Genomic DNA, 57,671 nt, shown 5'->3' with positions numbered 1-57,671 from the left:
TATAGCGGATTGCTTATCTTTTTGACCGAAATGTTATTAGTATATGTTGTAGAAAAAAAATTAACAATTCGGCAGACTATATTTTACGGAGTGGTTGTAAGCGGAATAGCCTATGGTATGCTTGCTTTTGACTACAGCCTAATATCTATTTATATTTCGATGACTATACTATGCGTTTCCGAAATGCTTGCAATGCCTTTTACATCAACAGTTACTGCAATGAGAGCAGGATCAAAAAGCAAAGGAGCATATATGGGAATGAACGGACTTACATTTTCTATCGGTTTTATTGTAGCTCCTTTACTAGGAACCCGAATTGCATCACATTACGGCTATGATATATTATGGCTAAGCACTGCCGTACTTGTAATCATAGCTGCAATTGGTTTAAACTATTCTGTAAAAAAGATGGTGGGATAAGCTAATTTTTCGGAGAAATAAAAACGTAATTTTGATAAGTTATTTGAAACAAAAACAGAATGACTGATATTTGTATTCATTGGATAGTTTTATTTTATTAATCTGAATTCTTTTTGTTCGCTTGAAATCCTATTTCCTTCTTTTTTTATTCTTTATGTGTTTTTTAAAGACCGTGGCTCAAACTGATTCTACTTATATAGGAAAATCAAATAAGATGTACGGAGCTAAACTTTTTTTTACACAAGCAAGTTTGGCGTTAAATTACACTTCCGAACGAATGAAAGATCAGGTTTTTGAACCAAACAAGCCTGCAAGTATTGGCATTGGTTTTTTATGGAAAAACTCTGAACTAAGTTATAGCCAAAGCTTTTCGTCCTTAGGTGATCGGGAACGCAAAAAATCCAAAACGTTTGACTTTAGATACAATTATTACAGCGAACGTCTTTTAATCGATTTTTACCTACAAAATTATAAAGGATTTTATTTACTTGGTGAAAATAAAAAAACATATGAAGCTTTTCCTGACTTGCAAATCAGCATGTACGGCGTTTCCGGTCAATATGTTTTTAATCACAAAAAATATTCGTTTGCAGCAACGAATTCATTTAACAAAATTCAATTAAAATCTGCAGGAAGCCTCTTAGTAGGGGGAAATATCTTTTATTCAAAAACCCAAAACATTCCGCTGTTTAATGCTGAAATTCAGGATTACGACAAACGATTAATTAGTTTTGGACCAGCGATTGGATACGGTCACAACTTTGTTTTTTTTAAACATTATTTTATAGGAATATCAGCCTTAATAGGAATTAACGGCAATTTAGAAAAGAATCTTTTAACCCGAAAAACAAATTTTCTTATAACTCCAGACATACAAAGCAAATTTTCGATAGGCTATTCGGACGAAACCTGGACCTTTGCATTAGCTACATCAATTAATTCTTTATTTATGAGTTATTCTGATTCTCAGCAATCCAATTTATTTAGTACAAAACTCATGTTAACTACTACAAAGCGTTTTAATCTAAAAAAAGAAATTCCATTTTTAAAAAAAGATTTAATCAATTTATTAAAACCTAATTAAACACGTCCGTTATTTATAAAAAGCAAATAGGAGCAGAAAAGAACTCCTATTTGCTTTTTGTAATTAGTTAGAATAGTTCACTTATTGTTGTTACATTTCAACAACTATGAATTCGCTTCGTCTGTTTGCCTGATGTTCTTGTGGTGTACAAGGGACACCATTTGCACACTTATTGACTAACTGACTTTCTCCATAACCTTTTCCTGTAATTCTATCTTTACTAATGCCATTGTCTATCATCCACTTCATCGTAGCCTTAGCTCTTCTGTCTGACAATTTCATATTGTAGTTATCATTCCCTCTGCTGTCTGTATGTGACCTTACATCAATTTTAATATCAGGATACATTTTTAACACCTCTACTACTTTTGCCAGTTCAACTGCCGCATCTGGTCTGATATTAGATTTATCAAAGTCAAAATAAATAGGATCTAGCTGAAGTTTTTTAAACAAATCGTCATCTTTTCCAATTTTTTCCTGACTTGGATCTAATCCAATTTCTACATTCACAACTCCGTCTATTTCATTCCCCATTACCGTTGATACTTCTGCTGTATTATAAGACTCGGCTTCTGCTTTTAAACGATATTTTTTACCGCATCCCAAATTTTCAACGGTAAATCTTCCTTGCTCATCGCTTAGCAGGGTAGTTATTTCATTGTAAACAGCATTGTAAACTGTGATTTTCGCTTGGGCAATAGCTTCATTAGTCGATTTATCAAATACATAACCGGAAATCATCTGCTGACATACAATTTCTTTTTTCTCCTGGAAAAAATAAATGTTATCTCCCGCTGTATCAGCTGGTCTGTTCGAGCTTAAAAAACCTTTTTTTGCCGCAGGATCAATATAAAAAGAAAAATCATCGTAGGAGCTATTAAGTGGCTTTCCCATATTAACTACTTGACCAAACGTACCGTCGACATTTAGTTTAGCCATATAAATATCTAAACCTCCTAACCCCGGACGTCCATCCGAAGAAAAATATAAATAGTGGTCTTTAGAAACAAAAGGGAAAGTTTCTCTCCCTTCTGTATTAATCTTGTTTCCTATATTTTCCGGAATGCCATATTCTCCGTTTTCATATATTTTTACGCGAAAAATATCGCTCAACCCCAGTGTTCCTTGACGATCGGAAGCAAAGTAGAGCCATTTCCCGTCCGGCGTTAATGCGGGATGAGCAGTGTTAAATTCGTTAGAATTAAACGGCAATTCCACAACGTTTCCCCACGTCCCGTCAGTCTGTAAACTAGCTCTATATATTTTTAACAAAACATTTTTGTACTCGTCTTTTTTATTTTTTTTTATATCCGTATTGTTTTGTGTAAAATAAACTGTTTTACCATCTGCCGAAAATGATGCCGAAGCTTCATTAATTCTATTTTGGGCTTCAATAGGAAAAAGGACGGGTTCGTCAATGGTTCCGTCCGGATTTATTTTTGACAGATACAAATTCGTAAAGGCTTCATTGGTCCATTTGTGAATTTTTGATTTTCCTACTTCCTCTGTTTGTCTTGCCGATGCAAAAACCAGATTATCACGCCAGATTGCCGCACCATAATCTGAAAAACCGCTGTTTATTGAAAGAGGTTCTGCCTCATATCGATTTGAATTTGCTTCAATTTCTTTTAAGTAATTACCCTTATTTTGTTCAAAAAGCTTACTCCTGGAATCATCCCCTTCCATTTTAGAGAAAATTTCCATATACTGATCGGCCTTTTCATAATCTTCAATCGCTTTTAATGTTTGAGCATAGCGATAATAATATTCTGAAGGCAATTGTTCATTGTTTTCAGCTGCAAATTCAAACAATTCGCCATACCATTTATTAGCTTCGGACAATTTACCGTTAAAGTAGTAAGCATCTGCTAATTTTTGCAGGGTATTCATGCTTTTATATCCCTTTTCAGCTATATTTTTATAGACTTCAATGGCATCTACATATTCGTACTTTTCAAATTTTTTATCTGCTTTATTCGTTTTTGCAGTCTGTGCTAATCCTGTATTAACTGCACATAAAACAAGAGCAAGCGAAAAAAATTTTGTAATTGTTTTTCTCATAACTTTTCCGTTTTTCAGGCTTTAGAAGAATCTTGGTGTGTTAATTCTCGTATAGCGGTTAAACAAATCGAATCTCAAGAAAATTTCATGTGATCCTGAATTATATCGCGCCAATTTTGATGTTTCTGCATCGTATGTATAGCCGATAAACAAGCCCTCATTAATCTGAAAACCTACTAACCCGCTAATTGATGCATCCCATCTGTAGGCTGCACCTAATGTAAATTTATCGATAATCAAGAAATTGGCGGTTAAATCAACCTGTAAAGGAGCTCCTTCAATTGCCTTAGCCAAAAATGCAGGTTTAAACTTCAAGCTTGGATTAAATTCAAACACATATCCTCCCATTAGATAATAATGCATCTTTTGGCGCATCGTGGTAATGTCATTGTCATTATACCGATCTGTGGTAAGGAAATTTGGTACGGAAAAACCTAAATATGATTTTTCTGAATATAAATATAATCCCGCACCAATATTTGGCGTAAACTTATTGTCTATATTGTTTTGTACTGTTGGGTCTGTTCCATTGTAAATTTGCAATTTAGTATAATCTACATTCAACAAATTCGCAGTTCCTTTTAGTCCGAATGCTAATTTGTATTCGTGATTTAAATCAATTGCATAAGACAAATCTACTGAAAAGGTGTTTTCGTCCATAGCTCCAATGCGATCATTGGTAAAAGAAGCACCTATTCCGAGTCCGCTTTCTCCAATTGGAGAACTTACCGAAATATTAGCTGTTTTTGGAGCACCATCCAGACCGACCCATTGTGTACGATATAATCCGAATACGCTAAGCACTCCTCGAGATCCTGTATAAGCCGGATTTATCATAGACGTATTATACATATACTGCGTATATTGCGGGTCTTGCTGAGCGTATGTCTGCTGAAATCCGCTTAATATCAATAAACCGATTCCAATATTTTTTATTGCTTTACCTAAACTCATCTAATCTTCTTCTTAATTACTTTCTAAATGTAAATAGCCTGATTTTTTAATCATGCGGGATCCGTTGTCATCACTATATTCATAGCTTATTATATAAAAATAAGTACCTGTCGGCAGCGGTTTGTTTTTATTGATCACACGACCTTCGGTAAATCCTGTAAACACATTACTTGTTCCGTTTCCGTTATTATCGTAATTAGACGTTTCAAAAACCCGGGTTCCCCAACGATTATATATTTCTACTTTATTGTTAGGAAATCTATTGATATTATCTACTAAGAAATAGTCATTTTTACCATCTCCATCCGGACTTACAAAGTTGTAGACAACCACATCTCCATCAAGCAGCCAATCTGTTTTTACCGTAGCTAACGTAAAATATCCAAATCCTTTGACTGTTGCCGGAGAGGTAATTGTACGACTTCCAGCATCTACTATTCCTCCTTCATCAACCCACATTTCCTGCTGCTCATCCCAACGAACGATATGAAGGTTTTCTTCTGCATTTTTCAAAAGCTCTTCGGGTGTCGTTCTTTCATCCCAGCTCAGTGTTAAAATTATACTTCCTTCAGAATTATCCATTCTGTTGAGTTCCCAATATTCATTTGTATTTACATTTTCAACAACACCCGCTTTTCCCGATCTCGTAGTAAAGAAATCTTTGTCCTCCAAAATATATCTACTGGCAAAAACATCTTTTACATTTTTTGGTGCAGAAATTTTAGCAAACCGATATAATCCTTTATCTCCTTCTGGAAACGTAAACTCATCGTTTCCTATCTTGTCAATCCAGCCTTCAATATGACTTGCATCACTAGCATTCAAAGCCTTAGATCCTTTTAAGAAAGCAAAGGATTTATCATCTGAATACAGTTTTACAATACCGTTTTGAAAAACAACTTCTCCTTCCGAACTCATTCCAGACAACAAGTCAAAAGCTACTTCTTTGGTGCTGTTATCAAAAACAACGTGATAGAAATTAGCGATATTTTTTCCTTCTATAGTCTGTTTTTTATCTGAAGTAAAAATTGCTTTACTGTATGTTTTTTCTCCACTCTGAAAATCGTACAAACCATTGTTAATAAAATCACCATAAAAATAAATGGTCCCATTATTAAACGTTTGCGCTGATTCTTTGTTTTCAAACGAAAATAAGGTAGATACTTCTGTATTAGGCTTAATGTATAGCCCTCCCTCATTTACTGTTTGTCCAAAAATCAAAGGTGAAGAAAGAAGACAAGTTAATAATAACTTTTTCTGTACCATAATTATCATTTTTTAATGGCTATTCTTTCACAACAAATACTATATTAATCAATGTGCAATCTGTAGCTGCTGCCGTTACATCATACGTCATTAATCCGTCTTCATTAACTGTGATATTTGAGAAGACATTCGGGTCATAATCTGTTATATAATAATACAAATCTCTAGCATTGGCAAAATACGGAATACCATTAGCTGTCGGTGCTCCTGTGCTTGCCACATGATTGGGGTTAGTCAATGCAAACTGGGCTTTATACTCTGCATACAAATCCTTAGTTTGTCCGGTTGCATCTGTAGAAGTATCAAAAGTAATAGAAGGCATATAGAAAAACTTAACTGCTTTATAGTCTGTTGTCACCATTTGCTGCCATTTATTGCCATCATTATAATAAAAACCCGGCACCACGTCATTTGTTCTCGCTGTATTATATACTGTCATACCCTCCACGTGAGCTGATAAAGGAGACGCATTGGTCGTTTCTTCTAACTCCAGACGAGGTAAAAGCAAACCTTTATTACTTACCGCGTCAATTTCCAACATAGCATCAGGATCTATCGTTGGATTACCACCCACTTTTATTTGGGCAAATCCTGTTAAACTCGCTGTAAGGAAAACTAATCCAAAGAATATTTTTTTCATTTTTTTACTTGTTTTAGATAGCAGGTCTGCTTTTGAACAAACCTGCCTAAATTAAAAAACCTTATATCTGAAATTCTACTTTTAATTATTGTGCTGTAAACTCTACAACTACGTCATAATTACCCGCTCCTAAAATATTATACATATTTCCGGCACCGGTATTAAAATCAATTTGTTGACCAGTAACCACAATATCCGTTACACTTGACACTACTCCTTTTGCCCCAATTACCTTAATACCAATAATCTGATCAGGAGTTGTTCCACTTGGAATTGCAATACCTGTAGTTTCTGCAGAATTAGCAGCAATGGTTGTTTTATTGGTATAGATATAAATATCTGAACCATTAAAAGTATCTCCTGTTTTGGTAACTGTGGTATTATTAACCTTATCTCCTAATTGATTTTTGATTTCTTGTTTTTGTACTATTGTTGCATTTTTAATAGCATTTACAATTACTTCTGCAATATCTATCGGTGTTTTTACATCATTTATAATAGTATAGAACACATTTGGTGTACTAGTATCATCATCGTGATCTCCATAATAAACATTTCCTCCGTCATTGAGGATTTTTGTAATAGCCTTTTGAATATCTATATTTCCTTCAATTAAATTTTTGATATCGGCATTCACATCAATTGTTATCTGCGGAGTTCCTGTAATATCGGGTTGTTTTTCATTAAAATAATCATATGTTATTTCTAAATCTCCATCTGTTTTGTCTCCTGTTTCATTTTTAACAATCGTAGTCTCTGATTCATTGTCGGTGACAATCTTTCCAAATGCTGAATTATCTACATTAACCCAAGTATCCGTGGCAGCATCCCAGATTTGGAACGATGCCTGATTTGTCGTCGCGTCAATTACAATCTTGGTAACCCCGTCCTGCATGGAATTTTGGGAAATATACTCAATGTATTCTTCAATTGTATTGTAAGTATTGCCGTCAACCGTAACCGAATTATTGGTAACAAACTCTTCAAAATTGTTGACTACTCCGGCAACTACATCAAGCAAAATAGCTCCTGAAGGAACGGAGGTCCAGCTGGCTGGATCTGTCTCCCCGCCATTTTGTATATACGCTTCTGACAGGTAATATTGATTTCCACCATATTCTACGACAGACGTTTTGGATTCATTGTCGGTGACAATCTTTTTAAATGCTGAATTATCTACATTAACCCAAGTATCCGTGGCGGCATCCCAGATTTGGAACGACGCCTGATTTGTCGTCGCGTCAATTACAATCTTGGTAACCCCGTCCTGCATGGAATTTTGGGAAATATACTCAATGTATTCTTCAATGGTGTTGTAAGTATTGCCGTCAACCGTAACTGAATTATTGGTAACAAACTCTTCAAAGTTGTTGACTACTCCGGCAACCACATCAAGCAAAATAGCTCCTGAAGGAACGGACGTCCAGTTGGCTGGATCTGTCTCCCCGCCATTCTGTATATACGCTTCTGACAGGTAATATTGATTTCCGTCGTATTCTACAATAGTAGTTTTAGACTCAGCTCCATGAATAATATTAATTATATCATTGGTAATATCTTTTTTAACGTAGCTTGTTCCGTCAAAATAAACATATTCAATCTTGGGTTCAGTAGTTGCATCTCCAGGAGTAAATACCATACCTCCTCCATGAGTATCTCCATCTACTGAAGGATCAACTAAATTATTTGAGGGGAAAGCAACTTTTAAAAGATTAATAATTTTATCAACATCACCTTGCAAATCGGTGATATTATTTATTGTTTCATCCAATTGCTTTTGATTGACGATACGTTCCCATTTACTTTCAAACCAATAGTAAAATCCAGGAGCTATATTCTCTGCAGTTACTGATGCTGTGTTGTAAACTAACAGACTTTCGACCTGAGTTCCGGCTATAGGTCCGAAATTAGTTAACGTCCTCAACTCTACTCTCGGTATAAGAATACCTTTATTTTTTGCTACAATATCTAATTGAGAAGCATCTGCCGGATTAGGTGTCCCGATACCAACTTGTGCGTGTGAGAAATAAACCGCTCCCAGCAATGCCGCTACTAAAGTTATTTTTTTCATAGTGTGTTATTTTAGTGTTTATTTTTTTATTTTATTCGTTATCATAGGATTTGAAATAATACAATCTTTAGAGCACTTTACAGCCTCTATTTGCACAGGTACGCGACTGCCTATTTCACAACCATTGCGTATAGCCTGAACGTATAGGGTATATGTTCCTTCTGCCCAACTTTTAGGCACCTCAAAATTAAACCCGTCTGTTGTTGTCAATACTTCTGTTCCCGTTTCACTAGTATACACCACATAAGTTGTACATGCATCTGTGATTGGTATTATCAAATCTTTACCCAAACATACTTCTATCGGTTGATCAGCTTCCGGTATGTCTATTTTAGGTGCTATACTTACGTCATAAATCCTCGTAAAATCACCTAATACTCCGACCACACTTCCATAAGAAATTTTCACTCTATCATAAGGTTCATTAACAGGGTTAATGATAATTTTATATTTATTGGAATACCCCAATCCCAACAATTTTAGATCCAAAACACTGCTTGTATTATCTAACTCAGGTCCTACTGGTTCATTTCCTAAATAACGCTGTATTTTATACCCCTTAATCAATTCTAAACTTAAGACAGGGTTGCCTGGTATTTCTGTAATAATTTGCAACTCGTCTCCCGGTGTAGCTTGTTGTTTAAACACAACTGTTAAGGTTGCTCTGTTTAGAACTGCAACTCCGCGAGAAATCAATGCATACGTATCCAGATCGTTATCTACAGCATCCCAAGGATTTACTACCGAAGCAGTTGCACTTGCTACTCCCAAACCTATATCCTCCACCCCGTGCAATACATCTAAAACATCTTTTTTAGTATTACTGTCTATCGGATCACAATTTACTGTTCCTTCTTTTGTATAATACACTCCATAAACTTTTGCATTTTGTGCTACGCTTAACAAGGATCCTTGTGAAATTCTAACTCCCCAATACGCTTTTGGTCCGGATTTGTCAGATGGAACAAATGTAAATTCCATAACATTATCTGCCGCCAATAAATCAAGCAAGCCACCAGCAACCGTTTTCAATCCTCCAATTGTACTACCATCTGAGTTTAATCCTTGTACAGATATTCCTCCTGCCAACATCAGACCGCTGTATTCTTTTCCTAACTTAATAGTTACCGGTGTTCCGGCAGGCACTTCATGGTCAAACTCTACGTTTTGCCAAACAGTTCCTATTCCTAATAAACCTACTCCCGTAGTTAATGTAGAATGTGTTTTAGGATTGCCATCTACGGTATTTCCTGTAGCAGAAACACCTCCTGTAATTATAGAACCCCAGCCTTTATCTACAGTTGCGTATACGCGCTCTATCACTGGTGGACAATCGTTTGCATCGTACACATGAGCCAAAATAGTTTGGACCGTATAACAATCGCCACTTTGTGCCACAATCGTATACGTATATGTGCCTGCTGTTGCAAACGAAGTTGGCAAATTATTTGTAACGTCATTTTGAGCAGCATCATACCATGTTATAACCGCACCATTATTAGTTGTAGCCGTAGGCCATGTTACTGTTGTACCAACCGTAGTATAGATTTGATTTGAACTAACCGTTAATTCCGGTGACGGATTTACCACAATAGTATGTATGGCAGTATTTCCGACAGCATTTGCACAAAAGTTATCTCCTTCTACACTTACATACAACGTCTGTGTTCCTACTAAATCCGGCGTTGCGCTTACTTTAAACTCTTCACCTTCATGTACCAATTCTGTCAAAGCAGCATCAGTGTACCATTTAAATACAGGAGTATTAATTACAGGTGCCGTGGCACTTAATTCAGCTTTAAAAGTCGCTTCTTCTCCTTGACAAATCTCTGTTGGTGCCGTAATTGTAATATGCTCAGGTAATCCGATTGGCAATGCTTCTACCTCAACCTCTGCAGCAGCTCCTGTAAAACAGAACCCTGTTCCTTCTACTGTTACGTAATAGGTAGTTGTAGCGAAGATTGTAACCACAATACTTTCTCCTATTAACGGTGTATCGGATAGATTACTGTTTTTATACCACTTAAAAACCGGATTGATTAACCCTGTCGGAGCACTTGCACTCAACGTAGTTGTTAAGGTAACTTCTGTTCCCGGACATACCGGAGAAGATGGATCTGTTGTAATCGCATCAATTGCTGAAGCATCTATATTTGTACAACTGGCAGCCATCTCAAATTCTACTTCTTTTGTAATTACATCATTATCCGGAGTAGTGAAACTAACTTGAGCTTTGTTGCTAATGTTGCCTGCCGGCAAACTCTCTACTTCTACAGTTAGAATAAAGGTTTCTGTAGCACCCACTGCTAAATCTGACACATTAAAAGTTAACTCAGCTCCATTTACAATTGCTCCTCCATCATCAACAATGGATACTTCTGCTGGCACAGCATTCTGCAAGATATCTTTAACTGTTACACTAGTCAAATTTTTATTTCCGGTATTCTTGACAGCAATAGTATAAGTAATTTCATCACCAAGTTCTGCTTGATTGCTGTTTACACCATTACTTACTCCATTTTTGGCAACTGTAAAGTCATATACGGGCTCTACAGGAATAATTGTTCCCGGATTTTTTGTTGTATCCGGCTCGGTTGGATTTGTATTATCTACAGGTGGATAACTCTCAAAATCATCATTTACCCCCGGTAGTTTAACAACCGCTATATTTTTAATTTCATCTATATTAGTCAAGTCTTGCACTACTTTTGCTTTGAACGTAAAACTGTCCTCCTGACCAATTGGCAAGACTGAGGTTGAGGCAAAACTTACTATTCCGTTGTTATGTATTCCACCGCTTCCACTTACATAAGTTAGACCTTGTGGTAATTCATCCGTCACTGTAAACCCTGCTAAATCACGACCTCCAATATTACGTACATGAATAGTATACTCTACTTCTTCACCACCCCTTACAGATGTTTTGGTATTATCGCCGTCAATTTCATATGATTTCCACAAAATAATTTTTGGTTCCGCACAATCTTGGGTGATATAATACAAACGGACATCAGGAACCCCTATAGTAGCATTTACTAAAGAGTTTATTCTCAGGGCGATTTCGTCAATATCCTCGTCTAAAACTAAAGACACATCATGTGCACCACCATTATTAAACAAGGTACCCAAAGATACTCCGCCTAATACTGCCGTTTGCACTAGCTGATTGTACACTTCAACACCATTTTTATAACCTAAAATTCTGATATCGTCAAAAACTGCTGCATTTACAGTTCCTGTACCGACTTCCATTTTTAGTCTAAAAATAGTATTGGCCGGAACTACTTTATTGTACTGAATATTCTGTTGAATATGTCCAGCAACATTCAACGTACCAAGACTTAATGTAGAATAATCACTGTTATTATTGTTATTTAATGCTTTAAAAGCATCTGTAACGCCGTATGAACCTAATCCTGTAACTCCAACAGAAAGACCACTGCCATCCCAAGATGTGGAAAAGCCTTCTTCACATCCGTCAAAATCGGTTTCATAACACATACCATATATATGTAAATTATATCCATTGGCAAGTACTCCTAACAAAGATTCTGAAAATGCCTTAATTTCTACACTTGTATAATCTACCTCTGGAGAAATAGCTATAAAATATCTACCTGCTTTATCTTGTACAATCTTTATTAATCCATCTGCATCTTCAAACCCATCTCTACTGCTTCCTTCCAAAACCGTACTGGCACCATTCTTAGCTCGTACTACAAAATAGTTATCTCCTAAAGCGACATTATTCAGTAAGTTATACACTACTTCTCCAATACTTCCTGAAAGCAATGATTCCAAAATTCCGGCATCATCTCCAACTCTTAAATAGGAAGTAGTATTTGCATTTACTGAACTACCGAATTTTAACTCCAACACACTTGGCTGGTTGTTAATTCCAAATATAGCTCCAGCATCTGCACGCATTGTTGCATAAGAATTGTAATCACCATCAATGGCAAAATCAACATCATCTACTGCCTTAATAGTTCCTACTTCAACATCATCTGCACAAACCGGGGATTTAAATACATCATTTGGTGACAAGAAATCCGGATCTGGACAAGCCGAACTTAAACGAGACATGCCATATAAACGGATTGGTTCACTTGTATTAACAGCTACCAATGATGCAATTTTTAATTCTACGCGATCATACACCACTCCCGGAGCAAACGTAAACGACTGAACACCTCCTGAATTGAATAATGCTAACAAATCAATATTATTGATTAAACCCGAAGACAACGGCATTACACCTACATTTTGTTCTCCATTGTAAAATATTAATTCTGAACCACCGAATACATCTAAGTTCAATACTCCCGGATTTGCCAATTGCAAACGAACGCGTAGTTCATCATCAATATTTGATTTTGTTTTAAAATATACTTTTTGAGAAACTGAAGCAGCTACACTAGCTACACCTAAATTTAGTGCTGAATAATTTGAGTTATCAGCATCAATAGCAAATTCCGGATTAGCCACACCTCCATTTGTTAGGCCAGCAACATCCAAAGCAATTCCATCTCCATCCCATGATGTAAAAGCAGCTTGCTCACAAGCATCAAATTCAGTCTCGCGACACATGCTATAAACATTCATGCTTGATGAACCCATTGCTCCTACTAATGCTGTATGATAATATTCGATACGTACAGACTGGTAAGCATCTGGTGCGGTAACTGCTAAGTAAAACTTACCATCTTTATCTTTTACCAACTTAACAAACTCAGTATTAAATCCAGAAGTAGCACTTGAGTGCGCAGTACCTACATTATTACCTGCTGCATCTTTTGCCTGAACCACAATATATTGATTACCTAAGGCAACAGAACCTAACAAATCACCAAGAGCATTCCCTAATGACCCTCCCAATAAGGCATTAAAAAGGTTTGCTTCAGAGTCAACACGTATATATGACACTTCATGCGCTGCTAAAGTACTTCCGTATTTTAACTCAATATGACTTGAATACGCTCCTACTCCAAGAGCAGCTCCTGCACCTGCAGTAAGCGTTGCATACGTATCATAATTAGGATTGTCTGTAATAGCCTCATAAGGGAAGTTTACGTTTTCAAAGCTCACCAACGCGTTTGCACAATCCGGCGTATTGAATGGTGAATCCGTTTTTGGATCCCACGTTAACTCTGGGTCTGGGCAATCTGCTGAAAAACGCTCTACGCTGTAAACTTCCAATGGAACCGCAATTACGTTTGCCGCCACTAAAGAAGCAATTCCTACAGCTACTCTATCAAATTCTTCACCGGGTGCAAACGGAATGTTAATCATCTGCCCAGTAGATAATAAATTTAACAAATCGACACCTGGAATTAATCGTTCGTTTAAACGTTGTGAATATACTTCTTGATCGCCATTATAAGCTTTTACAATGATACTTCCAATAATATCAGCATCAACCACCCCGTTTGTGTTCATTTTCATTTTCACTCTAAAGTGATCGCGATCCGAAGACAATCCGTGGAATTGTATATGTTGCATCATGCTACCAGCTACACCAACAGCACCTACACTTATTTTTGACGCTGTAGCAATATCTCCGTCAATAGCATTTTGTGCATCAGTAACACCTGCTGCACCAAGTCCCAATAAATCTAAAGTAATACCCGAAGACTCAGAGAATGTGGCAAAACCTTGTTCACAAGCTGTAGAACCAGTAGAATAACATGCATGATATACGTTCATTGATTTTACAGTTCCCAAACCAACTAAAGCACCTAGTTTCTCTGTAATCCTAACTGCATCTATAGAAACATCTGGTGTTATTGCTACATAATAATGTCCATTTTTATCCTGAATAATTCGAGTAAGTCCACTTCCTGTCTTTCCTGCACTGGAAAACCCATCGTTACTAGAACGATTATAAACCATAGTACCATTATTTTTCCCTTCAATCGTAAAATAATGACTACCAAACAAGACATTACTCACAACACCATTTAATAATCCACCTACACTTCCGTTCAACAATCCACCTAATACTTCATCATCAAAATCAATACGGATATAAGTTGTTTCCCCTGCGGGGATTGTCTGAGCAAAACCTAACTCTACAAAACCATCGTAAGCTCCAATTCCAACGGCAATTCCGGAGCTTGCCTCTAACGTAGTAAAAGTGTCATTATCTCCATCCACCGAATGAGTGGGGAAATTTGCGTGTCCATGTGCTATCAAAGTAGTTGCACAAGCTTTGTTTGACAACATTGGCGGAGTTGAGGTTATCGTAATATTAGGATTTACGCAATTTACTCCATCATAACGCTGTACGTCATAAATTTTAACATCAGCATTTCCAACTCCCAAACCTATTAAGGCGTTTGTACGAATCTCTACTTGGTCAAATGCAACACCTAAACCATAACTCAAAGTTACTGGTTCTCCATTTTTCAATAAACCTAACAAGTCTGTACCCGCAAGTAATCCACTACTCAAAGAACGTGTAGCAACTGCTGTTCCATTATTTTTAAATATAATATCGACCGCACTTAAGACTTTTAAATCCAGCAAACTTCCTGTACCTAAAGCTATTTTAATATTAACAGAAGAACTTTCATCGGTTGTTGTAGCAAAATAAAAGTTTTGAGATAAGCTTCCCGCTACACTTAGTCCCAAAAGTGCACTTGATTTTAATGTGCTATATGTATCAAGATCTCCATCTATTGCATTTCCTAAAGTACCGTCTTCTACTGGAAGCACATCCAGATTTATTCCCGTAGTTCCGTCAAAAGATGTAAATACTGGACGACCACAATCTTGATTATTATCCTCGTAATAAAAAGCATTGTAAACGTATAGTTTAAATTCAGCTCCTGCACCCAAAACAGAAAAAATAGAACTATTGGTAATTCTAAGCCTATTATATTCAGCACTTGGACGAATAGCGATATAATTATTCCCGTCCGCATCTTGAATCAATCGAAATCTATCCGTATTAAACCCTTGATTACTATTTCTACTGTCAATTGCAGAACCATTATCTTTCTTTGCTTCTACTGAAAAATACTGGCTACCTCCAAGTACTACACCAACAACATCCTTTAACAACTGACCTAAATTCCCTCCTAATAAAGCATCCAATAATCCCTGGTCCCCATTTCCTATTTGAATATAAGACCAAGAATTTGCCGGTCTTGTTGTAGCAAACTGCAATTCTATAACTCCATCATAATTTCCGATACTTAAAGCAGTTCCTGGACTTGCTAATAAAGTTGCGTAATTATTATTATCACCCAATGCATTATTAGGGCTCTGAACTGTTGGGCTAACGGACAGTGGTTTATTGCCACTTTTATAAGTTACCTGATCTGCAATGACCTTCGTTTGTGCCCACCCATAGGACAATGAAGAGAGAAAAAACAAACAAAGGAGAATCTTCCTTAATATGTTACAAGTAATTCTTTGTCTCATTTGTTATCAATATATAGTTAATTTTAGTTTACGTATTCAAAATAACTACAGCATATCAATAAGCAGAATGCAAAGGATATTCCCTTTGTACCAACAAAGGGCAGGAAGAAAAAAAAGAAATAATAGGTAGCCTTGTATATTGTCAAAAGTCCCCACAACTGACAATATATACTTACAATTATTTACCCCTCAAAAACAGAAGAATAAAGACTACCTATTAAATTTTGAAAAAATTTGAATAATACCAACAATCCGAAAAGACCGCCAGTGAATTAATAACTTTTTCGACCCAATCCTACGCAGAATTTAAGTATTCCACTTAAACCTCTACTATAAAGATATACTTTACTATTATTTTATATATAATATATTTTTATTACACTTTCCAAGATAAATTTTCCCTTAGCCAATAGAAAATTTTGCTTTTTAAGCTTTCTTAACAATCCCACCTGTTAAGAAATTAACGAAATAAACTTTATTTCATACCCAAAACTACTACTTTTTTTTTATAGCACAAACTTTTTTATGCCTAATTTTAAAATTCGTCCTAAAGAAGCGTTATTTTTTTAACTTAATACAAACTTTTATTCGTTAATATTTTACAACACACCTGTGTTTTCCATAAAAATAGGCATGAAATAAAAAATTAACTTTATAAAATTCAAGTTTCAATGATTATTTCTTTATTTTAAAAAAAGTAAAAGGCATAAATTTTTTCTTACTTTTGAAATAATTTATTTTACTTATGAATTCAAATATGTTACAACCTTACGTACAAACTAATATTATTGGCAAAATAGCTACACTTACTTTTTTTAATCCGGCAAGCAATTCTTTTCCGAGTGCCCAACTTCAAAAATTAACCCAAAGCATTGAAGAGCTAACTAAAAACAAAACGGTAACCGTAGTAGTATTACAAAGTGCGGGAACAGGAGCTTTTTGTGCAGGAGCATCATTTGACGAACTTTTATCTATTAAAGACACCGTTAGCGGCAGCAAGTTTTTTTCGGGATTTGCTTCTGTAATAGATGCCATGCGCAGAAGCAGACAAATTTTTATAGGGAGAATACACGGCAAAACAGTTGGCGGAGGGGTAGGACTTGCTGCTGCTTGTGATTATTGCTTTGCTACGGAAAATGCTGCCATAAAATTATCTGAGCTTGCCATTGGAATCGGTCCTTTTGTAATTGAACCTGCTGTGTCCAGAAAAATAGGCAAAACAGCTTTTACTGAAATGTCCCTTGCTGCACATGAATGGAAAACCGCAAATTGGGCACATCAAAACGGCTTATATGCACAAATTTTTAGTAGTGCAGAAAATATGGATATCGAACTCAATGATTTCACGAATCGAATCAGTCAATATAACCCCGAAGCCTTGCATGAAATGAAAAAAATATTCTGGGAAGGTACAGATGACTGGACAGAACTATTACACAAACGAGCCCAAATTTCGGGCAAATTGGTTTTGTCTGATTTCACCATAGAGGCGTTAAATCAATTTAAAAACAAATAACAACATAGGACTGGCACATATTAAATTATGTATAGTTATTAATACAAAAATGCTGTACACCATACAACACAGAAATGATTACCTTTGCATAAATATTTTTTGATTATGCCTAAAATTAGAATCACAAAACAGTTTAATTTTGAGACCGGGCACGCACTCTACGGTTATGACGGTAAATGCAGAAATGTACACGGACACAGTTATAAACTGGCAGTAACAGTTATCGGTACTCCCATTGAAGATACAGATAATGTTAAATATGGCATGGTAATTGACTTTGGCGATTTAAAAAAAATCGTAAAAGAAGAGATTGTAGACGTTTTTGACCATGCAACGGTTTTTAATCAAAATACACCGCATGTAGAACTTGCTAAAGAATTAAAAGAAAGAGGACATCATGTAATCTTGGTAGATTATCAACCTACCAGCGAGAATATGGTTATTGATTTTGCCAACAAAATAAAACGCCGTCTGCCTCACGGAATAGATTTATATGCTTTGCGCCTGCAAGAAACCGAATCTTCTTATGCAGAATGGTATCAATCTGACAATTTATAAAATTTTGGAAATAACCATACAAACTAATAAAAACATCTATTTTGCCTCCGATCAGCATTTTGGAGCCCCAACGCGAGAAAAAAGCATTCCGAGAGAACAGCTTTTTTTAAAATGGCTCAAAGAAAAAGAAAATGACATGGGGGCATTGTTCATTCTTGGCGATCTCTTTGATTTCTGGTTTGAATACAAAACAGTTGTCCCTAAAGGATTTGTCCGTATTTTAGGCAAACTGGCAGAAATAAAAGACAGTGGGGTTCCTGTTTATTTTTTTGTAGGAAACCACGATCTTTGGATGGATGATTATTTTGAAAAAGAATTAGGCATTCCCGTTTTCCACCAACCACAGGTTTTTAATATCAACGGAAAACAGTTTTTCATTGGACACGGCGATGGTTTAGGACCGGGAGATTTGGGCTATAAGAAAATGAAAAAAGTTTTTACCAACCCTTTTTCAAAATGGCTTTTCAGATGGCTTCACCCGGATTTAGGCGTTAAATTAGGCTCCTATCTCTCAGTAAAAAATAAATTGATTTCCGGCGATGAAGACATTAAGTTTTTAGGAGAAGATCAGGAATGGTTGGTTTTATACGCCAAACGCAAGCTAGAAAGTGCTCATTACGATTACTTTGTTTTTGGACACAGACACCTGCCTATGATTATTGATTTGAATACTAACTCTAAATATATTAATCTGGGCGATTGGATTAACTATTTTACGTATGGTTTTTACAATGACGGCAACTTTCAATTAATTGAATATAAAAAAGAAATCGAAAGCCAAAAGCAGCATTAGTTTAGTTATTAATCTAAATAACTAAAACGGCTTTTCCAAAATCCAGTCTGCATGTTTAAAATAATCCCATTTTACCGTAGTAAAATCTACTTCAGGATTGACAAACTGACTGTATACTCTTCCGTTAATAGAAACCCAGCTGTCTACAAAAACAGAAACTTCCACTCCTTTAGCTTCATATTCTCTTTTGATATACTGTGACATCTGCCAGATCATATCCGGGGTATTCAGTCTTGCTTTTTGTTTAGCTGTAAGCACTGTTTCTAATGGGTAAAAACTGCGTTCTCCTGTTTGTTTATTTTTGACTATAAAATTGGTATATCCTCCTCTCGAACGCAACATCATTCGCCAACTTAAGCGATGCGCTTCATCTGTCCACAAAATATCTCCTTTTACAAAATGCTGTCGCAACGGCAATAAAATCTGAAAAATCATAAAAATACTCAAAACAGTTATTGCTCCTCTGGAAAGACTGTGCTGAAGTACCTGTTTAATATAATCCTCAGAAAGGACAATCGCTGGTTTTTTCTTAAAAAACAATCGCCGCATTTGATCGGGAGGATAGAAGAAAACAGCAAAACTCAACGCAAAGTAAGGAAATATTCCGATTTGGAGAGTTACAGAATTAAACAAGTGAAAAATCAAAGAAGCTACAAGCGCCAAAGTCCTCGTTCTTTTCCAAAGCAACATCGGAACGATTAATCCGTCAAATAAAATTCCGAGATAAGCAATGGCTATATAAAACCATTTCTGTGTAACAAAATCTTTAAAAGCCTCGGGAATATTTGCTCCCTGATACATAATCTGAGTAAATGTTCCATCCAGCCAATCGGGATAAAACTTAGCTATCGTGCCATATATGTAGAGAATAGATACCTGTAAAATAAATATCCAGGAGTAATAAACCGGCATAGCCAATTCTTCTTTTACTCTTCCCGATTTTACGTCTAAAGAAGCATAGCGATTGGCAGGTAAAAAACACATGTAAAAACAAATAACCAACAGTAAATAATAGTGGTTGTTATACGAAGTTTTTTGGATGTAATAAGCGCCTGCCCACAACAAGGTTAACAAAACAATACTTAAGCGATAGCGATATCCAAGCATAACTGCGAGAGAAACACATCCCATCAAAGCAAAATAAACATACATTTGCGGACCTCCTACAAGTACTTGTAAGAAATCCATGTAAATATGTGAAAAGGTCAGCTTTACATCAACTAAATTAATTCTTACCCATCCTGTTATAATCGCTCCAAAAGATTCACAAGCAAACAAGAATCCAAAAAAGATGCGAAAGATAATTAAAGGAGAATTATCAATTAGTTTCAAAGCTTTATTTTTCCACATATCAGCTAAAATACTTTCGGGTTATTATTTCATCTTGTTTAAGCCTAGATACCAGATCTTCCAGATTATCAAATTTTATTTCCTCTCTTATTCTGTCCAAGATACTAACTTTTATTGTTTTGCCGTACAAATCTCCCTCCCAATCCAAATAATTTACTTCAATAGAATAAGGATGTCCTTCAAAAGTAGGGTTTATTCCTACACTCATCATTCCCTTCACTTTCTGACCGTCCAGCTCAGACTCAACAATATAAATTCCATTTTTAGGAATAAGTTTATACGTTTCTTCAATTTTAATATTTGCAGTTGGAAAACCCAACTTTTTACCCAACTTTTTACCATGCACAACTATTCCTGAAAAAAAGTAGTTATGTCCTAAAAATTCATTCGCTTTTTTTATATTTCCTTCTTCTAAAGCGGTTCTTATCTTGGTAGAACTGATAGAAACATGGTCTATTTCCTGAGCCGATATTTCTTCTACTTCAAAACCATATTGTTTGCCAAAATTTCTAAGATCATTGATATCCGCCGTTCTGTTTTTTCCAAAACGATGATCATATCCTATAATTATTTTAGAGATATTAAAAGTATCAACCAAAACTTTTTTTACAAATTCTTCCGCTGTCAGATTGGCAAAATCCATATCAAATTTCTGAATCACCAAATTATCCAATCCTAACTGTTCTAAAAGTTCTTTTTTTTCATCAAGTGTATTTAACAATTGAATCCCGTGATCTTGTTTTAAAACCATGCGCGGATGTGGAAAAAAAGTCAACACCAAACTTTCTGCGTTCATTTGTTTTGCTGCATCTGTCAGCTTTTTCAAAATCATCTGATGTCCTACATGAACGCCGTCAAAAGTACCTAAAGTAGCTACAATTCTTTTATTAGTCTTGAATTCACTGATTGAAGAATATATTTTCACGATTAATTTCTTAGTTCTTTTTATATATATTACTCTTTCCTTTGTACGGAAAATTTTCTGAACGTAAAAATAACCCATATTTGTAAAATGGCATTACAAAAGCAATAAAAATCCCGTTTTTTAATCTTTTGCTTTATCTTTAATTTCATTTGGCAATCGGTTATCCACCAATGACAATTGTAAACGCAAAAAGGCATCCTATCGGATACCTTTAAACAATTAAAATTAAAATATAAACACTATTCTCTTCGTCCCATATAAATCATAACATAGTACAGCAGTGTGCCTAGCGATGAGATAGCTGCAACTACATAAGTACGGGCAGCCCAGCTCAAAGCATCTTTTGCCCCTGCATACTCCTGTTGTGTAACCATGTTTTTAGTCTGAAGCCACTTTAAAGCTCTGTTACTGGCGTCATATTCAACCGGCAAAGTGATGAATGAAAATATAGTAGTTAAAGCGAACAATACAATTCCCAGTAACAACAACTGAGGAAAAGTATTAAGCATAAAAACACCTGCCAATAAAACCCAGGGTACTATATTAGATGTCACACTTAAAACCGGTACCATTTTAGATCTCATTGTCAGCCAATGATAAGCGGTAGCATGCTGAACAGCATGTCCAACTTCGTGTGCAGCAACCGCAGCGGCGGCGGCATTGCGTTCGTTGTAAACCGCTTCGCTCAAATTAACCGTTTTATCGGCCGGATTGTAATGATCCGTTAAACGACCCGGAGTTGAAATAACGCGTACATCTCTGATTCCGTGATCTAAGAGCATTTTTTGAGCAATTTCAGCACCACTCATCCCGTTTTGCAGATGTATTTTTGAATACTTCTCAAATTTTGACTTTAACTTATATTGTATATAATAACTTGCTGCCATGACAGCAATCATAAAAATCCAAATCATAGTTTTACTTTTAATCGGTAAGAATACAGCAAAATATACGCCAAATCAAATAGCTGACACCTTGTCATAAAAAAAGGGATTGCTATGGCAACCCCTTCTTCTTCATTTATGATGTTTACTTTAGTTTTTTCTTTACTTCAACTTCTTGGAATGCCTCTATTAAATCATACTCCTTAATATCGTTGTAATTTTTAATCTGAATTCCGCAATCGTATCCTTTAGCCACTTCTTTTACGTCGTCTTTAAAGCGTTTTAATGCTGTCAGTTCTCCTGTGTAGATTACGACTCCTTCGCGGATTAAGCGGATTTTTGAACTTCTGAATATCTTGCCATCCGTAACCATACACCCTGCAATTGTTCCCACTTTTGAAATCTTGAACAGTTCTCTGATTTCTGCCGTACCGGTAACTTCTTCTTTTAATTCCGGAGATAGCATACCTTCCATTGCATCTTTCAAATCATCGATAGCGTCATAGATAATAGAGTAATTTCTGATATCAATTTCCTCTTTTTCTGCCAATTGTTTCGCCGAAGTCATCGGACGAACGTTGAACCCTATAATAATAGCATCAGAAGCAGACGCTAACAATACGTCAGATTCGGTTATTGCTCCAACTCCTTTATGGATGATGTTGATTTGTATTTCTTCTGTAGAAAGTTTAGAGAACGAATCGGAAAGTGCTTCAACAGATCCGTCCACATCTCCTTTCAGGATAATATTAAGCTCTTTAAAGTCTCCTAAAGCAATTCGGCGTCCGATTTCTGCCAAAGTAATATGTCTTTGGGTTCTTACAGACTGCTCTCTCAACAATTGCGTACGTTTTGTAGCAATTTGCTTTGCTTCTTTTTCTTCTTCAAATACGTTAAACTTATCTCCGGCAGTTGGCGCTCCGTCTAATCCTAAAACAGAAATAGGTCTGGATGGTCCTGCTTCTTTTATTGAATTTCCGCGCTCATCATGCATAGCACGCACTTTTCCGTGATGACATCCTGCCAACAGGTAATCTCCTACTCTCAGCGTTCCTCCCTGCACCAAAATAGTAGACACATATCCTCTTCCTTTATCCAGATAAGCTTCTACCACGGTTCCGGAAGCGAGTTTATTAGGGTTAGCTTTTAATTCAAGCATTTCTGCTTCAAGCAATACTTTTTCAAGTAATTCTTTCATTCCGATTCCTTGCTTGGCAGAGATATCCTGAGACTGATAGGTTCCTCCCCATTCTTCTACCAAAAAATTCATTGCTGCCAGTTTTTCCTTAATTTTCTCAGGATTTGCCGTTGGCTTATCTATTTTATTAATCGCAAAAATAATCGGGACTCCTGCAGCCTGAGCATGACTTATAGCCTCTTTGGTTTGTGGCATGATATCGTCATCCGCAGCAATTACAATAATTACAATATCGGTAACTTGAGCTCCACGGGCACGCATAGCAGTAAATGCCTCGTGTCCAGGAGTATCTAAAAATGTGATTTTTTGTCCGCCGTCTAACGTCACTCCGTAAGCTCCGATATGTTGTGTAATTCCTCCTGATTCTCCGGCAATTACATTGGCTTTACGAATGTGATCCAGTAAGGAAGTTTTTCCGTGGTCAACGTGCCCCATAACCGTTACAATCGGCGCTCTTGGCTTTAAATCCTCTGGTCTGTCCGGAACTTCTTCGATAGATTCTTCCAGATCGGCTGTTGTAAAGTCAACTTCATAACCAAATTCATCTGCAACAATGCTCAACGTTTCTGCATCTAATCGCTGGTTCATTGTAACCATGATACCCAATGACATACAAGTACCTATCACTTTAGTAATCGGCACATCCATCATTGTTGCTATTTCCCCCACCGTTACAAACTCTGTCACTTTCAGCACTTTACTTCCTGCCTCCAGTGCTTTTTGTTCTTCGTCTGTTTTTTTACGATGTATATCTCTCTTATCTCTTCTATATTTTGCAGCTTTAGACTTATTACCTTTTCCTTGAAGACGCTCTAAAGTTTCTTTAATTTGATTTTTAACTTCTTCTTCGGTCGGTTCAGCTTTTACAACTGGCGCAGTATGGCGTTTAGAGTGTTTATTATTGAACTTCCCACCACCTCTTTGAGCATTATTTTGGTTTCCGCCTCTTGGATGGTTATTTCCTCCGGCAGCGCCAGCACTATTTGCTCCTTCTTGAGTGGAAGGTTTTGCTATGCGTTTTCTTTTGTTTTTTCCGGCGCCCTGAGATCCTTCTTTTTTATTATTCCCTGAACCAGCAGCATTGTTCCCTTTTTTGTGGTCTTCTTTTTTCTTTTTGGGTTTTTCAAATTGAGATAAATCAATTTTTTGACCTGTAAAAGTTGCCCCTGTAAGCTTCTGGTATTGTGTTTTTATAATTTCATCTCCTAATTTAGGCTCTCCTTTAGCTTCTTCTGCTTTCGTTCCTTTTTCTTCTGTTTTAGCTTCCGGTTTATCCTGTTTTTTAGCTGAAGATTCTTCTTGTTTATCCTTTACAACCTCTTGTTGCTTTGGCTTTTCAACTTCCTGTTTTGCTTCCACTTTCTTATTAGTGTTTGTTTCGGCAGATACAGGTTTAGCATCTGTTTCAACAATTTCTTTTTTTACTTCTGCCTTAGGCTCAGAGACTTTAATCGTTTCCTTTACCGCTTCTTGTTTAGGAGCTTCAGCTTCGGGCTGCTTTACTGCCTCTTTTTTGTTTTCTGTTTGCGAATCGTCTGAAGATGCTTTAGTTTTAGGTTTTGGTTCAAGCTCTATCTTACCAACTGTTTTAATAGCAACAGCTTCTTCTGCTTTTGCTCTGATAATTTCTTGTTCTCTTTTGATTCGAGCTTTTTCTTCTTGTTTTCTCTTTTCTTCCAATTCTCGCTCGCGCTCTTGTTTCAACGCTTCTTTCTCTTTCTTTTTCTCTTCGCTTACTTCAATAGAAGCTTCTTTCTTCCCTCTGTCAGCAGAAAATTGTTTGCACAGAACACTATACTCTTCTTGAGAAATTTTAGCATTTGGAGTTGCATCGATTTCAAATCCTTTGCCTTTCAAAAAGTCTACGGCTCTGTCGAGAGAAATATTTAATTCCCTTAAAACTTTATTTATTCTTATTGCTCTTTCTTCAGACATATTATCTTTTTAGTGTATTTATTTGTGTTGTGCGTTATCCGTGTTTGCAGGACTAATCTTCAAACTCCTCTCTCAGAATTCTCAATACATCTTCTATTGTTTCTTCTTCAAGATCGGTTCTCTTAATCAGTTCGTCTACAGTGAGATTTAACACACTTTTGGCTGTATCTAAGCCTATTTTGGCAAATTCGTCAATTACCCATTCGTCAATTTCATCCTTAAACTCTGACAATTCCACGTCGTCATCTTCTGAATTAAGTTCTCTCATCACATCAATATCAAATCCTGTAAGCATTCCTGCTAATTTGATATTCTGACCTCCTCTCCCAATGGCACGAGAAACTTCTTCCAAATCTAAATATACATTTGCCTTTTTAGCTGCATCATCCAAAACAACCTTGTTTACTTTTGCCGGAGCTAATGCTCTTTTGACAAATAAATCTGTATTGGCAGTATAATGGATTACATCTATATTTTCATTTCCTAATTCTCTTACAATTCCGTGAATTCTCGATCCTTTCATTCCCACACATGCACCGACCGGATCAATGCGCTCATCATAAGAATCTACAGCTATTTTTGCTTTTTCTCCCGGAATACGTACTACTTTTTTAACTGTAATAAGTCCTTCTGCAATTTCCGGAATTTCTTGCTCCAGCAATCTTTCCAAAAACTGAACAGATGTTCTGGACATAATAATCTGCGGTTTGGATCCTTTTAATTCAACCGCCTCTATTACTCCTTTTACTGTATCTCCTTTTCTAAAAAAATCTGAAGGAATCTGTTTTTCTTTCGGCAATACAATTTCATTGCCTTCTTCGTCCATCAAAATTACGACTTTTGGGCGGATATGATGCACTTCTGCTGTATAAATCTCCCCGATCACTTCTCTAAAATGCTTATACAGGGTAGCATTATCGTGTTCTGTTACTTTAGAATTCAAATACTGGCGCAAAGCAAGTACTGCTCGTCTTCCAATATCTTCCAATTTAACTTCTTCAGAAACTTCTTCGCCTACTTCAAAATCTGCTTCAATCTTTCGAGCATCTGTCAAAGAAATCTCATAATTATCATCTTCTACTTCTCCGTCATCCACAACCACTCTGTTTCTAAAAACCTGAAAATCTCCTTTATCCGGATTAACAATAATATCAAAGTTATCATCTGCTCCATATTTTTTCTTCAATGCATTTCTGAATACATCTTCCAAAATAGCCATCAGGGTAACTCTGTCTATATCTTTTAATTCTTGAAACTCTGAGAATGATTCAATTAAACCACTATTCTCCATGTAATACTTTTTTTAAAATGAAATTATAACATTAGCCTCTTTTATCTTATCAAATGCGATAACTGCTTCTTTTTCAACAGTTATTTTTCCTTTACCTACAGGCTTGGGCTCTCTAGCTTTCCACCTGAGCACAATCTCTCCGTCTCGCACTTCTTCTAAAGTTGCTTCAATTTTTTGTTGTTCTATTGTAACCACATTCAGCTTTCTGCCGATATTTTTATGGTATTGACGAAGCTGTTTTAGCGGCGCTGTTGCTCCCGCAGAGGCTACTTCTAACGAAAAATCCTGCTCTTCTCTATCTAAATTGTGCTCAATAACTCTGCTTACATCAATACAATCTTGCAAAGTTACACCTTTATCTCCATCAATAATAACAGTTATTTTATTATCCGGTGATATAGAAAAATCTATCAAAAACAAACAAGAACAGTCATCTAACGCTTTATTAATCAACTCTTTTACTCTATCCTTAAACGTCATATCCTATAAAAAGAGGGGACTCTGTCCCCTCATTATTTAGTCTTTTTAATAAATAACTTTGCAAATATATTACTTTTTTTATACAAATAAAACTTTTGTGTATTGATAATTATATTCTTATTTTTATAACTTCATTAAATTACAGCTGAAAAAATAAGAAATCAATCAATACTTGAATATGAAAAAAATACTCATTCCAACTGATTTTTCAAATCAGGCATTTAACGCAATCAGAGTAGGAATTAAACTTGCTAAAAAAGAAGGTGCCGAAATTATTTTACTGCACATTCTTGACCTTCCTCAGGAAGGGAGCGACAGCGTAAACAAAGGAACTCCTGCGCCTCAGGTTATGTTTTTTAAAAATGCAGCAGAAGAAAAACTAAACAACCTCGCTTTAGATCCTATTTTCCAAGGACTAACCGTTTCTACAAGCCTAATTCTTGATCGCACTTCTTTAGGCGTTACTAAATCAGCCGAAAACAACAACGTTGATTTAATTGTTATGGGATCACATGGAGCAAGCGGGTTTAAAGAATATTTTATCGGATCAAATACTGAAAAGGTAGTTCGAACCTCCAACATTCCTGTTTTAGTAATAAAGGGAGAAGTAGAAGACTTTAAAATCAGTGATTTTGTCTTTGCTTCTGACTTTTCAGAAAACATGAAAGAACCTTTTAAAAAAGCACTGGCTTTTAATAAAGTATTTGGATCAAAACTTCATTTGTTAATGGTTAACACACCCAACAACTTTAAAGCCACTCATGTTGCCGAAGAGCTTTTACAGGACTTTTTACAAGACATAACCGATAAAGAATACGACTTAAGTATTTATAATGACATCAACATAGAGAAAGGAATCCTAAATTTTTCAGATAGAATAAATGCAGACCTCATCGGCATTGCCACACATGGAAGAAAAGGAATCTCACACTTCTTTAACGGAAGCATCAGTGAGGATTTAGTAAATCACTCCTCTACTTCTGTTCTTACTTTTAAGATTGATAATTAAACTTTAACAGAACAAAAAAAGAGGCTGTTTTTTAATATAAATAGCCTCTTTTTTATATTCCTCAACCCCTGAAACTACTTTATAATTTCAATATGACTTTCCGAAACTTTCTGTATAGGAAGATAATTCTTTTTACCGTCCACCAACAAGCACAAATAAATATTATCAATAGAAATAACATATCCTTCAATACTATTATCTATTCGGATAAATTGCCCGATTTCTAAATTCTTTCTGGCATAAAAAGAATACAACAAGCGGGTAACAATATCTTTTGCACCCAATCCCATAGACAAAGCAAGCGTAAATAACAACGCCCCTACTATAATTGATATATTACTAGTAATCACAGAGGTATCAATCCCCATCTGATTCAAAGTTGTAATGATAACAAAAACAAGAATCAAATAAAATAATATATTCCCGATCATTCGCGCACCGCCAAAGTCAATATTTTTCAACACTTCAATCACAATCTTTTTAATCCAGGAAGCAAAATATAACCCTCCCACAAAAATAAGAAGTGCCACAAATATCTTCGGTATATACATCATTAAATTCCCAATCTCACTAGAAACAACTTCAAGTCCAAAAAGTTCAGCTCCTATCAGCAACATCAAAAAGACAATAAAGACTTTTACAAAAAAGATAAGAATTCCCTCTACGCGTATAGTAAAGTTCAACTTACTCAAAAATTCATTTTCATTGATTAGCTTTTGGATTTTTTCCAATCGAATGAATTTAAATATTTTTTTCAACAAATAAGTCAGAAATTTAATTACCAGCCAACACAGCAAACCATATCCCCCTAACAGCAGAAAACCAAAGACTCCTTTTACCAAAGATCCCATCACTGAATTTATCATCTGACTTGGATATTCAAAATTATATAACTCCATCGTCTTTTTTATTTTTTAATTTATCAATCAATTCTTTTTCTTTCTCCTTATCCGCTTCTCCAAGAAAACTACCTAAAACTTCAGGCACTTTTACAGTATATAGCTCAGACACATCCAGGGATAACTTTATAAAATTGAGATTATCAATCACCCTACCCTTCAGGTATTCCGGCAATTTTTCATCTGCTAATATTTTTTTAAAAGGATTATCCATCATTACAATGAGTTATATATTTCCACTATTTTTCTCTTTGCCCTGTGTAATCGCATTTTCACAGCACTTTCTCCCAATTCCAGCATTAAAGCTATTTCTTTTATCGATTTATCATCCTGATATTTCATCAACAAAATAATTTTATCTTCAGGATCTATCTTTTGTAGTGACTGCTGAAGTTTTCCTACTGCAAGAGAAAAAATTTCTTCATCAGATATCTCTTCTTCCATCGCTTCATCATACACGAATTCTTCATTTATACTTTCTTCATTTCTGCGTCGCCTCAAAACTGTTTTCGAATAATTTACACAGTGATTATATGCAAAAGAATACAACCAGGTAGAAAACTTAGACTCTCCTCTAAAATTTTTTAAATTCAAATATAGCTTTACAAATATATCCTGAGTCAGATCTTCTGCCACATCTCTTGACTCTGCAAAACCTAAACATTTCGTATAAACTTTTTGCCCATACCTATCATAAAGTATACCAAACAAACTTGTATTTCCGCTATGGACAATGAATTGAACCAATTCTTCATCCGTCATAGCAGCAAAGTTTTTATTCTGCAGATTTATTTTCATGTCCACATTTTACAAGCGCAAAATTAGTGTATTTTTCCAATTCATTGACAATCTTTTACTTTTCATTAAAAAGTTTTCTAAACTTTACCTAACCGCATTAACTTGGACACGTATTTACCAATAACATCAAATTCTAAATTAACCAAACTTCCTACTTGATAGGTTTTAAAAACAGTGTGTTCCTTAGTATAAGGAATAATAGCCACCTTGAAGGTGTTTATTCCGGAATCAACAACTGTCAGACTAACACCATCAACTGTAATAGAACCTTTTTCAATCGTTGTATTTTGCGTATCTTTTTTAAACTCAAATCCATAATACGTACTCCCTTCTGCTTCTTCAATAGAAACACATTTTCCTATAAAATCTACATGCCCCTGAACAATATGTCCGTCTAAACGTCCATTGAGCAGCATTCCTCTCTCAAGATTGACAGATTGCCCTACTTTCCAATTTCCAATAGTAGTAACCTCTATAGTTTCTCGGATTGCCGTAACTGTATATGAATCGCCCTGCAAAGCAACCACTGTCAAACAAATACCGTTATGTAAAACGCTTTGATCCACCCTTAATTCCGGCACAAAACCACATTTTACAGTCAGGTGCAGATTAGCCTGTTCTTTTTCTATTTTTTGAACAACACCAATATCCTCAACAATTCCCGTAAACATATTTCAATTTATTTTTATTAAATTTGCTTTCAAAAGTAGTAATAATTTACAGGACAATTATGAGCCAGAAAGAAGAAAATATTAAAGTAGGTATTTCAATAGGTGATTTAAATGGCATAGGATGCGAAATAATACTAAAGTGTTTTGAAGACAGCAGAATGCTCGAAATATGCACCCCAATTATTTTTGGAAACTCTAAACCTTTGTCCTATGCAAAAAAAGCAATTGAAAGCAGCACAAATTATCAAGGAATAGACCGCCTGTCTCAAGTCATAAACGAAAAAGTTAACGTTTACAACGTTTGGAAAGAAAGTTTAAATATTAATTATGGCGAAAACGATCCGCTTATCGGGAAATATGCTATTAAATCATTCGTTGCCGCCACTGAAGCTTTAAAAAACGGAGAAATTGATGTATTAGTAACTGCTCCTATTAATAAATACAACAGCCAAGATGATGACTTTAAATACCCAGGACACACAGATTATTTAAATAAACAGTTAGAAGGAGACGCTCTTATGCTCTTAATGAGTGACGAATTAAAAGTAGGATTGCTTACCGACCACATTCCTTTAAAAGAAGTGGCTCAACACATCACGATTGATTTAATAAGAAAAAAAACAAAAATACTAAACAAAACCCTAATACAAGACTTTAATATTTTAAAACCCCGAATCGCCATTCTAGGATTAAATCCCCATGCTGGTGATGACGGAGTAATCGGTACAGAAGAAATAGAAATTATTAAACCTGCTGTTCAAAAACTCAATGAAGAAGGCATTTTAATTTCAGGACCTTTTCCTGCCGATGGCTTTTTCGGATCCGAAACATACAGACATTTTGATGCCGTCATAGCTTGTTATCACGATCAGGGTTTAGCTCCTTTCAAAGCACTTTCCTTTGGACAAGGCGTAAATTACACTGCCGGATTAAACAAAATACGTACATCACCCGACCACGGTACTGCCTATGACATTGCCGGAAAAGGACTAGCCGATCCTTCTTCATTCAGAGAAGCCATCTTTGTCGCTTTAGATATTTTTAAAAACAGACATTATAATGCAGAAGCCTCGCAAAATCCTTTACAACCTCAAGAAAAAGATTTAAGTACAAAAAAAAGTGATAATTAGCTTGCAATAATAATATTTTTTTATCTTTGCACGCTCAAATCATGTTGATCATGAATAACAAAAGAGACTTTTTAATTCCTTTTTCAGGATTAAAAAACGGAGAGCATAGATTTGAATTTCAAGTAGATGACACCTTTTTTAAAGATTACAGCTACGAAGATTTTAATCATATAAATGCAGATATCAGCGTTCTTTTAAATAAAAAAACAAGCCTGCTAGAACTCCATTTCACGAGTAAAGGCATTATAAATACCGCTTGCGACGTCACTAATCAGGATTTTGACTTACCTATTGAAGGTCATCTAAACCTGATTGTAAAATTTGGCGAAGAGTTTAACGATGACCATGATGAAATTTTGGTTATTCCGTTTACCGAACACCAAATAGACGTTTCGCAATATATTTATGAAATGGTTGTTTTATCTATCCCTCAAAAGAGAGTACATCCCGGCGTTTTAGACGGAACTCTGGACTCTGAGGCATTAGATTTTCTAGGTTACAACAACAATAGTGATGATGAACCTGAAACAGAAGACGACGATACAAATAATAACGATGAAGAAATAGACCCGAGATGGGCAGAATTAAAAAAACTATTAACGGATAAATAATATAGTAAAATGGCACATCCTAAGAGAAAGACCTCGAAAACAAGAAGAGATAAAAGAAGAACACATTACAAAGCTGTTGCCCCTACTATTGCAACATGTCCTGTTACCGGAGAAGCTCACCTATTCCACAGAGCTTACTGGCATGAAGGAAAACTTTACTACAGAGGGCAAGTTGTAATTGACAAAACCACTGAAGTAGAGGCATAATCTTTAAAAAATTACAAAAACTCTCACAATGTGTGAGAGTTTTTTTTTGTAAATAAAAACGACCCGAAGTGACTTTATAAATCAAAATCAATATTAATTGTTTTTTTTTTTGTAATTTTCGCTTCTTTTTGGAATGTTTTTACAAAGCAAAGCAATACCATTATGACAAAAATAAACGCAGCCATTACCGCCGTTGGCTGTTATCTACCAGAAGACAAGCTCACAAATGCTGATCTTGAAAAAATGGTTGACACAAACGACGAATGGATTACTACAAGAACCGGAATTAAAGAAAGACGAATTCTTAAAAACCCGGGGAAAGGAACTTCTTATCTGGCAATTAAAGCTGCCGAAGATCTTTTGCAAAAATCAGGCACAGATCCTAAAGAAATTGATTTAATTGTTTTAGCTACAGCTACACCAGACATGCCTGTTGCCTCAACAGGAGTATACGTAGCCACACAAATCGGAGCAACAAACGCATTTTCCTTTGACCTTCAAGCCGCTTGTTCCAGCTTTTTATACGGTATGTCTGTAGCCTCTTCCTATATTGAATCAGGAAAGTACAAAAAAGTATTATTAATCGGAGCCGATAAAATGTCTTCCATTATTGACTACGAAGACAGAGCAACATGCATTATTTTCGGCGATGGTGCCGGAGCTGTTCTTTTTGAGCCAAATTCTGAAGGATTAGGAGTTCAAGATGAGTACTTAAGAAGCGACGGAATTGGAAGAGAATTTCTAAAAATAGATGCCGGAGGCTCAATTCTTCCTCCTACTGCAGAAACGGTTGCTAATAAACAGCATTTTGTATTTCAAGACGGAAAAACCGTTTTCAAATATGCTGTATCCAACATGGCTGATGTAAGCGAAAAAATTATGCAGCGCAACAATCTTTCTCATCAAGATGTTGACTGGCTGGCAGCTCATCAGGCAAACAAACGCATCATCGATGCCACCGCTCACAGAATGGGATTAGACGATTCAAAAGTATTGATGAATATCGAAAAATACGGAAACACCACTTCCGCCACACTTCCCCTCTTACTTTGTGACTTTGAAAAACAACTTAAAAAAGGCGACAATATAATTTTCGCTACTTTTGGGGGAGGATTCACATGGGGAGCCATGTATTTAAAGTGGGCTTATACTAAAGAATAAAACTAACCAATATCACAATTCAGGTATGGACATTAAAGAAATTCAAAATTTAATTAAATTCGTAGCTAAATCGGGAGCTACAGAAGTAAAATTAGAAATGGACGATTTTAAAATCACCATTAAAACGACTGACGCAGGAAGCACTGAAACAACTTACATTCAACAAGTACCGGTAACTTCTGCTTTACCGCAAGCTGCTGCAGCACAACCAACAAGTCCTGCTGCTCCGACTGCAACAGAAACACCTAAAACAGATGATAATTCTTCAAAATACGTTACAATAAAATCCCCTATCATCGGAACTTTCTACAGAAAGCCAGCTCCGGATAAAGATTCATTTGTTGAAGTAGGTAAGACCATCAAAGCAGGCGATGTAGTATGCGTGATTGAAGCAATGAAACTTTTCAACGAGATAGAATCCGATATTTCCGGTAAAATTGTCAAGGTTTTAGTAGATGATTCATCTCCTGTAGAATTTGATCAGCCATTATTCCTGGTAGATCCATCTTAAGAAATTTTAAATATTATTCCACAACCTCCCATTATAAAAGAGGATTAACTTAACGTTAAACTTATAATTTCCAGAGATGTTTAAAAAAATATTAATAGCCAACCGAGGCGAAATAGCTCTTCGTGTTATTAGAACATGCAGAGAAATGGGAATAAAAACAGTAGCTGTATATTCAACAGCAGATGCAGACAGCTTACACGTTCGTTTTGCAGATGAAGCTGTTTGTATTGGTCCAGCTCCCAGCAGCCAATCTTATCTGAAAATTTCGAATATTATTGCCGCTGCCGAAATTACAAATGCAGATGCTATCCATCCGGGGTATGGCTTTTTGTCCGAAAATGCTAAATTTTCAAAAATCTGTCAGGAACACGGTGTTAAATTTATCGGTGCCTCTCCCGAAATGATTGAAAAAATGGGAGATAAAGCCACCGCTAAAGAAACTATGAAAAAAGCAGGTGTTCCTACTGTTCCCGGATCAGACGGTTTATTAGAGTCGCTTGAACACGCTAAAAAAACAGCTAAACAGATCGGCTATCCCGTAATGATGAAAGCTACCGCAGGTGGTGGCGGAAAAGGAATGCGGGAGATTTTTAAAGAAGAAGAACTGACAAAAGCATGGGAAAGCGCACGTCAGGAAGCTGCTGCTGCCTTCGGGAATGACGGAATGTATATGGAAAAACTAATTGTTGATCCGCGTCATATCGAAATCCAGGTAGTTGGAGACGCTTACGGCAAGGCATGTCACCTGTCAGAACGCGACTGTTCTATTCAAAGACGCCATCAAAAACTGACTGAAGAAACCCCTTCTCCGTTCATGACAGATGAATTGAGAGACAAAATGGGAAAAGCGGCTGTAAAAGCCGCAGAATACATCAAATATGAAGGCGCGGGAACCATTGAATTTTTAGTTGACAAAGATCGTAATTTCTATTTTATGGAAATGAACACCCGTATTCAGGTAGAACACCCGATTACAGAGCAGGTGATTGACTACGATTTAATCAGAGAGCAAATATTAGTAGCTGCCGGAACTCCTATTTCAGGTAAAAACTATACGCCAAAACTACATTCTATCGAATGCCGTATCAACGCAGAAGATCCTTTTAACGACTTCAGACCTTCACCGGGCAGGATCACTACATTACACGCTCCCGGAGGACACGGCGTACGTTTAGACACCCATGTATATTCAGGATACACCATTCCGCCCAACTACGATTCGATGATAGCCAAGCTGATTACTACAGCTCAAACCAGAGAAGAAGCTATCAATAAAATGAAACGTGCCTTGGACGAGTTTGTGATTGAAGGCATTAAAACAACAATTCCTTTCCACAGACAGCTAATGGATGATCCTAATTATGTTGCCGGAAATTACACCACTGCATTTATGGAAACTTTTGTCATGAAACCCATTGAGGAAGAATAAATCTCATCAAATTGTATAGCTAAAGCTGCCTTAAAAGGCAGCTTTTTTTGTTTTTTAGAACTCGCACATCATCTATCCAAAAACTTAATTTAACTAAAAATTTAAAATATAGTTATTTTTTAATAACTTGTTCACTGTTCAACAGAAGAGCTTTAAAAAAAGCTCTTTTAAACATTCTTTAATTTAAAGAAATAGCAAAAGCCTTTTTTATTCTCTTAAACTTTAAATTTAATTGCCATGAAAAAACTATTATACCTTTTTATTCTTTTTGGAATTTCCCCAACAATATTTGCGCAGGATTATAACGCCATTGATTTATATTTAAAAAGCAATACAGACCTTAAAAATCACTTCGAAGAAGACCAACCAGAAAGCCTTAATGTTCTATTATCTATTTATGATTGCGACAACTGTATCCCGATGCTGTACAGCTATATTAAAAATACACCGGACAAAAAACCTTACGCCGTAAACATCTTTACAGACAATATGGCTTATGCCAAAAAAACATTGGGCGATGCGGTTAATTTTAAATACAATTTGTATTACAACAAAGAAGTTTTTTCAAAATACCTCAACTCACGTTCCGGCATTTACTATATAGATACCAGTAATATTATCTACGGAAATGAGAAAGACATCCGCACCAAACTAAAAAACGCCGAAGACCGGCAAGAGTTTTTTAATAGTCTTAAGGATAAAAAATATATTTTAACACAAGACTCTCTAATGAGTGGTATGCCGTACATCATCCCAACGCCATTACCCGACAATCAATTGCTGGTTTTTGACAACAAAATGGATACCGCTCTTTTATTGGAACTGGAAGATAAACAGGATTCTTTGGCCGTAACCCAAAGCAAATATTACACACCAACCGTCGGTAATCTAAAAAAAATGTTTGATTTACCTAGTCCAATAATCAATTTACTATCGTTTGAAGAAAACCAAAAGCTCTCTCAAAACTTTTTGCAAAACATGGTAAAACTCTATTCTATTACCTATTGGAACAATCAGTACTACGCCACCTTTAGCATTACAAGAGCTCATCAAGCAGATAATAACATCCGCACATTTTCAACCTATTTTGTTGCTACGCAAAAAGCAGACGGAAAAGATATGGATAAAATATTAGACGCATCATCTTATGACAACTATTATATGATTGACGATTTGCCGTACGAAGGCAAAATGTACCGCATTATCGGTGACACAAGAACCAAACCCCAGATTGTAGCAGACAACACACTGAATTGGCGCATAAGACTACCCGATGATAAAGCCCGCAAAGTAACTTATTCCGGCTTAGCAACATTGGAACTAAAGGACGGCGCTACCAGCGTTATCAATATAGACAGAGAATTTGACGAGTTTTTAGGCTTAAACGGACTTTTTATGTTTAACGGAAAAACCTATTATTTATCCAGAGCAACAACCAATGAAGAAAATAACGAAGGTTTTTTATCTGTAAAAGAATTTGACAGCCAGTATATCAACAAGTATCTTCAAAAAGTAAAAACGCTGTAAAATATTTAAAATTTTAAGACTACAAGCTATATACAAAAATCCGCAATACATTTTTTTTGAAAAAAAAGTGTCACTTAAAATAAAAAGTATATCTTAGTCCCATAATTTTATTTTTATTTTTTACAATGCAAGTAGGCACAATTAAGTTCTTCAACGAAGACAAAGGTTTCGGTTTTATTACCAATGAACAAACACAAGAAGATATCTTTGTTCACATTACAGGATTAAAAACCAAAAACATCGAAAAAGGAAATCGCGTTTCATACGTTGAAGAAAACGGCAAAAAAGGAGTAATTGCCACAGAAGTTACAGTGATAGAAGATTAATTTTCGATATAAATTTTCGATTACTCATCAATCGCTTTCCCTCACCCGGAAAGCGATTTTTTCATCTATTCCTATTATTTATAATTAGTCTAAATATATATTTTATAAATATACCCCTTTGCCTCAACTCCAATATCATCAAAACTTTGTAATGACATGTAGTCACAGTATATTTGTAAAATGTATTAACGCAAATACTCTTTAGGCATATGCAACCGAATCAACTTGATTTTATCCCCATTTTAATGCAGATCCTTTTTGCAGCAGGATTTGTTTCTGTAACCGTTTGGGTATCAGGAAAACTTGGACCAAGAAGAAAGTCAAAAATAAAAGACAGCAGCTGGGAGTGTGGTATTGAATCTATCGGAAATGCCCGTATCCCTTTCAATGTAAAATATTTTTTAGTAGCTATTTTATTTGTGCTTTTTGATGTAGAAGTAGTGTTTATGTATCCATGGGCAGTGAACTTTCAAGCACTAGGATGGGATGGCTTCGCAAAAATGGGAATCTTTTTATTTTTGCTCTTGATAGGATTGCTATATGAATTTAAGAAAAAAGGGTTAGAATGGGACTAAAAAGAGAAAACAATGAGTGATAAAAAATATACAATGACTGATGCTCCTGAAGGATATGTAGGTGAAGGTTTTTTCGCAACCAAACTGAGCTCAGTTGTAGGGTTGGCACGAGCCAACTCTATGTGGCCTTTACCTTTTGCAACATCTTGTTGCGGTATTGAGTTTATGGCAACCATGGCGGCCACGTATGACATTGCCCGGTTTGGATCAGAAAGAATGAGTTTTTCTCCCCGCCAAGCAGATATGCTGATGGTTATGGGAACCATTTCTAAAAAAATGGCACCTATATTAAGACAGGTTTACGAACAGATGGCAGAGCCAAAATGGGTGATTGCTGTTGGAGCCTGCGCTTCGTCAGGCGGAATTTTTGATACTTATTCCGTTTTACAAGGCATTGACAAAGTAATTCCGGTAGATGTATATGTTCCGGGATGTCCGCCAAGACCCGAACAAATATTGGACGGAGTGTTGAGGCTGCAGGAAATTGTTAAATCCGAATCGGTTAACAAACGAGGAACCAAAGAATACGACGAACTACTGAAATCTTATAACATTAAGTAATTATGTCATTAGATAATAGCACTATACAAAAATATTTAATCAGCAACTTTGGAATGTCGGTTTCAGAGTTTCACGAGCAGCACAATATGCTTGTTTTTGAAGTGACACCGGACAGCATTCACGACGTAGTGAAATTTTTAAAAGAAGATTCAACTCTGAATTTTAATTTTTTGACAGATGTATGCGGAGTTCATTATCCCGATTCGGAAGAAGACAGGCAATTTACTGTTGTTTATCACATGCACAACTGGATTGACAATGTAAGAATACGCATAAAAACTTATTTAAATGCTAAAAATCCTGTTGTTGACTCCATGACAGATTTATTTAAAAGTGCTAATTGGCAAGAACGCGAAACATACGATTTTTACGGGATAAAATTTAAAAATCATCCTCAACTAAAGCGAATTTTAAACATGGACGAAATGGTTTCCTTTCCGTTGAGAAAAGAATTCCCTTTAGAAGATTCGGGACGCACAGATAAAGATGACAGATTCTTTGGAAGAACCGTTCACAATAGTTAAATGATTAAATGCAAAGATTATGTCGGACTTATTGTTACCACCAGAAGAGCGATACGCTAAGTTAATAGAAGAAAAATTCAAAGAAGACGGAACAGAGTTGCAAATTCTGAATCTGGGACCTACCCATCCCGCTACTCACGGTATCTTTCAAAATATCATATTGCTGGACGGAGAAAAAATAATTGACGGAGAAGGAACAGTTGGCTATATCCACCGTGCTTTTGAAAAAATTGCCGAAAACAGACCTTTTTATCAGATCAATGTACTTACCGACCGTTTAAACTACTGTTCTTCCCCTATCAATAATACCGCATGGTGGATGACAGTAGAAAAAGCATTGGGCATAGAAATCCCTAAGCGTGTACAGTATATGCGCGTTATTGTAATGGAACTTGCCCGTATAGCAGATCACATTATCTGCAGCTCAGTAATGGGCGTTGACACCGGTGCTTTAACCGGATTTTTATACGTATTTCAGTATCGCGAAAAGATATACGAAATCTTTGAAGAAATATGTGGTGCCCGACTGACAACCAATATGGGAAGAATCGGAGGGTTTGAAAGAGAATGGAGCCCAACTGCATTTAAAAAATTAAACGAGTTTTTAGAAGAATTTCCTGCGATATGGGAAGAATTTGAAAACCTGCTTACGCGAAACCGAATATTTATGGACAGAACCATTGGCGTAGGCGGAATTTCGGCAGAAGAAGCCATTAATTTCGGATTTACCGGTCCTAATTTAAGAGCTGCCGGTGTGGATTATGATGTTAGGGTAGCCAATCCCTACTGCTCTTATGAAGATTTTGAATTCGATATTCCGGTAGGAACCAACGGAGACTGCTACGATCGCTTTTGTGTGCGCAATGCAGAAGTATATGAAAGTTTAAAAATTATCAGACAGGCTCTTGACAAAATGCCGGAAGGTCCTTTCCACGCTGATGTACCCGATTATTACCTTCCTCCAAAAGAGGATGTTTATACCAACATGGAAGCTTTGATTTACCACTTCAAAATCGTAATGGGAGAAGTTCCCGTTCCGATAACAGAAGTGTACCACCCTGTTGAAGCAGGTAATGGAGAATTAGGGTTCTACCTGATTACGGATGGCAGCCGAACACCATACAGACTTCATTTTAGAAGACCTTGTTTTATTATTTATCAAGCTTATAACGATATAGTAAGGGGTTCAATGTTGTCTGATGCTATTATCACACTTTCAAGTTTAAACATTATTGCCGGAGAATTAGACGCTTAAATCATGGAAACAAACAAATACAAACAAGATATTAATATAACACCGGAATTACAGCAACGCATCGATGAACTGCTGAGCCACTATCCGTCAGATAAGAAAAAATCGGCTTTACTGCCTGTTTTACATGAAGTCCAGGATGCACACGACAATTGGCTGAGTACAGAATTAATGGATAAGGTTGCTGAAATTTTAGAGATTAAACCGATAGAAGTTTATGAAGTTGTTACATTTTATACGATGTACAACCAAAAACCGATGGGAAAATATACGTTTGAATTTTGTTTGACTTCTTGTTGCGGTTTAAGAGGTGCTGATGACATGATGGAATATACCTGCGAAAAATTGGGAATAAAACCCGGAGGTACAACAGCTGATGGATTATTTTCTGTAGCAGGTGTGCAGTGTTTAGGTGCCTGCGGATATGCACCCATGATGCAATTAGGAGATTTTTATAAAGAACATCTTACCAAAGAAAAAATAGATCAAATTATAAAAGATTGTAAAGCAGGAAATATAATTCTTCACGACAAATAGTATTATGGCTACAAAGATATTATTAGATAAGATAAACGTTCCGGGAATCAGATCATACGAAGTATATCGTCAGCAAGGCGGCTATAGTTCTGTTGAAAAAGCCCTGAAAACGATGACTCCTGATGAAATTACAGAAGAAGTAAAAGCTTCAGGATTAAGAGGTCGCGGAGGAGCGGGATTCCCCGTTGGATTAAAGTGGAGCTTTATCGACAAAAAATCAGGCAAACCCAGACACTTGGTTTGCAACGCTGATGAATCCGAACCGGGTACTTTCAAAGACCGCTACCTGATGGAATACATTCCGCATTTGCTGATTGAAGGAATGATTACATCCAGTTACGCTTTAGGAGCCAATTTATCTTACATCTATATTCGCGGAGAATATATGTGGGTGTTTAAAACACTTGAAAGAGCCATTAAAGAAGCTTATGCCGCAGGTTGGCTGGGTAAAAATATTTTAGGCACAGATTATTCTCTGGATTTACACGTACATTGTGGAGCCGGGGCTTATATATGCGGAGAAGAAACTGCTTTAATTGAGTCATTAGAAGGAAAACGAGGAAACCCTCGTATTAAACCACCTTTCCCGGCTGTAAGCGGTTTATGGGGCAACCCCACTGTGGTTAACAACGTAGAATCCATTGCCAACGTGCCGTGGATTGTCAATAATTCCGGAGCTGATTACGCCAAATTAGGCGTTGGTCGTTCTACCGGAACCAAATTAATTTCTGCTTCAGGACACATAAAAAAACCGGGAGTATATGAAATTGAATTGGGAATTTCTGTAGATGAGTTCATCAATTCAGATGAATATTGTGGTGGAATGATGGACAGCCGTCCGCTCAAAGCATTGGTTCCGGGAGGTTCTTCCGTTCCTGTTTTACCGGCACACTTAATCTATAAAACAGCAAACGGCGAAGACAGAATGATGACTTATGAATCGTTGGCTGAAGGTGGATTTGAAAGTGGCTCAATGATGGGATCCGGAGGATTTATTGTATATAATGACACGGCTTGTATCGTTAGAAATACTTGGAATTTTGCAAGATTTTACGCACACGAAAGTTGCGGACAATGTTCGCCTTGCCGAGAAGGAACCGGGTGGCTGGAAAAAGTTTTACACCGCATAGAAACCGGACAAGGAACAATGGAGGACATTGATTTATTGTGGGATATCCAAAAAAATATAGAAGGAAATACCATTTGTCCTTTAGGAGATGCAGCAGCATGGCCGGTTGCAGCAGCTATTAGACATTTTAGAGATGAATTTGAATATCACGTTTTATATCCTGAAAAAGTAAAAAACAGAGATCACTTTATGAATGAGCCTTTTGAAAGTATAAAACATTTGATAACTAATTAATATTTGTCAAGATTTCAATAGAATCCTGACTTTAATAAAGCACAGTTTATGAAAGTTACTATAGACGGACATGAAATAGAAGTAGAACCGGGAACAACGATTCTGCAAGCAGCGAGAATGATAGGCGGAGAATCCGTTCCGCCAGCCATGTGCTATTATTCAAAACTGGAAGATACAGGCGGAAAATGTCGTGCCTGCTTAGTGGAAGTTTCTAAAGGAAGCGAAGCCGATCCGCGCCCGATGCCCAAACTCATGGCATCTTGCAAAACCGGTGTTATGGACGGTATGGAAGTAAAAAGCATTTCCTCTGACCGTGTATTGGAAGCAAGAAAAGCTGTAACTGAATTTTTGCTTATCAATCACCCGTTAGACTGCCCTGTCTGTGATCAAGCGGGAGAATGCGATTTACAAAATTTGTCTTTTCAGCACGGGATCTCACAAAAACGCTTTAAAGAGGACAAAAGAACCTTTGAACCGGAAAATATAGGCGACAATATACAGCTTCACATGAATCGCTGTATTTTGTGTTACCGCTGTGTAAAGGTAGCTGAACAATTAACAGACGATCGCGTTCACGGCGTATGCGGAAGAGGTGATCACGCTCAGATTTCCACCTATATTTCCAATGCGATTGACAACGAATTTTCCGGCAATATGATTGACGTTTGTCCGGTTGGTGCTTTAACGGATAAAACATTTCGTTTCAAATCTCGCGTGTGGTTTAACAAACCTTATAACGCACACAGAAACTGCACAAAGTGCTCGGGAAAAGTTACGCTTTGGATGTTTGGAGAAGAAATTCAACGGGTTACTGCCCGCAAAGATGAATTCCATGAGGTAGAAGAGTTTATCTGCAACCAATGTCGTTTTGACCACAAAGAGCCAACGGATTGGGTAATTGAAGGGCCAAGAAAATTTGAAAAATTTTCAGTTATAAATCAAAACAATTATACCCGTAAACTGGATAAGGTAGTTATAAAAACGGAAGAACACATCTTGGAAGGGCGCGAACAAGACCGCATCAAGATAAGTATGAAAAATATTCCGTACACGGAACATGAATCAAAAGAATAAAAGGACGGAGGAATGGACAAAACAATTATTATCGATAAAGCTGTCATTATTGTAATAGTATTTGCTATTACAATGTTAATGGCAATGTACGCTACTCTGGCGGAACGAAAGATTGCTGCATGGATACAAGACCGCCTTGGCCCTAACCGCGCTGGTAAAGGAGGAATTCTACAACCTTTAGCTGATGGTTTAAAACTATTTGCCAAAGAAGAATATGAACCTAATACGCCTAATAAATTTCTATTCAAATTCGGTCCTTTTTTAGCCATGACATTAGCCTTAATGACGAGTGCTGTCATGCCATGGGGAGATACACTCCACCTTTTTGGGAGAGACATTATTTTACAGGCAGCAGATATCAATGTCGGGCTTCTTTATATATTGGCAGTACTTTCAGTCGGTGTATATGGAATTATGATCGGAGCATGGGCATCTAACAACAAATACTCTTTAATGAGCGGTATGCGAGCTGCTTCTCAAATGATTTCTTATGAAATTGCCATGGGACTGTCTTTAATCGGGTTACTGCTGATGACACAGACCATGAGTATGCGCGAAATAGCACTCCAACAAAGTGGTATGAACTGGAATGTATTTTATCAGCCAGTTGGTTTTCTTATCTTTTTAATTTGTTCGTTTGCAGAAACCAACAGGGCACCGTTTGATTTGGCTGAATGCGAACAAGAATTGATAGGTGGTTTTCATACAGAATATTCTTCCATGAAAATGGGATTCTATCTTTTTGCTGAATATGCCAATTTATTTATTTCGTCTGCTATTATTTCGGTATTGTATTTTGGTGCTTACAATTATCCGGGAATGAGCTGGGCAGCCGAAAATTGGAGTGCAAACGCAGCAAATATCATTGGAATTTTTGTATTATTTGCCAAAATCTGTTTTTTCATTTTTGTATATATGTGGGTAAGATGGACTTTGCCTCGTTTCAGATACGATCAGTTGATGAACTTAGGCTGGAAGTCATTAATCCCATTAGCGCTGCTCAACTTAGTAGTTACAGCCGTTGTTATTTTACTCACTAAATAATAAAGGACATGTCAACAAACACAAATACATATTCGCTGTCAGGCAGAAAAAAAATGGTTTCCAACAAGAAGCTTTCTTGGTCGGAACGCATTTATCTGATAGCCATTTTAAAAGGGATGATGATTACTCTTCGCCACTTATTTAAAAAAAAGGTAACAGTATCATACCCCGAAAAAGTTCGCCCTTTTAGTCCGGTGTACAGAGGAAGGCATATGCTGATGAGAGATGATGAAGGTAGAGAAAGATGTACAGCCTGTGGCTTGTGTGCTCTATCTTGTCCTGCCGAAGCTATTACGATGAAAGCGGCAGAGCGCAAACCAAATGAAATACATCTGTACAGAGAAGAAAAATATGCCGAAATATACGAAATCAATATGCTTCGTTGTATTTTTTGCGGTTTATGTGAAGAAGCTTGTCCTAAAGAAGCTATCTATCTTACTAAATCTAAACAAATTACAAGGGCAGATGTTGATAGAGAGAATTTTATTTACGGTAAAGATAAACTAGTCATGCCTTTGGAAATGGCTTTGCAAAACACTAAACAGAATCAAGCTTAATTATGATAGATATTCTATTTTATATTCTTTCGACTATTACTCTCGGAAGTGCAGCTTTAACCCTTTTGAGTAAAAATCCGATTCACAGTGCGCTGTGGCTTGTGGTCAGCTTTTTTTCTTTGGCAGGACACTATATCCTGTTAAACTCTCAATTTTTAGGTATGGTACATATTATGGTATACTCAGGAGCAATTATGATTTTGATGCTTTTTACCATCATGTTGATGAACCTGAATATCAGCAACGAAGTACAAAAGCCTTTTGTTACTAAACTGGTAGCGACCGTGGCATTTTGCTTAATGGGGCTAATTATATTATCTGTAGTAATGAGAGGAACAGAAATTTATGAACTGCAATATACTACCCACGGCAAAGATTTCCAATCGGTTCAGGTATTAGGTCAGGTTTTGCTTAACGATTACGTATTGCCTTTTGAGATGGTTGCGGTATTGCTTTTATTAGCAATGATTGGTGCAGTTTTAATTTCTAAAAAGGATAAAACCGAAAAAACAGCGTAGTTATGGAAAATGTAATAGAAATAATCGGTATTGAAAAATACATCTACTTATCAATTATCCTATTCTGTATTGGAGTATTTGGTATATTGTTCCGACGAAACGCCATTATCATGTTTATGTGTATTGAAATCATGCTTAATTCAGCCAATATGTTGTTAGTAGCTTTTTCTACTTATCACCAGGATGCACAAGGACAGGTTTTTGTGTTTTTTACCATGGCTGTCGCCGCTGCAGAAGTTGCTGTAGGACTAGCTATTCTGGTAACTATTTACAGAAATATTGGCTCGATTGATATTGATAAATTAAAAAACTTAAAAGGATAATTCCGCATGGATACAAACGTAATTTTACTTTTATTATTAGTGCCTCTTTTGGGGGCTTTGCTTAATATTTGCTTTGGAAAAAAATTAGGGAATGGTTCAGGAATTATTGCAACCTTGGCGGTTTTAGTTTCATTTATCGTTACGGTAATTGCTTTTTTTCAGGTAAATACTACAAAACAACCCATCCAATCAGATTTATTTGAATGGATGGCTTTTGCCAACTTTAAAGTTTCTTTTGGCTTTTTATTGGATCAGCTTTCCCTTTTATGGCTGCTTTTTGTAACAGGTATTGGTACGCTGATTCACTGGTACTCTACGAGCTACATGAAAGGAGATGAAAATTATGGCAAATTCTTCGGATACCTGAACCTCTTCGTCTTTTTTATGATTGTTTTGGTAACAGGAAGCAACTTGTTAATCACCTTCATCGGTTGGGAAGGAGTTGGGCTTTGCTCCTATCTGCTAATCGGATTTTGGCATAAGAATCAATCTTATAACGATGCTGCTAAAAAGGCTTTTATCGTTAACCGTATTGGCGACTTAGGTTTTCTAGTTGGCGTATTTATCCTGGCTTTTCTTTTCCAGTCTGTAGATTACATGACGATTAAAGAATCCCTTATGCACGGAACCAACCATCAAATCAATACCTGGATTGGCGTAGCTGCATTAGCACTGTTTATAGGTGCAGTTGGAAAAAGTGCTCAAATTCCGCTTTACACGTGGTTACCGGATGCGATGGCAGGACCTACTCCTGTATCAGCATTAATTCACGCCGCAACTATGGTTACGGCAGGTATTTTCTTAATCACAAGGCTGAATTTTGTTTTTGACCTTGCTCCTCAAATACAGAATATTATTGCCATTGTAGGTGCAGTTACTTCTTTGTTTGCTGCATCTATCGGATTGGTTCAAAACGACATCAAAAAAGTACTCGCTTACTCTACTGTTTCACAGCTTGGGCTAATGTTTATGGCAGTTGGTTTCGGTGCTTATGAAATAGCTGTTTTTCACGTAATCACACATGCTTTCTTTAAAGCTTGTCTGTTTTTGGGTTCCGGTTCTGTTATTCACGCAATGGGCGGTGAACAGGATATGCGAAAAATGGGCGGCTTAAACAAATTTATGAAAGCTACTTATGCTACTTTTTTAGTGGCTACATTGGCAATTTCAGGATTTCCTCCCTTTTCTGGGTTTTTCTCTAAAGACGAAATTCTGATGACTGCTTTTCACAACAATCCTGCGTTGTATATTATAGGCTCATTAGCCTCTATTATGACAGCTTTCTATATGTTCCGTTTATTATTTTTAACATTTTTCAGAAATTTCAGAGGAACGCAAGAACAAAAAAATCACCTACACGAAAGCCCGGCTTCAATGACTATTCCACTATGGATATTGGGCATTTTGTCTGTTGTTGGTGGAGTTATCAGCTTGCCAGGCAACAGTTGGCTAAACAATTATCTTCAACCTATAATTTTAAATAATGCCGCCAACAATCATCATGCTTTTGGTACTATTGAATATGTATTGATGGCAGTAGCGGTTATTGGAGCATTAATCGGATTTGGCATGGCTTATAGCAAATACATTAAAAAAGGAGATATTCCTCAGGAAGACGAACAAATCACAGGGTTTCATAAGGTATTGTACAACAAATATTATGTAGATGAAATCTATATGAAAATAATTGTAAAACCTATTTATGCTTTAGGTACGTTTTTCAGAGATGTTGTTGAAGTTGCTTTATCCGAGACTATTTTCGGATTGGGTAAAATTGTCGATGGACTGTCATTACAAGGTAAAAAAGCGCAGAATGGAAACATTGGTCTATATTTGTTTGCTTTTGTTTTTGGAGTGTGTATTATACTGTATTATTTATTCATTGCAAGTTAATTTAAGAGATGAACATAACTATACTATTATTAACGTTATTGATTGGTGCATTGGCAACCTATTTTTCCGGTAAAAAATCAGCGGCAAAAGTAGCTTTATCATTTGCAGTAATTGCCTTTATAGAGACCTTTGTTTTAATCTGTCAGCACAACTCAGGTTTCAACGCAGACTATTCTGTGGAATGGATTGCCAACCCGAATATTCACATCGCTTTAAAAGCAGATGGCCTGGCATTGGCACTTGTACTTTTAAACACGTTGCTTACACCACTTATTATTCTTTCGGCATGGGGAAAACACATTGAAAAAACTAATATTTTTTACGCTTTAGTGATGTTTATGTGTTTTGCCATGACCGGAACGTTTCTGGCTTCGGACGGATTTTTATATTATGTTTTCTGGGAACTTGCTTTGATTCCAATATATTTTATTGCACTGCTATGGGGTAATGATACTTTTGAAGCACGTAAAAAAACTGTCTTTAAATTTTTTATTTATACTTTTGCTGGATCTTTATTCATGCTGGTAGGCTTCATTTATTTATATCAGAAAGCGGGAAGTTTTATGCTTTATGATCTATATAATTTAAATTTATCTAGCAAAGAACAATATTGGATATTTTTATCGTTTTTTATAGCTTATGCTATTAAAATTCCTATTTTCCCTTTTCATACATGGCAAGCATCAACTTATGAAAAAGCTCCCACAATAGGAACAATGCTATTGTCGGGAATCATGCTTAAAATGGGATTGTATTCTATAATTCGCTGGCAATTACCAATTGCATCTGACGCAGCCAGAGAATTAATGCCTACTATTTTAGTATTGTGCATTATAGGTGTGATATACGGATCAATTGTAGCTTTAAAGCAAGTAAATATTAAGCGCTTTTTTGCCTACTCATCTTTAGCTCACGTAGGGTTAATTGCTGCCGGAGCTTATACGCTTACCACAGACGGATTACGCGGAGCTGTTCTTCAGATGATTGCACACGGTTTGGTTATTGTGGGACTGTTTTTTACTGCAGAAATTTTATACAAACGCTATAATACGCGTTTAATCAGTGAGATGGGAGGTATCCGTCAGCAAGCACCAAAATTTGCTTCTGCTTTTATGATTCTGGTATTTGCCTCTATTGGTTTACCGGGAACCTTTAGCTTTATAGGAGAGTTTAATCTACTGTATGGCTTATCACAGGTCAACTTATGGTATGCATTATTTGGAGGAACAACCATCATTCTCGGGGCATTTTACATGCTTAGAATGTATCAAAAAACCATGTTGGGCGAAACAAATTCCAAGCCTTTTGCAGATATTGACAAAACGGAAGGAATTGTTTTAGGAGTAATCGTAATATGTGTAATATTTTTGGGGATTTATCCAAAGCCATTAACCGAACTGATTACCCCAAGTCTTGTAGAAATTGTTTCATATATTAAGTAATAAAATATAAAAGGGATTCAACCTTTAAGTTGATGAACGTAATTCCAAAATATCACAAATGAATACATTAATAGCAATTGGAGTATTAGCGGTTTTAGTGCTTATAGCAGAAATTATCAATTTGCGAAAAATGGTAATACCTATGACTGTTATAGGACTGTTGGGAATACTTGGTTATACGGTATGCAATATAAGCGTCGTGGAAGCCTACTATAATAATATGTTTGTTTCTACTCGTTTTTCAAACGCTTTTTCCTCTCTTTTCATTGCACTTACTATTTTTATAGTGGCATTGAGCAACGATTTCTATAAAAACGAATTTACTAAAATAGCCGACTACGTTTCTTTAAAACTATTTTTGCTTATGGGCGCTATCTGTATGGTTAGCTTTGGCAATATGGCTATGTTTTTCTTAGGTTTAGAAATTTTATCTATTACTTTATACATTCTTTGCGGTGCAGACAGGAAAAACATCAAGAGCAATGAATCTGCTATGAAATATTTTTTATTGGGATCGTTTGCTTCGGGAATTGTGCTGTTTGGCATTGCACTGATATACGGTGCAACGGGTTCATTTGATATTGCTCAAATTAGTAATATCGCTGTCAGTACTTCTTTGCCTGTGTGGTATGCGCTAGGGGCAACTATGATTATTATCGGTATGCTTTTTAAAGTAGCTGCGGTTCCTTTTCACTTTTGGGCACCGGATGTATATCAAGGAGCGCCTACGCTTACTACGACTATTATGAGTACCCTTGTAAAAGTTACTGCCATAGCAACACTGTACAAAATAAGTGTTAACCTGCTTCATCAAATGCCGGAAAGCTATATGAATGCTTTAATTTTTATAACTATCATTACATTAACGGTAGGAAACATTATGGCTATCCGTCAGGATAATATGAAACGTCTTTTAGCATACTCAGGTATTTCACACGCTGGTTTTATGATGATGGCACTGACAGCTCTGGGTTCTGCAAGTCCAAACCTGTTTTATTACGCAACGGCTTATTCTTTTGCCGGTATGGCAGCTTTTACAGTTTTAATGGCAGTTTGTAAAAACAATGAAGATGAACTTATATCTAGTTTTGACGGTTTAGGCAAGCGCAATCCATTAATGGCTATTGTCTTATCTATAGCTCTTTTATCTATGGGAGGAATTCCTGTTTTTGCAGGATTTTTTGGTAAATTTTTTCTCTTTTCACAGGCAATTCAAAATGGCTATATTACTTTAGTCATCTTTGGTGTTATCAACTCATTTATCAGTATTTATTACTATTTGAAAGTAATTATCCGCATGTTTGCCAATTACGAAGAAACCAATAGAGAAAAACTTGCTGTTCCGGCTCTATACAGCATTATAGGTACGATTGCTGCAGCAATCATCATCGTTGTCGGTTTATTTCCGTCACTATTGCTAAATCTTTTTAATTAAGAACAAATAAACTAACAATTCAATACGCAAAAACGGGTAGCTCTTAATATAAAGAACTCCCCGTTTTATTTATTATTCATCTATCATTATGCTCTCCACAAGCTTTTTTAAGTCTAAACTTAATTTCTTTTTTCTTGTAAAACCGGAATTGGAATTTGAGCGTTTCCAACCAAAGCCGGTTGAAAACCTCAACTGACGATTTACCTATAAGCCTTGCATACTGATTGGCTATTTTTTCAATATCGCTGATATTGGTTGTCAATCTCGACAGATTTCTCATCCGTTCCTTAAAGCTCAGCTGAGAGTTAAATTTCATCCGGTTAAGATCGACCAGAAAAAACTGATATTGATTTTGTGCTGTTTTTTTAATCAGCGTATTTCCGGGAGAATGATCCAAAAACTCAATACCCTTTTCGTGCAAACAAAAAGAAAAGGTAGTAAATTGTTTTAAAATTTCTTCTCTATCGGGATAATCTAAATCTTCTATTAAATCTCTATAACTGATATCTGCTTCAAGGTAATTAGAAATATAATAACTTTCGCACAAGGTGCCGCCAGAAAAATATTCTATATATCCGATGGGTTCCGGTGTTTTGAATCCCAGTTCCCTCAACTTGAATCCGTGTTCATAAGATCGTTGAGCTTTAGGTTTTCTCAAAAACTTATAAACGTACTTGTTAACGACATTCGGTATTTTAAACGATTTTATGGCAAGCGTTTGCCCACTGGAAAGTGTCGCGAGCTTAATCGTATTCCTTGTTCCTCTGGTTAAATAAGTTGTTATACTGTCATACGTGCGAATATAATTATATATTTCTGCTTCTAATTGGTTATAGCGGGGATTTATAATTCCTCTCACTTTTTTTGTTCCCATCATAGCTGCAATTATGTTTAAACCACTAAAATACAACATATAACAGAAACCAATTTTTAAAGCTCACGGCTTCTATAATACTATAATCATATACAAATCAATAAATTAAAAAAAGGCTTCAATTGTATAATCTATCTTTACTCATTTTAACAAACACTCAACTCACTTTCACTTAAAAGAAAAAAAACTAAAGTATTATTAATAATAAACTCAAAAAAAGTAAGCTTACATGAAAAATATTGTTTTTATATCAATTAATGTTTTACGCATTCTCTTTAAAATATTGTTGTATTTAGTTTTTATCTTTAGCTATGCTTTTAAAACCCAATAAAAAAGGGGATGTCTCACAACTGAAGACATTCCCCTTTTATCTATAAATAAGCTTACAAATTACCAGATTTTTACTCTTTCTTCTGGTTGGATATACAATTTATCACCTTCCTTAATGTCAAATGCTTCATAAAATGCGTCTACATTTTGTAACGGAACATACGCTCTATAATGCCCCGGAGCATGAGGATCTGTTTTTACCTGATTTTTAATAGCTTCATCTCTGGCTTTAGTTCTCCAGATCGTTCCCCATGAAATAAAGAAACGCTGTTCAGGAGTGTAACCGTCAATTAAACCTGGATCTCCGTTTTCTTTTAAAAATATTTTTAATCCGTCATACGCAGCATTAACCCCTCCCAAATCTCCGATATTTTCTCCTAAAGTAAATTTACCATCAACAAATACTCCCGGAAGTGGTTCCAATGCACTGTACTGGTTTGCCAGATTATTTCCAAGCTCTGTAAAGCGCTCTAAATCGATCTCTGTCCACCAGTTGTTTAGATTTCCATCCTTGTCATAGCGTGCACCTGAATCGTCAAAACTATGTGAAATTTCGTGACCAATTACAGCTCCGATTCCGCCATAATTTATTGCTTCATCAGCTTTGTAATCGTAAAATGGCGGCTGAAGAATAGCTGCCGGAAATACGATTTCGTTATACAGTGGATTAAAGTAAGCATTTACCGTTTGAGGAGACATTCCCCAACGCGATTTATCTACCGGCTGTCCATAATCAGCAAAGTTTTTAGCAACCTCCCACTTTTCGGCATTTTTCATGTTTTCAAAATGGTTTCCTCCTTCCGCAGGTGATTTAATAACCATAGCAGAATAGTCTTCCCATTTATCTGGATAACCAATTTTTACTGTTGTAGTGCCTAATTTTTCTAAAGCTCCTCTTTTAGTTTCTTCTTCCATCCAAGGCAATGCTTTGATACGTTCTCCAAAAGCAGATAAAACATTTTTAATCATGGCTTGTGCTTTAGCTTTGGCTTCCGGTGGAAATTTTTCAGCCACATAAAGCTGTCCCAACGCTTCTCCAACTGTACCATTTACAACTGCCAAAGCTCTTTCTTCTGCTGGGCGCTGTTCTTTTGCTCCTTGAAGGGTTTTTGAATAAAACTCCCAATTTGCTTTTTCCATATCTGTTGACAAAGCACTTGCACTTCCGTTTACCAAAGTCCATTTTAAGTATGCCTTTATGTCATCGATATTTTGAGCAGACAAAATTGTGCTTAGCGCTTTCATATATTTCGGTTGAGAAACAATGATTTTATCAACATTTTTCAATCCGGTTGCATCTAAATAATTCTGCCAATTTACATTAGGAGTCAATTTTTGAAGCTCGGCAATGGTCATCGGATTATAAGTCAAACGACTGTCTCTTCGCTCAACTCTCGTCAATCGCGGTTCTGCCATTTTAGTTTCAATATTCAAAACACGCTCAGCATCTAAAGAAGCTTCTTCTTTAGACTCTCCCGACATTTCCAACATACGTGCAACATGTGCCACATATTGCTTGCGCTTTTCTTTCATATCTGCATCATCCAAAACGTAATAATCTCTGTCTGGCAAACCTAAGCTTCCCGTACTTAAGTATACTGCGTTTTCATTTGAGCTTTTGGCATCGGCGTATACATAAATTGAATAGATACCCAATCCTCCTTCGCCTGCCAGTTCATTAATTAAGTTACTTACATCTTCTGGTGTTTTAATAGCGTATATTTTTTCCAGATAAGGCTTAAGAGGCTCTACGCCTAATTCGTTTCGTTTTGCTTCATCTAGATAAGTTTCAAAAATAGCCACTGCTTTTGCCTGATCAGATTTTGAATCTAAATTATGATTAGCTGCCGCTTGTTTCAAAATTGCCAAAGCATCGTGATCTGTATTTTGTCTCAATTCATCAAAGCTGCCCCATCGGGTTCTGTCATCCGGAATTTCGGTTTTGTCATACCAAGCTCCGTTTACATAGCGAAAAAAATCGTCTCCCGGCTTAACACTTTGATCCATATATTCCAAAGCGATTCCGTGTGTTTCTTGTCCTTCTGCTTCTTCTGCTTTTTTGGTGTCTTTACACGATACCAAAGCAGCTACAGCAAACGCAGAAGCCAATAATACTCTTTTGTTCATAGTAGAAATAAGTTTTCGTTTTTAACAATACTAACAAAAATAGGAAAATATCCTTTGTTGATACTTTTTTTTAGTAGAAATTAGTCTCCAGCCATTTATCACAGCTTTAACCATTATTTAAAATGAGAATTTGTAAGTTTGTGCAAACTCAATCAAAATGTTACATTTCTTTAAAAAATACAAGTACTTTTTTGCAGGTTTTTTCTTGCTATGCGTTGGTATTCTCTTTATGTTTTACAATGCTTTAAAATATAGAAAATCGCTCCCTGTTTATACGCCGTCTATGGTTAATCCTGAGCTGGTAGACAGTTTGATTCAACATCAGGCAAACAAGCAAGCCCACCGCATTGCTCCTTTTTCATTTATCAATCAAAATGGAGACACTATTACCAACAAAGATTATGACGGACATATTTATATAGCTGATTTCTTCTTTACTACCTGCCCTACTATCTGCCCTATAATGGGCGACAATATGGTTTGGCTGCAAGAAAAGATAAAAGCGCTTCCTGGTGTAAAGCTGTTATCTCACACCGTAACTCCCGATATTGACAGTGTGCCTGTTTTAAAAGAATACGCTTTGGAAAAAGCAGTAAACGATAGCGTTTGGAACTTGGTTACTGGCGATAAAAGAGATATTTACTTTATTGCTCGCAACTCATATCTGGCAGTAAAAACTGGCTCTCCCGATGAACTTTACGATATGGTACACACCGAAAATTTTATCTTAGTAGACGGCAAAGGCAGAATCCGGGGATTTTATGACGGAACTAATTTTGATACCAAAGACGACGAAAACAAAAATATGCAGCAATTATGGGAAGATATCCAATGGCTGTATCAACACGAAAAAGAAACTGCTAATAAGAGATAAATAGTAGCTTAAAGTATAAAGAATTAGTCTATATAATTATTATTTTATTTATTATTGCTTACTTTTGTAATTCAAATTAAATCTAAATAAAAGTGAGTACTACTTTAGACCTGTTAAAAAGAAAGGAAAGAGGAATTATTGCAGATTTTGATATGCACAATATACCATTAAAGCTTTTAGAAATGGGATGTTTGCCTGGGAATGAAGTTGAGCTTTTGGAGGTAGCTCCGTTGGGAGATCCTTTATACTTGTGTATTAATGACACGCATCTTTCTATCCGAAAAGAACTTGCCAAAGAAATCTTAGTAAATATCGAAACTTCTTCCTCTTAGAAAAATTAGTGCTTTTAATGAAAAACAATATAAAAGTTGCCTTAATAGGTAATCCAAATGTTGGAAAAACTTCTGTTTTCAATGCCTTAACCGGGCTAAATCATAAAATAGGAAATTACCCGGGTATTACGGTAGACAAAAAAACCGGAACCACCAAATTAAATACAGATATTTCAGCTACTCTTGTTGACCTTCCGGGAACATATAGTATTAACGCCAGCTCTCTTGATGAAAAGATAGTATTGGACTTGCTATTTGACACTTCTAATGAGGATTATCCCGACGTTGTAGTAGTTGTAGCTGATATTGAAAACCTGAAGCGAAACCTTCTTCTTCTCACTCAAATTAAAGAACTTGGAATTCCTACCGTATTAGCTATTAATATGGCTGACAGAATGGAAGAAAAAGGAATATCTTTGGACTTAAAAAAATTAGAAGAAGGTTTAAAAGCTAAAGTGATTTTAATGAGTGCCAAAAAAAAACAAGGCATAAATGAACTTAAACAAGCGATTCTCTATTATAAATCCTATTCTGTAGAGCCATGCTTAAATGCAACTGTTATAGAACCTGACTTATTTGGAAAACTTGCATTAACTTATCCTTCCCTGTCGGTATACAAACTGTGGATGATTTATTCTCAAAATATTCAAATCGGACACATTCAAAAGACTGACATTTTCTCTAAAGGAATTGATTTAACAGAAAGTAAAATCAAACACCTTCAGCAAAAAGAAACTATTAAGCGTTACCAATTCATCAATGGTTTATTGAAAGAAGCTTATTCAAAAGATAAAACCAAAGCTAAGGGTATCCGCACCCGCATCGATCAATTGCTGACTCACAAAATATGGGGATACGTTATCTTTTTTGCGATCATGCTTCTTGTTTTTCAGGCTATTTTTGAGTGGTCAAGCTATCCGATGGACTGGATTGACGAAAAATTTAGCGAGCTGGGCAGCTGGGTTCATTCAGTTATGGAGCCCGGAAAACTAACTGATTTAATTGCAGACGGAATTGTTCCGGGAATAGGAGGTATTATGCCTTTCATTCCTCAAATCGCTATTTTATTTATGTTTATATCCTTATTAGAAGAAAGCGGCTATATGAGTCGCGTAGTTTTTTTAATGGATAAATTAATGCGTCCTTTTGGACTGAGCGGAAAAAGTGTAGTTCCCTTAATTTCAGGTAATGCCTGTGCCATTCCAGCAATCATGTCCGCTCGGAATATTGAAAACCCCAAAGAACGGCTACTTACTATTTTAGTTACTCCATTCACCACTTGTTCGGCACGTATTCCGGTTTATATTATTCTTATTTCGCTGGTTATTCCCGACACTTATCTGTTTGGTTTCTTAGGATTACAAGCTCTTACTCTTACCCTATTTTACCTCTTGGGTTTTTCGGCAGCGCTTATTTCAGCCTGGATTTTAAAAAGATTTATAAAAACACCTTATAAGTCCTATTTTGTTATCGAAATGCCTGACTACAGAATGCCTATTGCTAAAAACGTTCTGGCTACAATGTATGAAAAAACAAAAGCATTTGTAGTGGGAGCCGGTAAAATAATCTTTGTTTTATCTATTATCATTTGGTTTTTAGGAGCTCACGGTCCAGGTAATAATTTTGAAAATGCAGAGCAAATTATTACTGAAAAATATAAAAACCAAAACCTACCGGAAGAAAACTTAAACAATCATATTGCAGGATACAGGCTTGAGAATTCGTATATTGGCATTGTTGGAAAAACAATAGAACCTGTTATTAAACCCTTGGGATACGATTGGAAAATAGGAATAGCAGTCATTACCTCTTTCGTTGCAAGAGAAGTTTTTGTAGGAACGCTGGCCACAATATACAATGTAGGTTCTGACAGTGAGGATGAAGCCACTATCAAATCAAGAATGGAAACAGAAGTATGGCCAGAAAACGGTAAAAAAGTTTTTACGCTTGCTAGTGGAATGTCGTTGATGGTATTTTATGCTTTTGCCATGCAATGCGCATCAACCGTTGCTATTACACGCAGAGAAACCAAATCGTGGAAGTGGACAATTTTTCAGGTGGTTTTTATGACCGGTTTTGCCTACATCGCTTCCTTAATTGTATATCAACTTCTAAAATAATACCATATGAATTATCAGGATATTATCGTCTATGCTTTATTAATTTTGGCAGTGGGTTATCTGTTATTAAAAATTTTAAAACAAAACAACGGCAGAGGAGGAAAAAAAGGAAATTGTGGAAATGGTAATTGTAGTTGTTCTTAAAGGAGGAATGAACTAAAAAATCCTCATCCCTCAATACCACGGACAGATATTCACTACTTTTCTTTTGTATATTTTATCGAAATTATCTTTTTAAAAAGAGTTCAATACCCTTCTTAGAAAACAGATCAGATCATAGAAAAAAGTAAGCTTACGCTAGTACTAACTTTTTAATATTTAAAATTAATAATCAATATATTGCTCATGAGAATCTTTGTAGTTCTATAGCTCAGCATATTGCCAATTATCTCATCTTTTGGATAGCTTATTTATATTCCATCAAATATTTTAAAAGTTAATCCCCGGCAAGGATAAATTACAAATACCTCTCCGGGGATAACCAAATCTAACCAAAAAACTAATAAACTACCTATTTACCTGTACCCAACCTGTACGCACTTTACCATGCGCGTGAATCACGTAATAATACGTGCCGTCAGGTAACTGTTTTCCGCTTTTGCTCTGTCCATGCCACTGCGTTGTATAACCTTCTCCATGCGAATACACCTCCGTTCCCCAGCGATTGTATATCTTGATACTCTCCACTCCGTGAGGACTCAAATCAAATACATCATTCAATCCGTCGTTATTCGGAGAGATCCCTCTTGGAATAGGACAGTCTTCGTAATCGATAGTGAAACT

General features: G+C 36.2%; 51 protein-coding genes (1 of these 51 running past the window's edge). 32 read left to right on the top strand and 19 right to left on the bottom strand.

The features are described from left to right. Together C8P70_RS01030 and C8P70_RS01025 are read left to right on the top strand one after the other, a co-directional pair. Positions 1-420, top strand: the final stretch of a protein-coding gene (locus tag C8P70_RS01030) for an MFS transporter (protein WP_133711496.1). 804 nt of this gene lie to the left of the window's left edge; 420 of the gene's 1,224 nt are visible here — the last part of the coding sequence; its start codon lies beyond the left edge, outside the window; its stop codon occupies positions 418-420. Between the two features lie 172 nt (positions 421-592). After that, complete coding sequence (locus tag C8P70_RS01025) at positions 593-1,504, top strand: DUF4421 family protein (protein WP_166666156.1); 912 nt, start codon at positions 593-595, stop codon at positions 1,502-1,504. 90 nt (positions 1,505-1,594) lie between these two features. Here the strand turns inward: C8P70_RS01025 and C8P70_RS01020 are convergent, their stop codons facing one another. From C8P70_RS01020 to C8P70_RS00995, 6 genes are all read right to left on the bottom strand, one after another. Then, positions 1,595-3,565, bottom strand: a complete 1,971-nt coding sequence (locus C8P70_RS01020) for an OmpA family protein (RefSeq protein ID WP_133711494.1) — start codon at positions 3,563-3,565, stop codon at positions 1,595-1,597. A 21-nt stretch (positions 3,566-3,586) separates the two neighbouring features. Beyond that, positions 3,587-4,519: a PorP/SprF family type IX secretion system membrane protein gene (locus tag C8P70_RS01015; protein WP_133711493.1), complete on the bottom strand. Its 933-nt coding sequence runs from the start codon at positions 4,517-4,519 to the stop codon at positions 3,587-3,589. Between the two features lie 12 nt (positions 4,520-4,531). Continuing rightward, the gene (locus tag C8P70_RS01010; protein ID WP_133711492.1) at positions 4,532-5,785 is read right to left on the bottom strand and encodes a gliding motility-associated C-terminal domain-containing protein; all 1,254 of its coding nucleotides are present in this window, start codon (positions 5,783-5,785) and stop codon (positions 4,532-4,534) included. 19 nt (positions 5,786-5,804) lie between these two features. Then, positions 5,805-6,425 carry a hypothetical protein gene (locus C8P70_RS01005; protein WP_133711491.1) on the bottom strand — a complete coding sequence of 207 codons (621 nt, stop codon included), beginning with the start codon at positions 6,423-6,425 and terminating at the stop codon, positions 5,805-5,807. Positions 6,426-6,510: 85 nt separating this feature from the next. Continuing rightward, complete coding sequence (locus C8P70_RS01000) at positions 6,511-8,496, bottom strand: hypothetical protein (RefSeq protein WP_133711490.1); 1,986 nt, start codon at positions 8,494-8,496, stop codon at positions 6,511-6,513. Between the two features lie 18 nt (positions 8,497-8,514). Continuing rightward, positions 8,515-15,924: an Ig-like domain-containing protein gene (locus C8P70_RS00995; RefSeq protein ID WP_133711489.1), complete on the bottom strand. Its 7,410-nt coding sequence runs from the start codon at positions 15,922-15,924 to the stop codon at positions 8,515-8,517. A 745-nt stretch (positions 15,925-16,669) separates the two neighbouring features. Here C8P70_RS00995 and C8P70_RS00990 point away from each other — a divergent pair. From C8P70_RS00990 to C8P70_RS00980, 3 genes are all read left to right on the top strand, one after another. Next, complete coding sequence (locus C8P70_RS00990; protein WP_133711488.1) at positions 16,670-17,440, top strand: enoyl-CoA hydratase/isomerase family protein; 771 nt, start codon at positions 16,670-16,672, stop codon at positions 17,438-17,440. A gap of 105 nt (positions 17,441-17,545) precedes the next feature. Further along, positions 17,546-17,998, top strand: coding sequence for a 6-pyruvoyl trahydropterin synthase family protein (locus tag C8P70_RS00985; protein ID WP_133711487.1), 453 nt, complete (start codon positions 17,546-17,548; stop codon positions 17,996-17,998). 4 nt (positions 17,999-18,002) lie between these two features. Beyond that, positions 18,003-18,791, top strand: coding sequence for a UDP-2,3-diacylglucosamine diphosphatase (locus C8P70_RS00980; RefSeq protein WP_133711591.1), 789 nt, complete (start codon positions 18,003-18,005; stop codon positions 18,789-18,791). A gap of 21 nt (positions 18,792-18,812) precedes the next feature. Here the strand turns inward: C8P70_RS00980 and C8P70_RS00975 are convergent, their stop codons facing one another. The 6 genes from C8P70_RS00975 to rimP form a co-directional block, all read right to left on the bottom strand. Further along, entirely contained in the window at positions 18,813-20,141 is a 1,329-nt protein-coding gene (locus tag C8P70_RS00975) for an HTTM domain-containing protein (RefSeq protein ID WP_133711486.1), read from the bottom strand. A 1-nt stretch (position 20,142) separates the two neighbouring features. Next, the gene (locus C8P70_RS00970; protein WP_133711485.1) at positions 20,143-21,066 is read right to left on the bottom strand and encodes a bifunctional riboflavin kinase/FAD synthetase; all 924 of its coding nucleotides are present in this window, start codon (positions 21,064-21,066) and stop codon (positions 20,143-20,145) included. 239 nt (positions 21,067-21,305) lie between these two features. Beyond that, a complete protein-coding gene (locus C8P70_RS00965) occupies positions 21,306-21,980 on the bottom strand; it encodes a zinc metallopeptidase (RefSeq protein ID WP_133711484.1) in 675 nt (224 codons plus the stop codon). Between the two features lie 115 nt (positions 21,981-22,095). Next, positions 22,096-25,083: a translation initiation factor IF-2 gene (gene infB, locus C8P70_RS00960; RefSeq protein WP_133711483.1), complete on the bottom strand. Its 2,988-nt coding sequence runs from the start codon at positions 25,081-25,083 to the stop codon at positions 22,096-22,098. 52 nt (positions 25,084-25,135) lie between these two features. Further along, the gene (gene nusA, locus C8P70_RS00955) at positions 25,136-26,374 is read right to left on the bottom strand and encodes a transcription termination factor NusA (RefSeq protein ID WP_133711482.1); all 1,239 of its coding nucleotides are present in this window, start codon (positions 26,372-26,374) and stop codon (positions 25,136-25,138) included. A gap of 12 nt (positions 26,375-26,386) precedes the next feature. Continuing rightward, positions 26,387-26,854 (bottom strand): ribosome assembly cofactor RimP, encoded by a 468-nt coding sequence (rimP, locus tag C8P70_RS00950; protein ID WP_133711481.1) that lies wholly within the window; start codon positions 26,852-26,854, stop codon positions 26,387-26,389. A 178-nt stretch (positions 26,855-27,032) separates the two neighbouring features. On the opposite strand from rimP, the gene C8P70_RS00945 reads away from it, so the two are divergent. Beyond that, the gene (locus C8P70_RS00945) at positions 27,033-27,863 is read left to right on the top strand and encodes a universal stress protein (RefSeq protein WP_133711480.1); all 831 of its coding nucleotides are present in this window, start codon (positions 27,033-27,035) and stop codon (positions 27,861-27,863) included. Between the two features lie 74 nt (positions 27,864-27,937). Here the strand turns inward: C8P70_RS00945 and C8P70_RS00940 are convergent, their stop codons facing one another. From C8P70_RS00940 to C8P70_RS00925, 4 genes are all read right to left on the bottom strand, one after another. After that, positions 27,938-28,762: a mechanosensitive ion channel family protein gene (locus tag C8P70_RS00940; protein ID WP_133711479.1), complete on the bottom strand. Its 825-nt coding sequence runs from the start codon at positions 28,760-28,762 to the stop codon at positions 27,938-27,940. Then, positions 28,749-28,979, bottom strand: coding sequence for a hypothetical protein (locus tag C8P70_RS00935; RefSeq protein WP_243832637.1), 231 nt, complete (start codon positions 28,977-28,979; stop codon positions 28,749-28,751). Before C8P70_RS00935 ends, C8P70_RS00940 begins: the two co-directional genes overlap by 14 nt. After that, positions 28,979-29,560, bottom strand: coding sequence for an RNA polymerase sigma factor (locus C8P70_RS00930; protein WP_133711478.1), 582 nt, complete (start codon positions 29,558-29,560; stop codon positions 28,979-28,981). Before C8P70_RS00930 ends, C8P70_RS00935 begins: the two co-directional genes overlap by 1 nt. Positions 29,561-29,637: 77 nt before the next feature. Continuing rightward, on the bottom strand, positions 29,638-30,231 hold the full coding sequence (locus tag C8P70_RS00925) for a riboflavin synthase (protein ID WP_133711477.1): 594 nt from the start codon (positions 30,229-30,231) through the stop codon (positions 29,638-29,640). 59 nt (positions 30,232-30,290) lie between these two features. Here C8P70_RS00925 and pdxA point away from each other — a divergent pair, with 59 nt between their 5' ends. The 22 genes from pdxA (at position 30,291) to C8P70_RS00815 (ending at position 50,231) form a co-directional block, all read left to right on the top strand. Continuing rightward, on the top strand, positions 30,291-31,361 hold the full coding sequence (pdxA, locus tag C8P70_RS00920) for a 4-hydroxythreonine-4-phosphate dehydrogenase PdxA (RefSeq protein WP_133711476.1): 1,071 nt from the start codon (positions 30,291-30,293) through the stop codon (positions 31,359-31,361). Positions 31,362-31,411: 50 nt separating this feature from the next. Further along, positions 31,412-31,972 (top strand): YceD family protein, encoded by a 561-nt coding sequence (locus C8P70_RS00915; protein WP_133711475.1) that lies wholly within the window; start codon positions 31,412-31,414, stop codon positions 31,970-31,972. A 9-nt stretch (positions 31,973-31,981) separates the two neighbouring features. Further along, positions 31,982-32,179, top strand: a complete 198-nt coding sequence (gene rpmF / locus C8P70_RS00910) for a 50S ribosomal protein L32 (RefSeq protein ID WP_133711474.1) — start codon at positions 31,982-31,984, stop codon at positions 32,177-32,179. A 162-nt stretch (positions 32,180-32,341) separates the two neighbouring features. Next, a complete protein-coding gene (locus C8P70_RS00905) occupies positions 32,342-33,340 on the top strand; it encodes a beta-ketoacyl-ACP synthase III (protein WP_133711473.1) in 999 nt (332 codons plus the stop codon). A 25-nt stretch (positions 33,341-33,365) separates the two neighbouring features. Continuing rightward, positions 33,366-33,851 (top strand): acetyl-CoA carboxylase biotin carboxyl carrier protein, encoded by a 486-nt coding sequence (accB, locus tag C8P70_RS00900; protein ID WP_133711472.1) that lies wholly within the window; start codon positions 33,366-33,368, stop codon positions 33,849-33,851. Between the two features lie 76 nt (positions 33,852-33,927). Further along, on the top strand, positions 33,928-35,280 hold the full coding sequence (gene accC / locus C8P70_RS00895; protein WP_133711471.1) for an acetyl-CoA carboxylase biotin carboxylase subunit: 1,353 nt from the start codon (positions 33,928-33,930) through the stop codon (positions 35,278-35,280). Positions 35,281-35,517: 237 nt separating this feature from the next. Further along, on the top strand, positions 35,518-36,807 hold the full coding sequence (locus C8P70_RS00890) for a hypothetical protein (protein WP_133711470.1): 1,290 nt from the start codon (positions 35,518-35,520) through the stop codon (positions 36,805-36,807). Between the two features lie 125 nt (positions 36,808-36,932). Continuing rightward, a complete protein-coding gene (locus tag C8P70_RS00885; protein WP_133711469.1) occupies positions 36,933-37,133 on the top strand; it encodes a cold-shock protein in 201 nt (66 codons plus the stop codon). 209 nt (positions 37,134-37,342) lie between these two features. Next, positions 37,343-37,708: an NADH-quinone oxidoreductase subunit A gene (locus tag C8P70_RS00880; protein WP_133711468.1), complete on the top strand. Its 366-nt coding sequence runs from the start codon at positions 37,343-37,345 to the stop codon at positions 37,706-37,708. Between the two features lie 12 nt (positions 37,709-37,720). Continuing rightward, complete coding sequence (locus C8P70_RS00875; protein ID WP_133711467.1) at positions 37,721-38,269, top strand: NADH-quinone oxidoreductase subunit B; 549 nt, start codon at positions 37,721-37,723, stop codon at positions 38,267-38,269. A gap of 2 nt (positions 38,270-38,271) precedes the next feature. Continuing rightward, positions 38,272-38,793 carry an NADH-quinone oxidoreductase subunit C gene (locus C8P70_RS00870; protein ID WP_133711466.1) on the top strand — a complete coding sequence of 174 codons (522 nt, stop codon included), beginning with the start codon at positions 38,272-38,274 and terminating at the stop codon, positions 38,791-38,793. Positions 38,794-38,812: 19 nt separating this feature from the next. Next, positions 38,813-40,048, top strand: coding sequence for an NADH-quinone oxidoreductase subunit D (locus C8P70_RS00865; RefSeq protein ID WP_133711465.1), 1,236 nt, complete (start codon positions 38,813-38,815; stop codon positions 40,046-40,048). A gap of 3 nt (positions 40,049-40,051) precedes the next feature. After that, positions 40,052-40,582 (top strand): NADH-quinone oxidoreductase subunit NuoE family protein, encoded by a 531-nt coding sequence (locus C8P70_RS00860; RefSeq protein WP_133711464.1) that lies wholly within the window; start codon positions 40,052-40,054, stop codon positions 40,580-40,582. Between the two features lie 4 nt (positions 40,583-40,586). Next, on the top strand, positions 40,587-41,945 hold the full coding sequence (gene nuoF, locus C8P70_RS00855) for an NADH-quinone oxidoreductase subunit NuoF (RefSeq protein ID WP_133711463.1): 1,359 nt from the start codon (positions 40,587-40,589) through the stop codon (positions 41,943-41,945). 48 nt (positions 41,946-41,993) lie between these two features. Beyond that, the gene (locus C8P70_RS00850; protein ID WP_133711462.1) at positions 41,994-43,019 is read left to right on the top strand and encodes a 2Fe-2S iron-sulfur cluster-binding protein; all 1,026 of its coding nucleotides are present in this window, start codon (positions 41,994-41,996) and stop codon (positions 43,017-43,019) included. Between the two features lie 12 nt (positions 43,020-43,031). Next, complete coding sequence (gene nuoH, locus C8P70_RS00845) at positions 43,032-44,063, top strand: NADH-quinone oxidoreductase subunit NuoH (RefSeq protein WP_133711461.1); 1,032 nt, start codon at positions 43,032-43,034, stop codon at positions 44,061-44,063. A gap of 8 nt (positions 44,064-44,071) precedes the next feature. Next, positions 44,072-44,620 carry a NuoI/complex I 23 kDa subunit family protein gene (locus C8P70_RS00840; protein ID WP_133711460.1) on the top strand — a complete coding sequence of 183 codons (549 nt, stop codon included), beginning with the start codon at positions 44,072-44,074 and terminating at the stop codon, positions 44,618-44,620. A gap of 2 nt (positions 44,621-44,622) precedes the next feature. Continuing rightward, positions 44,623-45,138 carry an NADH-quinone oxidoreductase subunit J family protein gene (locus tag C8P70_RS00835; protein ID WP_133711459.1) on the top strand — a complete coding sequence of 172 codons (516 nt, stop codon included), beginning with the start codon at positions 44,623-44,625 and terminating at the stop codon, positions 45,136-45,138. Positions 45,139-45,140: 2 nt separating this feature from the next. Continuing rightward, positions 45,141-45,461 carry an NADH-quinone oxidoreductase subunit NuoK gene (gene nuoK / locus C8P70_RS00830; RefSeq protein WP_133711458.1) on the top strand — a complete coding sequence of 107 codons (321 nt, stop codon included), beginning with the start codon at positions 45,141-45,143 and terminating at the stop codon, positions 45,459-45,461. Between the two features lie 6 nt (positions 45,462-45,467). Further along, a complete protein-coding gene (nuoL, locus tag C8P70_RS00825; protein WP_133711457.1) occupies positions 45,468-47,354 on the top strand; it encodes an NADH-quinone oxidoreductase subunit L in 1,887 nt (628 codons plus the stop codon). 8 nt (positions 47,355-47,362) lie between these two features. Continuing rightward, a complete protein-coding gene (locus C8P70_RS00820; protein ID WP_133711456.1) occupies positions 47,363-48,796 on the top strand; it encodes a complex I subunit 4 family protein in 1,434 nt (477 codons plus the stop codon). Between the two features lie 58 nt (positions 48,797-48,854). After that, entirely contained in the window at positions 48,855-50,231 is a 1,377-nt protein-coding gene (locus C8P70_RS00815) for an NADH-quinone oxidoreductase subunit N (protein ID WP_133711455.1), read from the top strand. A 76-nt stretch (positions 50,232-50,307) separates the two neighbouring features. Here C8P70_RS00815 and C8P70_RS00810 read toward each other — a convergent pair whose 3' ends face one another. Continuing rightward, positions 50,308-51,144 carry a lipopolysaccharide kinase InaA family protein gene (locus C8P70_RS00810; RefSeq protein WP_243832636.1) on the bottom strand — a complete coding sequence of 279 codons (837 nt, stop codon included), beginning with the start codon at positions 51,142-51,144 and terminating at the stop codon, positions 50,308-50,310. A gap of 351 nt (positions 51,145-51,495) precedes the next feature. Continuing rightward, the gene (locus tag C8P70_RS00805; protein ID WP_133711454.1) at positions 51,496-53,562 is read right to left on the bottom strand and encodes a M13 family metallopeptidase; all 2,067 of its coding nucleotides are present in this window, start codon (positions 53,560-53,562) and stop codon (positions 51,496-51,498) included. A gap of 157 nt (positions 53,563-53,719) precedes the next feature. On the opposite strand from C8P70_RS00805, the gene C8P70_RS00800 reads away from it, so the two are divergent. The 4 genes from C8P70_RS00800 (at position 53,720) to C8P70_RS00785 (ending at position 57,032) form a co-directional block, all read left to right on the top strand. Then, positions 53,720-54,436, top strand: a complete 717-nt coding sequence (locus C8P70_RS00800) for an SCO family protein (protein ID WP_133711453.1) — start codon at positions 53,720-53,722, stop codon at positions 54,434-54,436. 92 nt (positions 54,437-54,528) lie between these two features. After that, positions 54,529-54,768 carry a FeoA family protein gene (locus C8P70_RS00795; RefSeq protein WP_133711452.1) on the top strand — a complete coding sequence of 80 codons (240 nt, stop codon included), beginning with the start codon at positions 54,529-54,531 and terminating at the stop codon, positions 54,766-54,768. Between the two features lie 17 nt (positions 54,769-54,785). Next, on the top strand, positions 54,786-56,888 hold the full coding sequence (feoB, locus tag C8P70_RS00790; RefSeq protein WP_133711451.1) for a ferrous iron transport protein B: 2,103 nt from the start codon (positions 54,786-54,788) through the stop codon (positions 56,886-56,888). 6 nt (positions 56,889-56,894) lie between these two features. Continuing rightward, on the top strand, positions 56,895-57,032 hold the full coding sequence (locus tag C8P70_RS00785; protein WP_133711450.1) for a FeoB-associated Cys-rich membrane protein: 138 nt from the start codon (positions 56,895-56,897) through the stop codon (positions 57,030-57,032). Between the two features lie 363 nt (positions 57,033-57,395). Here the strand turns inward: C8P70_RS00785 and C8P70_RS00780 are convergent. After that, positions 57,396-57,671, bottom strand: a 276-nt coding sequence (locus C8P70_RS00780; RefSeq protein ID WP_133711449.1) for a gliding motility-associated C-terminal domain-containing protein, incomplete at its 5' end; no start/stop codon positions are given.

The organism is Myroides indicus (assembly GCF_004364575.1).
Lineage (GTDB): Bacteria > Bacteroidota > Bacteroidia > Flavobacteriales > Flavobacteriaceae > Flavobacterium > Flavobacterium indicum_A.
The sequence above is the reverse complement of the archived record's forward strand: the minus strand, read 5'-3'. Positions and strand labels throughout refer to the sequence as shown.

Coding starts and splice junctions, on each gene's coding strand:
- C8P70_RS01020 (WP_133711494.1), bottom strand. CDS start 3,565: ATGAGAAAAACAATTACAAAATTTTTTTCGCTTGCTCTTGTTTTATGT.
- C8P70_RS01015 (WP_133711493.1), bottom strand. CDS start 4,519: ATGAGTTTAGGTAAAGCAATAAAAAATATTGGAATCGGTTTATTGATA.
- C8P70_RS01010 (WP_133711492.1), bottom strand. CDS start 5,785: ATGGTACAGAAAAAGTTATTATTAACTTGTCTTCTTTCTTCACCTTTG.
- C8P70_RS01005 (WP_133711491.1), bottom strand. CDS start 6,425: ATGAAAAAAATATTCTTTGGATTAGTTTTCCTTACAGCGAGTTTAACA.
- C8P70_RS01000 (WP_133711490.1), bottom strand. CDS start 8,496: ATGAAAAAAATAACTTTAGTAGCGGCATTGCTGGGAGCGGTTTATTTC.
- C8P70_RS00995 (WP_133711489.1), bottom strand. CDS start 15,924: ATGAGACAAAGAATTACTTGTAACATATTAAGGAAGATTCTCCTTTGT.
- C8P70_RS00990 (WP_133711488.1), top strand. CDS start 16,670: ATGAATTCAAATATGTTACAACCTTACGTACAAACTAATATTATTGGC.
- C8P70_RS00985 (WP_133711487.1), top strand. CDS start 17,546: ATGCCTAAAATTAGAATCACAAAACAGTTTAATTTTGAGACCGGGCAC.
- C8P70_RS00975 (WP_133711486.1), bottom strand. CDS start 20,141: ATGTGGAAAAATAAAGCTTTGAAACTAATTGATAATTCTCCTTTAATT.
- C8P70_RS00965 (WP_133711484.1), bottom strand. CDS start 21,980: ATGATTTGGATTTTTATGATTGCTGTCATGGCAGCAAGTTATTATATA.
- infB (WP_133711483.1), bottom strand. CDS start 25,083: ATGTCTGAAGAAAGAGCAATAAGAATAAATAAAGTTTTAAGGGAATTA.
- nusA (WP_133711482.1), bottom strand. CDS start 26,374: ATGGAGAATAGTGGTTTAATTGAATCATTCTCAGAGTTTCAAGAATTA.
- rimP (WP_133711481.1), bottom strand. CDS start 26,854: ATGACGTTTAAGGATAGAGTAAAAGAGTTGATTAATAAAGCGTTAGAT.
- C8P70_RS00945 (WP_133711480.1), top strand. CDS start 27,033: ATGAAAAAAATACTCATTCCAACTGATTTTTCAAATCAGGCATTTAAC.
- C8P70_RS00940 (WP_133711479.1), bottom strand. CDS start 28,762: ATGGAGTTATATAATTTTGAATATCCAAGTCAGATGATAAATTCAGTG.
- C8P70_RS00935 (WP_243832637.1), bottom strand. CDS start 28,979: ATGATGGATAATCCTTTTAAAAAAATATTAGCAGATGAAAAATTGCCG.
- C8P70_RS00930 (WP_133711478.1), bottom strand. CDS start 29,560: ATGAAAATAAATCTGCAGAATAAAAACTTTGCTGCTATGACGGATGAA.
- C8P70_RS00925 (WP_133711477.1), bottom strand. CDS start 30,231: ATGTTTACGGGAATTGTTGAGGATATTGGTGTTGTTCAAAAAATAGAA.
- pdxA (WP_133711476.1), top strand. CDS start 30,291: ATGAGCCAGAAAGAAGAAAATATTAAAGTAGGTATTTCAATAGGTGAT.
- C8P70_RS00915 (WP_133711475.1), top strand. CDS start 31,412: ATGAATAACAAAAGAGACTTTTTAATTCCTTTTTCAGGATTAAAAAAC.
- rpmF (WP_133711474.1), top strand. CDS start 31,982: ATGGCACATCCTAAGAGAAAGACCTCGAAAACAAGAAGAGATAAAAGA.
- C8P70_RS00905 (WP_133711473.1), top strand. CDS start 32,342: ATGACAAAAATAAACGCAGCCATTACCGCCGTTGGCTGTTATCTACCA.
- accB (WP_133711472.1), top strand. CDS start 33,366: ATGGACATTAAAGAAATTCAAAATTTAATTAAATTCGTAGCTAAATCG.
- accC (WP_133711471.1), top strand. CDS start 33,928: ATGTTTAAAAAAATATTAATAGCCAACCGAGGCGAAATAGCTCTTCGT.
- C8P70_RS00890 (WP_133711470.1), top strand. CDS start 35,518: ATGAAAAAACTATTATACCTTTTTATTCTTTTTGGAATTTCCCCAACA.
- C8P70_RS00885 (WP_133711469.1), top strand. CDS start 36,933: ATGCAAGTAGGCACAATTAAGTTCTTCAACGAAGACAAAGGTTTCGGT.
- C8P70_RS00880 (WP_133711468.1), top strand. CDS start 37,343: ATGCAACCGAATCAACTTGATTTTATCCCCATTTTAATGCAGATCCTT.
- C8P70_RS00875 (WP_133711467.1), top strand. CDS start 37,721: ATGAGTGATAAAAAATATACAATGACTGATGCTCCTGAAGGATATGTA.
- C8P70_RS00870 (WP_133711466.1), top strand. CDS start 38,272: ATGTCATTAGATAATAGCACTATACAAAAATATTTAATCAGCAACTTT.
- C8P70_RS00865 (WP_133711465.1), top strand. CDS start 38,813: ATGTCGGACTTATTGTTACCACCAGAAGAGCGATACGCTAAGTTAATA.
- C8P70_RS00860 (WP_133711464.1), top strand. CDS start 40,052: ATGGAAACAAACAAATACAAACAAGATATTAATATAACACCGGAATTA.
- nuoF (WP_133711463.1), top strand. CDS start 40,587: ATGGCTACAAAGATATTATTAGATAAGATAAACGTTCCGGGAATCAGA.
- C8P70_RS00850 (WP_133711462.1), top strand. CDS start 41,994: ATGAAAGTTACTATAGACGGACATGAAATAGAAGTAGAACCGGGAACA.
- nuoH (WP_133711461.1), top strand. CDS start 43,032: ATGGACAAAACAATTATTATCGATAAAGCTGTCATTATTGTAATAGTA.
- C8P70_RS00840 (WP_133711460.1), top strand. CDS start 44,072: ATGTCAACAAACACAAATACATATTCGCTGTCAGGCAGAAAAAAAATG.
- C8P70_RS00835 (WP_133711459.1), top strand. CDS start 44,623: ATGATAGATATTCTATTTTATATTCTTTCGACTATTACTCTCGGAAGT.
- nuoK (WP_133711458.1), top strand. CDS start 45,141: ATGGAAAATGTAATAGAAATAATCGGTATTGAAAAATACATCTACTTA.
- nuoL (WP_133711457.1), top strand. CDS start 45,468: ATGGATACAAACGTAATTTTACTTTTATTATTAGTGCCTCTTTTGGGG.
- C8P70_RS00820 (WP_133711456.1), top strand. CDS start 47,363: ATGAACATAACTATACTATTATTAACGTTATTGATTGGTGCATTGGCA.
- C8P70_RS00815 (WP_133711455.1), top strand. CDS start 48,855: ATGAATACATTAATAGCAATTGGAGTATTAGCGGTTTTAGTGCTTATA.
- C8P70_RS00810 (WP_243832636.1), bottom strand. CDS start 51,144: ATGTTGTATTTTAGTGGTTTAAACATAATTGCAGCTATGATGGGAACA.
- C8P70_RS00805 (WP_133711454.1), bottom strand. CDS start 53,562: ATGAACAAAAGAGTATTATTGGCTTCTGCGTTTGCTGTAGCTGCTTTG.
- C8P70_RS00800 (WP_133711453.1), top strand. CDS start 53,720: ATGTTACATTTCTTTAAAAAATACAAGTACTTTTTTGCAGGTTTTTTC.
- feoB (WP_133711451.1), top strand. CDS start 54,786: ATGAAAAACAATATAAAAGTTGCCTTAATAGGTAATCCAAATGTTGGA.
- C8P70_RS00785 (WP_133711450.1), top strand. CDS start 56,895: ATGAATTATCAGGATATTATCGTCTATGCTTTATTAATTTTGGCAGTG.